The sequence below is a fragment of the Liquorilactobacillus uvarum DSM 19971 genome (assembly GCF_001434935.1).
In the GTDB taxonomy this organism is placed as follows: Bacteria; Bacillota; Bacilli; order Lactobacillales; family Lactobacillaceae; genus Liquorilactobacillus; species Liquorilactobacillus uvarum.
This window is the reverse complement of record NZ_AZEG01000007.1, coordinates 57,672-115,342: the sequence shown is the minus strand read 5'-3', so window position 1 is coordinate 115,342 and position 57,671 is coordinate 57,672. Positions and strand designations below refer to the sequence as shown.

At 39.0% G+C, this 57,671-nt stretch carries 58 protein-coding genes (2 of these 58 cut by a window edge); 23 read left to right on the top strand and 35 right to left on the bottom strand.

The window, feature by feature from the left end:
- Nucleotides 1-350, bottom strand: the 5' portion of a protein-coding gene (locus tag FD20_RS05255; protein WP_010581075.1) for a type IV toxin-antitoxin system AbiEi family antitoxin domain-containing protein. Its footprint begins 244 nt before the window's first position; the window shows 350 of its 594 coding nt (coding positions 1-350); it begins with the start codon at nt 348-350; its stop codon lies off the left edge, out of view.
- A gap of 84 nt (nt 351-434) precedes the next feature.
- Nucleotides 435-1,868, bottom strand: coding sequence for an AbiH family protein (locus tag FD20_RS05250; RefSeq protein WP_057736521.1), 1,434 nt, complete (start codon nt 1,866-1,868; stop codon nt 435-437).
- 306 nt (nt 1,869-2,174) lie between these two features.
- Between FD20_RS05250 and FD20_RS05245 the strand changes: the two genes are divergently transcribed.
- The 15 genes from FD20_RS05245 to FD20_RS05180 all read left to right on the top strand — a co-directional run bounded on the left by FD20_RS05245 (nt 2,175) and on the right by FD20_RS05180 (nt 15,952).
- Nucleotides 2,175-3,380 (top strand): replication initiation factor domain-containing protein, encoded by a 1,206-nt coding sequence (locus FD20_RS05245; RefSeq protein ID WP_057736520.1) that lies wholly within the window; start codon nt 2,175-2,177, stop codon nt 3,378-3,380.
- Nucleotides 3,355-3,678 (top strand): hypothetical protein, encoded by a 324-nt coding sequence (locus FD20_RS05240; protein WP_010581072.1) that lies wholly within the window; start codon nt 3,355-3,357, stop codon nt 3,676-3,678. The genes FD20_RS05245 and FD20_RS05240 overlap by 26 nt, the downstream gene beginning before the upstream one ends.
- 16 nt (nt 3,679-3,694) lie before the next feature.
- The gene (locus FD20_RS05235) at nt 3,695-4,741 is read left to right on the top strand and encodes a DNA cytosine methyltransferase (protein ID WP_057736519.1); all 1,047 of its coding nucleotides are present in this window, start codon (nt 3,695-3,697) and stop codon (nt 4,739-4,741) included.
- Between the two features lie 112 nt (nt 4,742-4,853).
- Entirely contained in the window at nt 4,854-5,075 is a 222-nt protein-coding gene (locus FD20_RS05230; RefSeq protein ID WP_003678268.1) for a hypothetical protein, read from the top strand.
- Nucleotides 5,076-5,100: 25 nt separating this feature from the next.
- A complete protein-coding gene (locus tag FD20_RS05225) occupies nt 5,101-5,604 on the top strand; it encodes an antirestriction protein ArdA (protein ID WP_010581070.1) in 504 nt (167 codons plus the stop codon).
- Nucleotides 5,605-5,671: 67 nt separating this feature from the next.
- Nucleotides 5,672-6,052 carry a conjugal transfer protein gene (locus tag FD20_RS05220; protein WP_010581389.1) on the top strand — a complete coding sequence of 127 codons (381 nt, stop codon included), beginning with the start codon at nt 5,672-5,674 and terminating at the stop codon, nt 6,050-6,052.
- Nucleotides 6,049-8,502 (top strand): conjugal transfer ATPase TcpF, encoded by a 2,454-nt coding sequence (tcpF, locus tag FD20_RS05215; RefSeq protein WP_057736518.1) that lies wholly within the window; start codon nt 6,049-6,051, stop codon nt 8,500-8,502. The genes FD20_RS05220 and tcpF overlap by 4 nt, the downstream gene beginning before the upstream one ends.
- Nucleotides 8,503-10,545: a CD3337/EF1877 family mobilome membrane protein gene (locus FD20_RS05210; RefSeq protein WP_057736517.1), complete on the top strand. Its 2,043-nt coding sequence runs from the start codon at nt 8,503-8,505 to the stop codon at nt 10,543-10,545.
- Entirely contained in the window at nt 10,538-11,533 is a 996-nt protein-coding gene (locus tag FD20_RS05205) for a bifunctional lytic transglycosylase/C40 family peptidase (RefSeq protein ID WP_010581392.1), read from the top strand. The genes FD20_RS05210 and FD20_RS05205 overlap by 8 nt, the downstream gene beginning before the upstream one ends.
- Nucleotides 11,534-11,583: 50 nt before the next feature.
- Complete coding sequence (locus FD20_RS05200; protein WP_235807715.1) at nt 11,584-12,141, top strand: hypothetical protein; 558 nt, start codon at nt 11,584-11,586, stop codon at nt 12,139-12,141.
- Nucleotides 12,142-12,167: 26 nt separating this feature from the next.
- Nucleotides 12,168-13,442 carry a conjugal transfer protein gene (locus FD20_RS05195; RefSeq protein WP_057736516.1) on the top strand — a complete coding sequence of 425 codons (1,275 nt, stop codon included), beginning with the start codon at nt 12,168-12,170 and terminating at the stop codon, nt 13,440-13,442.
- Nucleotides 13,443-13,765: 323 nt separating this feature from the next.
- Nucleotides 13,766-13,933: a DUF2933 domain-containing protein gene (locus tag FD20_RS13535; protein ID WP_162182092.1), complete on the top strand. Its 168-nt coding sequence runs from the start codon at nt 13,766-13,768 to the stop codon at nt 13,931-13,933.
- A gap of 14 nt (nt 13,934-13,947) precedes the next feature.
- Nucleotides 13,948-14,244: a hypothetical protein gene (locus FD20_RS05190; RefSeq protein ID WP_041094402.1), complete on the top strand. Its 297-nt coding sequence runs from the start codon at nt 13,948-13,950 to the stop codon at nt 14,242-14,244.
- A 118-nt stretch (nt 14,245-14,362) separates the two neighbouring features.
- A complete protein-coding gene (locus tag FD20_RS05185; RefSeq protein WP_041095442.1) occupies nt 14,363-15,490 on the top strand; it encodes a C40 family peptidase in 1,128 nt (375 codons plus the stop codon).
- 18 nt (nt 15,491-15,508) lie between these two features.
- On the top strand, nt 15,509-15,952 hold the full coding sequence (locus FD20_RS05180; protein WP_057736515.1) for a NusG domain II-containing protein: 444 nt from the start codon (nt 15,509-15,511) through the stop codon (nt 15,950-15,952).
- 129 nt (nt 15,953-16,081) lie between these two features.
- On the opposite strand, the gene gshAB is transcribed toward FD20_RS05180, so the two are convergent.
- The 16 genes from gshAB to FD20_RS05100 all read right to left on the bottom strand — a co-directional run bounded on the left by gshAB (nt 16,082) and on the right by FD20_RS05100 (nt 31,559).
- The gene (gshAB, locus tag FD20_RS05175) at nt 16,082-18,355 is read right to left on the bottom strand and encodes a bifunctional glutamate--cysteine ligase GshA/glutathione synthetase GshB (RefSeq protein WP_082232378.1); all 2,274 of its coding nucleotides are present in this window, start codon (nt 18,353-18,355) and stop codon (nt 16,082-16,084) included.
- 160 nt (nt 18,356-18,515) lie between these two features.
- Nucleotides 18,516-19,304: a TPM domain-containing protein gene (locus FD20_RS05170; protein ID WP_041094410.1), complete on the bottom strand. Its 789-nt coding sequence runs from the start codon at nt 19,302-19,304 to the stop codon at nt 18,516-18,518.
- A 12-nt stretch (nt 19,305-19,316) separates the two neighbouring features.
- Entirely contained in the window at nt 19,317-19,904 is a 588-nt protein-coding gene (locus FD20_RS05165; RefSeq protein WP_041094412.1) for a LemA family protein, read from the bottom strand.
- 254 nt (nt 19,905-20,158) lie between these two features.
- On the bottom strand, nt 20,159-22,078 hold the full coding sequence (locus FD20_RS05160) for a copper-translocating P-type ATPase (protein ID WP_041094413.1): 1,920 nt from the start codon (nt 22,076-22,078) through the stop codon (nt 20,159-20,161).
- Complete coding sequence (locus FD20_RS05155; protein WP_052467356.1) at nt 22,075-22,347, bottom strand: cupredoxin domain-containing protein; 273 nt, start codon at nt 22,345-22,347, stop codon at nt 22,075-22,077. Before FD20_RS05155 ends, FD20_RS05160 begins: the two co-directional genes overlap by 4 nt.
- Before the next feature lie 35 nt (nt 22,348-22,382).
- The gene (locus FD20_RS05150) at nt 22,383-22,754 is read right to left on the bottom strand and encodes a cupredoxin domain-containing protein (RefSeq protein WP_041094417.1); all 372 of its coding nucleotides are present in this window, start codon (nt 22,752-22,754) and stop codon (nt 22,383-22,385) included.
- A gap of 32 nt (nt 22,755-22,786) precedes the next feature.
- Nucleotides 22,787-23,209 carry a CopY/TcrY family copper transport repressor gene (locus FD20_RS05145; RefSeq protein WP_057736514.1) on the bottom strand — a complete coding sequence of 141 codons (423 nt, stop codon included), beginning with the start codon at nt 23,207-23,209 and terminating at the stop codon, nt 22,787-22,789.
- Nucleotides 23,210-23,360: 151 nt separating this feature from the next.
- Nucleotides 23,361-23,768 (bottom strand): ArsC/Spx/MgsR family protein, encoded by a 408-nt coding sequence (locus FD20_RS05140; RefSeq protein ID WP_057736513.1) that lies wholly within the window; start codon nt 23,766-23,768, stop codon nt 23,361-23,363.
- A gap of 30 nt (nt 23,769-23,798) precedes the next feature.
- Nucleotides 23,799-24,602 (bottom strand): prolipoprotein diacylglyceryl transferase, encoded by an 804-nt coding sequence (gene lgt, locus FD20_RS05135; RefSeq protein ID WP_041094419.1) that lies wholly within the window; start codon nt 24,600-24,602, stop codon nt 23,799-23,801.
- Between the two features lie 14 nt (nt 24,603-24,616).
- Complete coding sequence (locus FD20_RS05130; RefSeq protein ID WP_225423649.1) at nt 24,617-25,972, bottom strand: sensor histidine kinase; 1,356 nt, start codon at nt 25,970-25,972, stop codon at nt 24,617-24,619.
- Nucleotides 25,969-26,661 (bottom strand): response regulator transcription factor, encoded by a 693-nt coding sequence (locus tag FD20_RS05125; protein ID WP_041094421.1) that lies wholly within the window; start codon nt 26,659-26,661, stop codon nt 25,969-25,971. Before FD20_RS05125 ends, FD20_RS05130 begins: the two co-directional genes overlap by 4 nt.
- 223 nt (nt 26,662-26,884) lie before the next feature.
- The gene (locus tag FD20_RS05120) at nt 26,885-28,336 is read right to left on the bottom strand and encodes a multicopper oxidase family protein (RefSeq protein WP_057736512.1); all 1,452 of its coding nucleotides are present in this window, start codon (nt 28,334-28,336) and stop codon (nt 26,885-26,887) included.
- Between the two features lie 18 nt (nt 28,337-28,354).
- The gene (locus FD20_RS05115) at nt 28,355-30,442 is read right to left on the bottom strand and encodes a heavy metal translocating P-type ATPase (protein WP_057736511.1); all 2,088 of its coding nucleotides are present in this window, start codon (nt 30,440-30,442) and stop codon (nt 28,355-28,357) included.
- The gene (locus FD20_RS05110; protein ID WP_041094427.1) at nt 30,402-30,653 is read right to left on the bottom strand and encodes a heavy-metal-associated domain-containing protein; all 252 of its coding nucleotides are present in this window, start codon (nt 30,651-30,653) and stop codon (nt 30,402-30,404) included. Before FD20_RS05110 ends, FD20_RS05115 begins: the two co-directional genes overlap by 41 nt.
- Nucleotides 30,640-31,011: a BlaI/MecI/CopY family transcriptional regulator gene (locus FD20_RS05105; RefSeq protein ID WP_041094429.1), complete on the bottom strand. Its 372-nt coding sequence runs from the start codon at nt 31,009-31,011 to the stop codon at nt 30,640-30,642. The genes FD20_RS05110 and FD20_RS05105 overlap by 14 nt, the downstream gene beginning before the upstream one ends.
- A 77-nt stretch (nt 31,012-31,088) precedes the next feature.
- The gene (locus FD20_RS05100; RefSeq protein WP_057736510.1) at nt 31,089-31,559 is read right to left on the bottom strand and encodes a hypothetical protein; all 471 of its coding nucleotides are present in this window, start codon (nt 31,557-31,559) and stop codon (nt 31,089-31,091) included.
- Nucleotides 31,560-31,945: 386 nt separating this feature from the next.
- Here FD20_RS05100 and FD20_RS05095 point away from each other — a divergent pair, with 386 nt between their 5' ends.
- Nucleotides 31,946-32,338, top strand: coding sequence for a sigma factor-like helix-turn-helix DNA-binding protein (locus FD20_RS05095; RefSeq protein ID WP_010579426.1), 393 nt, complete (start codon nt 31,946-31,948; stop codon nt 32,336-32,338).
- Nucleotides 32,339-32,416: 78 nt separating this feature from the next.
- A complete protein-coding gene (locus FD20_RS05090) occupies nt 32,417-32,617 on the top strand; it encodes a helix-turn-helix domain-containing protein (protein ID WP_010579427.1) in 201 nt (66 codons plus the stop codon).
- A 654-nt stretch (nt 32,618-33,271) separates the two neighbouring features.
- Here the strand turns inward: FD20_RS05090 and FD20_RS05085 are convergent.
- The 9 genes from FD20_RS05085 to FD20_RS05045 form a co-directional block, all read right to left on the bottom strand.
- On the bottom strand, nt 33,272-33,886 hold the full coding sequence (locus FD20_RS05085) for a CadD family cadmium resistance transporter (protein ID WP_010579428.1): 615 nt from the start codon (nt 33,884-33,886) through the stop codon (nt 33,272-33,274).
- 25 nt (nt 33,887-33,911) lie between these two features.
- Nucleotides 33,912-34,268, bottom strand: a complete 357-nt coding sequence (locus tag FD20_RS05080; RefSeq protein ID WP_010579429.1) for an ArsR/SmtB family transcription factor — start codon at nt 34,266-34,268, stop codon at nt 33,912-33,914.
- Nucleotides 34,269-34,470: 202 nt separating this feature from the next.
- Nucleotides 34,471-35,871: an FAD-dependent oxidoreductase gene (locus FD20_RS05075; protein WP_010579430.1), complete on the bottom strand. Its 1,401-nt coding sequence runs from the start codon at nt 35,869-35,871 to the stop codon at nt 34,471-34,473.
- Between the two features lie 23 nt (nt 35,872-35,894).
- Nucleotides 35,895-36,224: an arsenite efflux transporter metallochaperone ArsD gene (arsD, locus tag FD20_RS05070; protein WP_010579431.1), complete on the bottom strand. Its 330-nt coding sequence runs from the start codon at nt 36,222-36,224 to the stop codon at nt 35,895-35,897.
- Nucleotides 36,225-36,411: 187 nt separating this feature from the next.
- The gene (locus FD20_RS13995; RefSeq protein ID WP_010579432.1) at nt 36,412-36,546 is read right to left on the bottom strand and encodes a hypothetical protein; all 135 of its coding nucleotides are present in this window, start codon (nt 36,544-36,546) and stop codon (nt 36,412-36,414) included.
- A 16-nt stretch (nt 36,547-36,562) separates the two neighbouring features.
- Complete coding sequence (locus FD20_RS05060; RefSeq protein WP_010579433.1) at nt 36,563-37,858, bottom strand: arsenic transporter; 1,296 nt, start codon at nt 37,856-37,858, stop codon at nt 36,563-36,565.
- A 75-nt stretch (nt 37,859-37,933) separates the two neighbouring features.
- Nucleotides 37,934-39,664, bottom strand: a complete 1,731-nt coding sequence (gene arsA, locus FD20_RS05055) for an arsenical pump-driving ATPase (RefSeq protein WP_010579434.1) — start codon at nt 39,662-39,664, stop codon at nt 37,934-37,936.
- 80 nt (nt 39,665-39,744) lie between these two features.
- Entirely contained in the window at nt 39,745-40,104 is a 360-nt protein-coding gene (gene arsD / locus FD20_RS05050) for an arsenite efflux transporter metallochaperone ArsD (protein WP_010579435.1), read from the bottom strand.
- Nucleotides 40,091-40,450, bottom strand: a complete 360-nt coding sequence (locus FD20_RS05045; protein ID WP_010579436.1) for an ArsR/SmtB family transcription factor — start codon at nt 40,448-40,450, stop codon at nt 40,091-40,093. Before FD20_RS05045 ends, arsD (FD20_RS05050) begins: the two co-directional genes overlap by 14 nt.
- Before the next feature lie 488 nt (nt 40,451-40,938).
- On the opposite strand from FD20_RS05045, the gene FD20_RS05040 reads away from it, so the two are divergent.
- Nucleotides 40,939-41,187, top strand: coding sequence for a DUF3173 domain-containing protein (locus tag FD20_RS05040; RefSeq protein ID WP_010579437.1), 249 nt, complete (start codon nt 40,939-40,941; stop codon nt 41,185-41,187).
- Nucleotides 41,187-42,422 carry a site-specific integrase gene (locus FD20_RS05035; RefSeq protein ID WP_057736509.1) on the top strand — a complete coding sequence of 412 codons (1,236 nt, stop codon included), beginning with the start codon at nt 41,187-41,189 and terminating at the stop codon, nt 42,420-42,422. The genes FD20_RS05040 and FD20_RS05035 overlap by 1 nt, the downstream gene beginning before the upstream one ends.
- 23 nt (nt 42,423-42,445) lie before the next feature.
- Here the strand turns inward: FD20_RS05035 and guaA are convergent, their stop codons facing one another.
- The 3 genes from guaA to helD form a co-directional block, all read right to left on the bottom strand.
- The gene (gene guaA, locus FD20_RS05030) at nt 42,446-44,002 is read right to left on the bottom strand and encodes a glutamine-hydrolyzing GMP synthase (protein ID WP_057736508.1); all 1,557 of its coding nucleotides are present in this window, start codon (nt 44,000-44,002) and stop codon (nt 42,446-42,448) included.
- A gap of 110 nt (nt 44,003-44,112) precedes the next feature.
- Nucleotides 44,113-45,033, bottom strand: a complete 921-nt coding sequence (coaA, locus tag FD20_RS05025; RefSeq protein WP_057736507.1) for a type I pantothenate kinase — start codon at nt 45,031-45,033, stop codon at nt 44,113-44,115.
- Between the two features lie 136 nt (nt 45,034-45,169).
- Nucleotides 45,170-47,464 (bottom strand): RNA polymerase recycling motor HelD, encoded by a 2,295-nt coding sequence (helD, locus tag FD20_RS05020; protein ID WP_083489047.1) that lies wholly within the window; start codon nt 47,462-47,464, stop codon nt 45,170-45,172.
- 171 nt (nt 47,465-47,635) lie between these two features.
- Here helD and FD20_RS05015 point away from each other — a divergent pair, with 171 nt between their 5' ends.
- Together FD20_RS05015 and FD20_RS05010 are read left to right on the top strand one after the other, a co-directional pair.
- Nucleotides 47,636-48,283 (top strand): VTT domain-containing protein, encoded by a 648-nt coding sequence (locus FD20_RS05015; protein ID WP_057736505.1) that lies wholly within the window; start codon nt 47,636-47,638, stop codon nt 48,281-48,283.
- Between the two features lie 363 nt (nt 48,284-48,646).
- The gene (locus FD20_RS05010; RefSeq protein WP_057736504.1) at nt 48,647-49,318 is read left to right on the top strand and encodes a histidine phosphatase family protein; all 672 of its coding nucleotides are present in this window, start codon (nt 48,647-48,649) and stop codon (nt 49,316-49,318) included.
- Nucleotides 49,319-49,439: 121 nt separating this feature from the next.
- On the opposite strand, the gene FD20_RS05005 is transcribed toward FD20_RS05010, so the two are convergent.
- From FD20_RS05005 to FD20_RS04985, 5 genes are all read right to left on the bottom strand, one after another.
- Nucleotides 49,440-50,399, bottom strand: a complete 960-nt coding sequence (locus FD20_RS05005) for an ABC transporter ATP-binding protein (RefSeq protein WP_057736503.1) — start codon at nt 50,397-50,399, stop codon at nt 49,440-49,442.
- Nucleotides 50,400-50,424: 25 nt separating this feature from the next.
- A complete protein-coding gene (locus FD20_RS05000; protein WP_057736524.1) occupies nt 50,425-51,468 on the bottom strand; it encodes an ABC transporter ATP-binding protein in 1,044 nt (347 codons plus the stop codon).
- A gap of 9 nt (nt 51,469-51,477) precedes the next feature.
- Nucleotides 51,478-52,503 carry an ABC transporter permease gene (locus FD20_RS04995; RefSeq protein WP_057736502.1) on the bottom strand — a complete coding sequence of 342 codons (1,026 nt, stop codon included), beginning with the start codon at nt 52,501-52,503 and terminating at the stop codon, nt 51,478-51,480.
- Nucleotides 52,504-52,507: 4 nt separating this feature from the next.
- Nucleotides 52,508-53,437: an oligopeptide ABC transporter permease gene (gene opp3b, locus FD20_RS04990; RefSeq protein ID WP_057736501.1), complete on the bottom strand. Its 930-nt coding sequence runs from the start codon at nt 53,435-53,437 to the stop codon at nt 52,508-52,510.
- A 150-nt stretch (nt 53,438-53,587) separates the two neighbouring features.
- Nucleotides 53,588-55,210, bottom strand: coding sequence for a peptide ABC transporter substrate-binding protein (locus tag FD20_RS04985; protein ID WP_057736500.1), 1,623 nt, complete (start codon nt 55,208-55,210; stop codon nt 53,588-53,590).
- Between the two features lie 454 nt (nt 55,211-55,664).
- Here FD20_RS04985 and hflX point away from each other — a divergent pair, with 454 nt between their 5' ends.
- Entirely contained in the window at nt 55,665-56,915 is a 1,251-nt protein-coding gene (gene hflX / locus FD20_RS04980) for a GTPase HflX (protein ID WP_057736499.1), read from the top strand.
- Nucleotides 56,916-56,984: 69 nt separating this feature from the next.
- A protein-coding gene (locus FD20_RS04975; RefSeq protein ID WP_057736498.1) for an APC family permease crosses the window boundary here: on the top strand, nt 56,985-57,671 show its 5' portion. It continues 633 nt past the right edge of the window; 687 of the gene's 1,320 nt are visible here — the first part of the coding sequence; it begins with the start codon at nt 56,985-56,987; its stop codon lies beyond the right edge, outside the window.

Genomic DNA, 57,671 nt, shown 5'->3' with positions numbered 1-57,671 from the left:
TCCTTTTTTTGTCGATAAATCTTGATTGGTGCATCGGTTTTTGTACTGTACGCGTATGGCAACGGAAAGTTCATCTCATAGGTACTTGGCGTTCGATCAATCATTCCATAAAGGAATAATGCCGTATCTTTAAAGAAAACACCTTTTGAAAGGCTATATTGTATCGCAGCAATATCGTCACCAAATTCAAGTGGATCAATATAAACACCCGGTGCTAATCTTTCAAGCTGTCCATGAGCATACATGTTGCGCAGCACTCTAGGTGAGATGCCCATTGAATTAGCAGTTTTAGATGTAATTTGACCACCGTTTTTGTTCAAGTACTCAATGATCTCATCTTGTTGGCTCATTATTCCACCTCAATTCAAAAAAATCCGCTTTCTACTCAAATTATAACATATAGTGAGTAAAAAACGGATAAATTATTTTGGCTTTCATTGACTCTTTCGCTTGCCATACTTTGCTAGAATATCTGCAATGCTATATTCCTTTAGAATGAGCCTATTTTCTAATAATAACTTATGCAGGAGATTATTTTTATTTTCTTGCCTTGAAGTCTTAATATACCGAGTTAATAAACCATTAATTCTATTGAGGCTTTCAGTTTCAATAGAAAGTGACTGATCTCGACCAGGGTAATCCGTGTACCAGTACTCTATAATAACATCACTATTGTATATATCAGCTGTATCGAAAATTGTTCGAAAATATGAGTCGTCAGCTTTTGATAAACTGTGACCTAGGATTACGATTTTATCAACGTTATAATCAAGCCTAACTCTTTTCTTATCAGGAACACATTTTGATAAAACAGTATTCAACTCTGATAGACGAAAGGTCTTAGTGAATGGTGCCATAAAGTCTGTAAATTCTGGATAGTCGAGAATTACTTGATAATCAAATCCAATAATGATTCCAGAATTTTCTTCTGGGACCAACGATTCATTTTCTATTGATCCATGTATGTTTAGTTGATTCCCACAGTAAAGGCTCTTAGATTCCTTCAGTGCAGGTCGAGAATAGTTAAAATTAAGTATTTGAACTTGTTGATTTTGCTGGGTTTCATTGAGAACAGAATACATCAAAGCGTTTGATGCATCTTGATAGTTAAGTCCACTGTTTAGAAGTTTTCCTTGGCGTTCAGCAATGAACTTTGAAAACTCGGATTCCCAAATATTAATGTCTCGTATTAATACGGGTTGAAGAGAATAAAAACTAGGAAATATCCCGGGAATTTGCATATCTTTTTCAGGATCACTGATATTATCCATTTTTATAGTCTGTGAGGTCTTAACATCACCAGTATGCAAAAAATACGGATTAAAAAGGTCCAATCGAGATGACTTTTCTGTATAAAATTTATTCACTCGATACAACAATAGTAATTGCCAAAAATAACCATTACTCACATGATCTAAGTTGTCAGGAGTAATAGCCAACAATTTATTAAGGTTAACAACTAGCTCAGCATCCAGACCATCCGTATTTCTTAATAGAAATTCATCACGTGATAATACAATGCCCACTTCATCCATTGCTGAAATGATTTTCTCTTCGTCTTCCTTTTTGGATTCAATACCTCTACCAGAAATTAATCCCAAAAAATCTTGATTATATATTACATCAAGGACGGAATCTTTTAAAAATTTTTCAAAGTTCCACCAATCCCAATTGTCATTTTGTTCTTGTTTTCCCCATCCACCATAGGTATGGGTCTCCAGAGCAAGATCAATTATTGTCCAATCTGAAAGTTTAACATTTTCTAACTGTTTACGGCGATAAATACCAAATTCTTTGAAGGTTGATTGCATACCAAGTGCTAAATCAAAACCATTTCCTATAATGAATAATGTTTTTTTCTCGGCCATAACATTCGCCTCACCTAATTTTATAATATATAGTAAAAATTGTAACACTTTTTTTGATATAACAATAACCTTAGACTGATTCGCCCCGCCGTGCTGTGCAGCGCGAAAAGCGCGAGCGGAGGCGGCGGTCGGCGCAAGCCGGCCGCATCAACCCCCGGTATGTAACACGGGGGTAGAAAACTGATACGTCACGGCCGAAAATAGCGTAGAAACGTTGCCGTAACTACAACTTAATAGCTTTACCTAAAGACGACCAGCTTGTGTAAGGTCGCCTTTTTGTATTTTGAAAAGAAAGGAGTTGATTCAATGCCGATTTGGCGTGAACAAATACGGACTAAGCGTAAGCAACTGAATATCACGCAAACAACTTTAGCTCGACGCATCGGGATTACAGTGAGACACGTCCAACGTTTAGAAAACGGCACGCGGAGTCCAAGTAGTTCTTTACAAATGCAAATTGACTATGTATTAGCTCACTGGGGTGAAGATCCAGAATTAACACTCAATTTTGATTATGTGCGTATTCGCTTCCCCACTCATGATGTGGAGACCTTGATTGAAAAGGTGCTCAATCTAAAAATGGATTTCATGCTATTCAATGACTGGGGATTATATGGTTATTCCACTAGCTATGTTTTTAGCAATATCCAAGTGATGGCCTCTACCCCAACCGAAAAAATTGGTACACTATTAGAACTTAAAGGCCAAGGGTGCCGTGAGTTTGAAGGAGTCCTATTGGCTAATGATGAAACTTGGTTTGACTTTTTTCGAAGGTGTTTAGAACTTAAAGCCGTTTTTAAACGAATTGATTTAGCTATTAATGATCACGCTGGTCTCCTCAGTATTCCTGAACTCATTACCAAATGTGAGAAAAATGAATGTATTTCGGTAATGCGTCGATTTGAAGGCCTAAAATCTGGTGCCATGACTGATGAACAAGCCGAAGATCATGGTGCGAGTTTATACGTTGGTTCGATGAAAAGTGATATTTACTTCTGTATCTATGAAAAAGAAGCGGAACAACAACATAAGTTTGGTACTGACTATCAAACGGTCGGAATCAAAAACCGCTTTGAAATACGTTTGAAAAATGATCGCGCCAAGATAGCTATTGAAGATTTACTTGCCTATCGTGATGTTGAGCGAACTGCTTTTGGCATTATTACTCGCTATATTCGTTTTGTTAATCGAGGCAAAAATAAAGATCGGGCTAAATGGCCGCTTAATCCAACCTGGACAGTTTTTTGTGGCAAAGGTAGGCAGCCACTACGACTGACCCTTGATCCCGAGCCCTTTGATCTTCGCCGCACTCGCGCTTGGATAAAAAAGCAAGTTGCTCCAACCCTTAAAGTTCTGCTGAACATTGACGGCTATAACGGTAATAACAGCACGATGGCTATAATCAAGAACACCGAATTAAAGCAAAAGCATCAAACGATACTTGAACAACAAACCCTTGGTATTAGTGAAGTTGGAGGTGATTATTTTGAAAACGACCAAGGAACTGAATAAGCCACTTGCCACCTTTCCCGCTGGAATCAAAGACTATATTTTCAATGTTTATTACTACCGATTACAATTGGTCGGTGTTATCGAAGATCCCAATTTTCTACAATTACATGAACTAGATAAGTATCTAACGCCAACCAGCTATATTGATTGGCGTTTTTCTGTGCATTGGCCGGCGCCGATTTTAGACGTGTACGGTAATCCAATTAAAAGCGAAGAGTTATTGCAATTGCTCTATCAGGTCTCGGCTAAAACCGGTTGGCCGCTACTAACCATTAAATCTTCCCGCAAATATTTTTGAATTTTGAGGTATCATCATGAAATTTTTAGACCTATTTTCTGGCATTGGTGGTTTTAGGCTTGGGATGGAACAAGCCGGGCACACTTGTGTTGGCTATTGCGAAATAGATAAATTTTCGCGTAAAAGCTACGAAGCAATTTTTGATATCAAAGGAGAATGGACTGCCCATGACATCACAACAGTTAGAATTACTGAACTTCCAACCGCAGATATTTGGTGCTTCGGATTTCCATGCCAAGACATCAGCCTTGCTGGAAAATTGCGAGGATTCACCACAGGCCATCGTTCAAGTCTGTTCTTCACAGTTACAAACCTTATTAAGCAGCTACCCGATAATCGCCGACCCACAATTCTATTTATTGAGAACGTTAAAAACCTTCTTAGTATTAACGGCGGACTTGACTTCCTTAGAGTGCAAATTGAATTGGACCAATTGGGGTATGACGTTGAATGGTCAGTTCTCGATTCTGCCGCCCTCGTTCCCCAACACCGCGAGCGTTTATTCATTGTCGGACATCTTAGAACAAAACGTCAGCGACAAGTATTTCCTATCCCAGACAATGGAACAACGACTACTAAAGGACTAGCTCAAGTCAATCCAACTGTGACGCATCAATATGAACGCGTTTATGACCCTGATGGTATCGCACCAACTCTGGTTGCAACCTCTGGCATTAGAACAAAGATCATCACACCAACACAAAAATCACTCAAGGTATCAGATGCCACTCATCGTGGTTACACTAATGCGCATAGTGGTGATGGCATCAGTCTAACCTATCCCACTAGTCAAACTCGACGTGGCCGCGTTGCTCATAAAAAAGCGCACACTTTACTAACTGATGGCAGTGAAGCAGTTGTTGATCAAGCATTACGTATCCGTCGTTTAACGCCACTTGAATACTGGCGCCTACAAGGTTTTCCTGATGAAGTATTTTATAAAGCCAAGGACTCTGGCCTATCTGACGCACAACTTTATAAGCAAGCCGGTAATAGTGTGACGGTACCGATTATCAAAGCTATTGTATCGCGGTTTCAACTATTGAGTGATCAACATAAATAAATCATCTAAGAATGGTCGTGCGTTACCCTGTCAAAAAACGTGCAATCCATAATGGAGTTATTCATAACAATCTTAATCTGACTATATTTTCTAAATGAAAGGATGAACTTCTATGAACTTCGGACAAAATCTCTTCAACTGGTTCACTAGCAACGCCCAGTCTTTAGTGCTGATGGCAATTGCCGTGATCGGTGTTTTCTTAGGCTTTAAACGTGAATTTTCTAAACTGATCGGCTTTCTGATCATTGCATTGATCGCTGTGGGGCTGGTATTTAATACCGCCGGCGTTAAAGATGTGCTATTGAACTTATTCAATCGTGTTGTTGGTGCCTAATTACTGCAAGAAAAGAGGTAGCTAAATGGAAACGGTACGCGTTTTTATCGTCAACTTAGGTTATTACAATCAAGGCAAGACCACAGGTAAATGGTTCACCCCACCGTTATACCCTGATGCCATTGCCGAACAGCTGGAATTGAAAAATGACAGTGAAGAGTACGCGATCCATGATTACGAAGCACCTTTTGAAATTGATCGCTTTGATTCAATAGACGAGATCAATCGTAAGTATGCTGCTTTAGAACGGCTTGAAGAATATGATTTTGGTGCTGACGTTAGTGCCTTGATTGGCGAATGGTTCCGTGATATTGAAGAACTAGCTGAAAACGCTGAGGATATCGTTATCTATAAGGGTGTTTCAGATATGGCCGAGCTAGCTCAAGATGCTGTGGAATCTGGTGCAATTTTCGGTGACCTTCCAGATCAAGTCATCGCTTACCTCGACTTTGAAGCACTGGGTCGCGATATAGAAATTGAAGGTAATTACTTGGTTACCAACAGCGCTATTTATGAATACGCAAACTAAGATTCTTCCCGGGGACTGGTCTAGCAAATGGATCAGTCCTCTTTACCCCAATGAAAGGAGGTCACTTATGAAAAAGATTCGTAGTTACACCAGCATTTGGTCAGTGGAAAAAGTGCTCTACGCGATCAATGATGTTAATCTACCATTCCCCGTCACGTTCACGCAAATGACTTGGTTCATCGTTGCGCTATTTTTGGTCATGTTGCTGGGCGATGTACCACCACTAAGTTTTATTGATGGCGCGTTCCTAAAACATCTCGGTATTCCAGCAGCCATTACTTGGTTCATGAGTCAAAAGACTTTTGATAACAAACGGCCACTAGGTTTTCTTCGCTCGGTGATCACTTATTTTACCGCCCAGAAGATCACGTTTTCCGGACGGCCAGTCAAACCCGTTAAAGCCCATGCCCTTGACCACATCACCCACGTAAGGAGGTTCAACCAGTGAAGTTTCCCATAAAATATATCGAAGACAATTTAGTGTTTAATCGTGATGGCGAATGCTTCGCCTATTACGAACTCGTCCCCTATAATTACTCTTTTCTCTCACCTGATCAAAAAGCGGAAGTCCACGAAAATTTCCGTCAGTTGATCTCACAAAACCGTGACGGTAAACTGCATCTCTTACAACTTGCCACCGAATCCAGTATCAAAGACACGATGCGCCGTTCCAAAGCCACGGTCAAAGGAAATTTAAAAAGTATTGCCGATACGCATATTGACGGTCAAGCCGCCGCGTTGATCGACAATATTGGCGATAATCAAGTTGATTATCGTTTTTTTATTGGTTTTAAACTGCTGTTAAACGACCGCGAGTTATCCGCTAAAGGCGTTTGGCATGATATCATGCTTGGCATTCAGGATTTTCTTCATGAATTCAATGAAAAATACACCGGTGACTTCATGGTCATGAACAACAGCGAAGTTGATCGTTTTCGTAAAGTCGCCCGCTTCCTTGCCGATAAAGTCAGTCGCCGGTTTAAAATTCGACCGTTGATTAAAGATGACTTTGGTTACTTGTTAGAACATCTTTACGGTATGTCAGGGCAAGATTATGAAGACTACCAATACCACCTGCCACGACAAAAAAATGAACAAGATACGGTAATCAAAAAATATGACTTGATCAAGCCAACGCGTTCGTTGATTGAACAAAAGCAGCGTTACTTGATCATCACCCACGGTTTCACCGAATCCTATGTCACCTATATGGCCTTATCCGATATTGTTGGTGAATTAGATTTTCCCGGTAGTGAGATTTTCTACTTCCAGCAACAACAATTCGATTTTCCCATTGATACCTCACTGAATGTGGAAATTGTGACTAACAAAAAGGCACTAACTAAGGTGCGTAACAAAAAGAAAGAATTGAAAGATTTAGATAACCACGCCTATGAATCTAATAACGAAACCACTCGCGGTGTCGCCGATGCCCTTGATTCCGTTGACGACTTGGAGGCTGAGCTTGATCAAACTAAAGACGCGATGTACAAAATTTCCTATGTCATTCGCGTCAGTGGAAAAAGCTACGATGAAATGAAAAAGCGCGCTGATCAAGTCCTCGATTTCTATGATTCATTGAATATTAAATTGGTTCGCCCGTTCGGCGATATGCTGGGGCTACACAGCGAGTTCATGCCCGCTTCAAAGCGCTACATGAATGACTACATTCAATACGTGACTAGTGATTTCATTGCCTCATTAGGCTTTGGTGCTACTCAAGCTTTAGGAGAACGCGAAGGAATTTATGTGGGCTACAACGTGGATACCGGCCGCAATGTTTTCATCAAACCTGACTTAGCCGCGCAAGGCTTAAAGGGAACAGTGACCAATGCTCTTTCGGCCGCTTTCCTTGGTTCACTTGGCGGTGGTAAATCATTTTCTAATAACTTACTCGTTTACTACGCCGTACTCTATGGCGCACAAGCTTTGATACTTGATCCAAAATCGGAACGAACTGATTGGGCGAAAAATTTAGACTTCATGCAAGACGATATTAACATCGTTAACCTGACCAGCGAAGAAGCGAATCGCGGTTTACTTGATCCTTATATCATTCTCAGTAATCCAAAAGATTCTGAAAGTCTGGCGGTCGATACACTCACCTTTTTAACGGGAATCTCTAGTCGTGATGCCGAACGGTTTCCGACTTTACGTAAAGCGATTCGCAACGTCACCCTTGATCCGCAACCCGGATTATTGAAAGTGATCACTGAACTGCGCCGCGAAGGGACCCCGATTGCCAACAATATCGCTGATCATATTGAATCGTTCACCGATTATGATTTTGCCGCCTTACTCTTTTCAGATGGCTCCACTCGCCGTTCGATCGCCTTGGACCGCAAAATCAATATCATTCAAATTGCCGATTTGGTCCTGCCTGATGCGGACAAAACGCAAGATGAATACATCACCGCGGAAATGTTATCCGTCGCCATGTTGATGATCATCTCGACTTTCGCCATCGACTTTATCCATGCCGATCGTTCGCAATTTAAAATTGTCGATCTCGATGAAGCTTGGGCATTTTTGAATGTAGCGCAAGGTAAAGCTCTTTCTATGAAGTTGATCCGTGAAGGCCGTTCAATGAATGCTGGGGTTTATCTAGTCACGCAAAACGCTAATGATCTTCTAGACGAAAAGATGAAAAATAATATCGGTATGAAATTTGCCTTTCGTTCGACCGATATTAATGAAATCAAAAACACCCTCACTTTCTTTGGGCTTGGTGCCGAAGATGAAAGTAATCAACACCGCCTACGTTCACTGGATAATGGTGAATGCTTATTTCAAGATATTTGGGGCCACGTCGGTGTCCTACACTTTGATTATATCTTTGAACATCTATACAAGGCCTTCGACACTCGCCCACCAGCGCAGATAACTGGAGGTGAGTAAATGTCGGTACGTAAAAAACGACTTTTATTACTGATCGGCTTTGTGCTAGTCGTGGTGCTAGTGAGTGCTACTTCTCTCCAAAGTGTCCACGCAGCAGGCCTAGTCGATGAAACCGTCAATAATAAACACGAATTTTCCAAATATCCAGTCAATAACTATCAACTAGATTATTTCGTCGATTCATCATGGGATTGGTTGCCATGGAACTGGGGTGACGGCATTGGCAAGTCGGTCATGTACGCTATTTATGCTATCACCAATTTTCTGTGGCTGATCTCCGTCTACCTCTCCTACGCCACGGGTTACCTGATTCAACAAGCTTACTCACTAGATTTCATCAAAGATACCACCGATGCCATTGGTAAAAACATGCAACTACTCGCCGGGGTTTCTAAAAACGGCTTTAGCGCTGACGGCTTTTATCCCGGTATGCTTTTGTTGCTGATATTAGTGCTTGGCGTGTATGTCGCCTATACTGGCCTGATCAAACGTGAATCCTCCAAAGCCATCTCAGCGGTAGCCAATTTTATCGTGATTTTTATTCTGTCGGCAAGCTTCATTGCCTACTCACCCGACTATATTGGCAAGATCAACCAATTTTCCGCCGATATGAGTACCTCAGCTTTAAACACTGGTTCTAAAATGATCATGCAAAATAAACAGTCCACCTCAAAAAACGGGGTTGATGCGATTCGTGAAACGTTATTCAACATTCAAGTCAAACAGCCGTGGACGTTATTACAGTTTGGCGATTCTAATCTCAAGGAGGTTGGCGAGGATCGCGTCAACAAACTGGTCAAAACTGATCCGTTCAAGAACAAAGGTAAAGATCGAACAGAGATCGTCAAGGCTGAAATTGAAGATAAAGAAAACGACAATCTATCAGCGGTCAAAACGATTCAACGTTTAGGTGTGACCACCTTTGTGTGTATCTTCGATATCGCAATCACCATTTTTGTCTTCTTTCTCACAGCGATGATGTTATTTAGTCAAATCCTCTTTATTATTTACGCCATTTTCTTACCGATCAGTTGTCTCTTAGCCATGATCCCAGGATTTAACGGCTTAATGAAAACGGCTGTTTTGCGGCTATTCAATACGATCATGATGCGTGCTGGCGTCACTATTGTCCTAACATTGACGTTCTGCCTTTCCACCATGATCTATGGGCTATCGACCACCACCCCATTCTTTCTGGTCGCCTTTCTCCAAATCGTCATCTTTGCCGGCATCTGGATGAAGCTCGGCGATTTAATGGGCATGATGCAGCTTAAAAGTTCTGACTCCCAAGCTGGTGCTAGTCGCTTGCGCCGCAGTAGTAGCCGTTTGATCCGGCAGGTCATGGGCAACGCCGCAATGGGTGGTATGCTCGCACGCGGTTTAAAACCACGTCCACAGCCGCAGACTGAAACTGGTACTGATGCAACCGGTAAAGGTAATTCAAAACGACCACAGCCCAATAAACGCGATGCCACCACTAGCAAGATGACCCGTGCTGGTAAAAAAGTGGGTGCTGCATTAGATACCAAAAAGAAAATGGCCGCAACTGCGAAACACACCAAAGAACAGTTAAAGGATCTGCCAACCAATACAAAATATGGGTTACATCAAGGTAAAGAAACGGCTAAAAAAGGTATTGGTGATTTCAAAAATGGGTTGAAAAATCAGCGTCAAGACAATCAATCAGAACGCGAACTGGCCGCTAAAAAACGTCGGGAAGAAATGCAACGGCGTAAATTAGTGGTTGATCCGCCAAAGAATCCACGGCAACCGTCTAATTCTGATCCGATCAAGAAAAAGTCGGCAGTTTCTCCAGTCACGCAACCAAAGCCACGCGATCCCAGTACCACTAAACTACCACATACTAAAACACCAATAGAAAAGCCAACATCACGGCCCAAACAATCATTCACGACTGCACCCAAAACTGGTGAGAAACGGCAATTCAAACCGACAACTGACAAGCCACTGAATCTCGTTGTCAATAAAACAACCATGCACCGTAAATTGCCGGTCAAGCCAAGGCAAAAACATGATGAATAAGAAATGGTTAGGCCTAGCCGTTTTGCCGATCATACTCATTAGCTTGTTGTTCTTTTCAGTGGCAATGACAGCTGATGACGATGATAGTAGCGATTCTACTGAGTTAGTGGTTGATTCGATGAACCTTTCCGCAGAAGTACTCAAGTACAAAAGTACCGTTGAAAAATATTGCAAGGAGTTTGGTATTCCTGATCAAGTAACCGTGATTCTCGCGATTATGCAAGTTGAATCTGGCGGTAAAGGTAGCGATGTCATGCAGTCTAGTGAATCACTGGGCCAAGCTCCCAGTAGTTTATCGCCGGATGCTTCGATCAAACAAGGCGTGAAATACTTTGCTAGTTTAATCAAATCCATGAAAACAACCAAAACTGATTTAAATACAGCTATTCAAAGTTACAACTTCGGTGGCGCTTTTATTAATTATGTGGCTACGCATGGTAAGAAATATTCGCTACAAATAGCCAGTGATTTCGCTAAAGAAAAGGCCGGCGGCAAAAAAGTCACTTACACCAATCCAGTTTCTGATGAAGGTTGGCGCTACGCTTATGGCAATATGTTCTATGTAAGTTTAGTCAGCCAATATCTTAGCCCGACTGTGGCTAACTTCAGTGATAAAACGGTCAAAGCCATAATGACCGAAGCACTTAAATACCAAGGCACGCCCTATGTTTTTGGCGGCTCAACGCCAACCACAGGTTTTGATTGTTCTGGGTTAACCAGTTGGGCTTACGCCAAGGCTGGTATTAAGCTCCCGCGTACCGCCCAAGCGCAATATAATGTGACCCAACATATCAGTATCAAAAACTCCAAGGCCGGTGACTTAGTATTTTTCAAAGGCACTTACGCAACTTCAGATTACATTACCCACGTTGGCATCTATGTCGGTAATATGCGCATGTATAATGCTGGCGATCCCCTTGGCTACGCTAACTTAAATACCGCCTACTGGCAAGCACACCTTGTTGGTGCTGGTCGCATCAAGAAATGAGGTGATTATCCATGACCTTAAGTGAGAACGGCTATAGCTACGACCACTGGATGGACCTGTTAACTAACGCTATTGATCATACTTTGGTTGAAAGTCGGATTGATTTGAATTACGGCGATAATCGCTTATTACGTAACAAACAACTCGATCACGCTTCAGCCGAATGGGAACGCATCAAGTTTTTTGAACAACATGAACCGAATGTTAATGATCTAGTCAAAGCGATTGATTACTTTGTCGCCGAACTGCCGCAATTTGAATTTGGTAAACGTCGTGAGTTCCGTTTAGCTTTAGAACATGAACAAAACGTCAAAGAGTGGTTAGGCAATACTAAGTTTCGTGAGGAAGACCGCCAATACATTTTAGATCGAGAACTACACCTTGCCGAAGAATTTTTCACCAACGATGACAAATACGATCTTTATAGTGAACTAGACTATCGCGGCTACACCCAAGTCCGTCTACGCCAGTTATTTGACCGCTTTCGCAATGACTATCCCAAATTTTATCAGTGTTATGAACTGGACCACAACTATCAAAAAAATAATCACCTTGCCATCTTGCAACAAAATAGTGTAGCTAATCTCGCCACTAAACTTAAATGGTAAATCTGATCCACAAGGAGGAACAATCCATGGCCCGTCAAGATTATGAAGACTACGACTATGAGTACGACGACTACGAAGATCCCCGTGATCATCGCTATGCGGAACGCCCGCGACCACAGTATCATGAAGATTATGAGGATCGACCACCGCAGCGAATACAGGAACGGGACGAACGCAACTATCGCCGACCACCAGATGATTATCGCGATGAGCGTTACCCACCCCACGACTTTGAACAACAACGTGAACCACGGTCATCCTATGATCGAGAAAGTGAACACGATCTACAGTATGAATACAACGAACGTCCAGCCAAGCATCAGATCGCTTCACATAAGAAAGCCCGTCCCAAGCGGCCGCGTAAAAAAGTCAAACGACAACGACCACCAAAGCGCCAACCAAAACCGATGAAAGAAAAAAAAACCCGCAAGTTAAAACAACCTCGCGTTGGCATCCGGCGAAAAACTACTTGGTTCTGTTGGTTGATCTTGATCGCTAGTGTGAGTTTTGGCGTGTACAAGAATTTCACTGCCATCAATAAACACACAGTCCATGAACGTGAAGTAGTGAAAGTTAAGTTGACTGATACCAACGCGATTGAAGCATTCATCACCGACTTTGCCAAAGTCTATTACACATGGGAACCTAACCAGGAAAAATTAGAAAACCGACAAAAAGATCTTAGTAAATTTATGTTAAATGGATTGGTGACCCTGAATGCCGATGCTTTGCGTTCAGATATTCCGACAACTTCCACTGTGTCTGATATTCGAATTTGGAAAGTTGAGGCTAAAAAGAATCAAGTCAATGAAGTCTTATTCACCGTTAATCAGCAGATCAAAAACAGTCAAAAAGAAGACGCCGCAAAAGCAATCGAGTCCGCCTACTCATTGAATGTTATGAAAAATAAAGATGGTGACATGGTGATTGTGACTAATCCAACGATTGCGGCAGCTCCGTCTAAGGCCAAAGCAACAGAAAAACAGCTTCAAACAGATAGTTCAATTGATGCCGAAACCACCAGTAGCATCACTAAATTTCTAACGACTTTCTTCACCCTTTATCCTAGCGGCACCACCAATGAACTGAAATATTATGTCGATGGAGGGACAAAACCACTAAATAAAGACTACCGTTTTGCGGAACTGGTCAATCCCACCTTCCATCGTCAAGGCGACAACATTCGAGTTGACGCGACCGTCAAGTTCCTCGATAGTGAAACCGATATGACCCAATATTCACAGTACTCTCTTATTTTAGAAAAAGCAGGTTCAAACTGGACAATTAAGTCTGGTTTATAGTAAAAACCACGGCGTTCAAATGAATGCCGTGAATACATAATATGCTTTAAATAACAATTAATTTATTTTATATTTACAGTCTTTAGTTGTCATGATTACTTAGCATCGAGTTTATCGTCTTCTTCTGCTCATGTTGAATAAATATACTTGCGTAATGCCTGATATTGGTGATAAAATTCGTGTTCGTTTTTATTCTCTTGCGGTGTTCAGTAATATCGGTTTGCGCTCTAGATTTTAATTATGAATAAACCCACTGCAACATAGAAATGACACACTTCTATTTTATACTTATTCTAGAATCAAAAACGAAAGGAAGTGAAGTTATGTCACAATGGATTCTAATAGCTCTTATTCTTTTAGCACATCCACTCATGATGCTATTTATGCATAAAGGTATGATGCATGGGAATTCTGGTAGTATGAATGGCTGCGGAAATCATACCCAACAAGATTCCAGCAACACTGAAAAACCACGTAAAAAAGTCAATTAGCTTGGAGGTATTATATGCAAATATTAACTGGCAGTCATGACAATGAAGTTCATGAACATCTTTATGAAAGTGGTCCAAGACGGATTGGTCATCGTAAATTAAAGAAAAATACCGTGACAAATAATGGCGAATTTCATCCAGTACCTGGAAATATAGTTCTTATTCCTTTGAAAGGAAAGGTAAAGTTAACCACACCAGATCAGGAATATACTATTCAAAGCGGTCAAGTTGCTGTGTTAGAATCAACCGATAGTTTTTATTTAACCGCAATAAGTGATGTTGAATTTATCGGCGTAGTTGACATCAAATAATTCAATTTTGAGTGCTTATCTCAAGCACTCCTTTTTTGTATATTTCTCCATATTTATTACACATTAAATTGTTTAAATGAAGTATATTGCATAATTGGAGGACATAAAGTTGAAATTAATGAAAAAAAATACACCTATTTTAGTTACAGCACTATCATTAACTGGTATTGTACTTTTCACAGGAAAACCAGCTGAGGCAGCTACAACTCAAGCTACAGTTTCCTATCAAATCGGTGCTACTACAGTTTGGAGTAGTCCAAGCTATTCTAGTAAGCCAATTAGTTATTTAGCTCCTAATTCAAAAGTTACCCTTGATGTTAAAAAAAGTGTTAACAAAGTAAACTGGTATCAATTAGCAGAAAATCAATGGGTACCAGAAACATATTTAAAAATGGCTCAGGAAACTACGGTTACACCCACGGCAACAGCCACAACCAAAACGGTAGTTGCAAACTTAAAAGATGCCGCAATCACTATTTGGACTGATTCAGCTGGTACTACGCCGACTGGAGAATACTTATCTTATGGTACTGCCATAACTATTCAAGGGCAGCAAGAAATAAATGGTGTGACTTGGTTCCGAATTGATCAAGGATGGGTACCAGAAACATACTTAGCGTCTGATAACAATGGAACCCCTTACTATATTAATTCTCAAACAAAACAATTATCAGCTCCGCAACAAAGCGCTACTTCTGAAACAGTTAGTACCAATGATTCAAGCGATGATACGATTGCCCCCACTACAGCTGCACAAAGTTCAACTAGTTCAAATATTATGCAAACAACTAAATCGGCTCTACCGCAAGAACAATCGGTCAACAATCAAAGTTCGGCTGCTGCTAATACAGGAGCACAAAAAACTACTAACACAAACGCTGCCTCACAATCTACTATAGAAAATATTATTAATGCAGCAGAAGCACAAATTGGTGTTCCTTATGTGTGGGGTGGAAAAACACCAAGCGGATTCGATTGTTCTGGCCTAGTTGGCTATGCGTTTCGCCAAGCAGGGAAAGAAGTTGGCGGTTACACCGTTGCTCAGGAAAGTGCTGGTACTAAAGTTAGTCTAGATAATCTGCAACCAGGTGATATTCTTTTCTGGGGAGAACCTGGTGCCAGCTACCATGACGCTATTTATATTGGTAATAATCAATATATAGATTCACCAAAACCTAGTGATTCAGTTGGAATTCGCACGATCAATAGTTATTTTTCTCCCTCATTCGCAGTTCGTGTCTTTTAATTATGTCGATAAATAAAAATGTTTAAAAATCTAAAAAAACAAGTGCGTCCTTGGGATTATATAATTTTTCTCATATTATTAATAGTTTCCTTTATACCATTAGCCATATTTGGATATTCTCAAAAGCAACAATTGGCCGCAGCAGCCGATAATAATACTAAACCAATTATCTATGCTGAAATTTCTATTGATAAAAAAGTAATAAAAAAAATTAAATTATCAAAAAAAACACCACATAAATTATTTACCTTACACCCACACTCTGGTGAATATAATATTATAGAAGTTAATGGGACACGCATTCGAGACAAGGAAGACAATACACCAGACCAGATTGCTGTCAATACTGGTTGGATTAGTAAACCAGGTCAACAAAGTATTTGTCTTCCTCACCGTCTAATTATAACGATAAAAAGTAGTAATAAGTCTACCACACCAGATAACTCTCTTGTAAAGCCTTAAACATACAAGCGTTTAAAAAGGCAATCATGATCCTCCAAAAGGATGTACTCCAAATTGGAAATTATGATTGCCTTTTACTATATATTTATTTTTGCGTACTCATCATTATTATCATTATTGAATGAAGCATTACAAATTGGTTAGTTGTGGAAACAGGAACTCTAACACGTCTACTGTTACTCGACGTTTTTTACCCTTATAGGGATAGCAATGCATATCCATCATCGGATTGTAGTTGGCCTCGATAATTGAGTAGGACTCGTGACTAGAAACCGGAACTAATCTATCTGGAATAATCAAATCAATTCCACATATTTTTGCACCTAAACACTTCACAGCAGCTACAGCTTTTTCCTTGTAAGTAAAGTCAATTTGATCAGTTACATCAATGGAATCACCACCGGAACTGATATTTGAATTTTTTCTAAGATAGGTGCGCTTACCAACCACCGGAATTGAATCAACCGTAAGGCTTTGGCTTTTCAACATGGCTTGTTCGACCACACCCAAAGAAATCTTTGTAAGCGGTGTTCGATCATTCAGGCCACGTAAAGTACTCTTATTTTTAATTGCAACTAACTGTTTTACTGTATGATGCCCATCACCAATAACATTAGCTGGAATTCGTAATAATACTGCCTTTATTTTATCATTAATTACTAAAAACCGATATTCAGGCCCTGCAAAAAAATTCTCAACCAGTACAGTCGAACATTCAGTAAATGCTCGCCGAATTGCTTGTTGATAATCAGCTAGAGAAGGAGAAAACTGAAATACGGAAACTCCCCTACCGTAATTAGCCGACTGGGGCTTAATCACAATCGGTTCACCCACAAATCTTGAATAGGCCGCTAAAGCCGTGTCCGCGTTAACAAATTCAACTCCGATTGGAACATTAAACCCCGCCGTGACCAAAATCCTTTTAGTAGCCGTCTTATTTTTCATGATCAGCGGCACAATATAACTATCTCGACTTGTCATATTACCATTCTTAACATACTCAATTTGGTGACCCAATTGTAGTTTTAATAACTGATCATTTTCATCGACCATGTCCACCATAATACCTTTTTGAATTGCATCAAACATTAAGATTTGTGTTGATAGCTCCATATTGACAAAGCCGTTTAATTGATAAGGTACCTGCATGGTAACCCTACGATTCTTTAATCCGATTGCTGTTGCCAAATCCGATTGTTTAGTGGCCATTAACCCCTTCGTCATTCGTCCACCAATCGTTTTTGTAACATCTATGAGCATGTCCTGGGACTGTTGTAGCACTTCTTCATAACCATTTAAATTCAACTGCTTTGTCATTTTTTTCATTAAATTAATTATTTTAAGGCCGTTTGTTCGATAACAAGTTGGTGCTAATGGTGACTCAAGCGCCACCTCATTATTGGTTTGATTACCAGTTGCTATCCAATCATCACCATTTTTCTTCTCATCTGTCCAAAGCATGAATAGCATAAATAGTTCCATAAACACAATCTGATTTTTACTAATTCCATATCGTTCAAATGGATTAATATCGATATTTCTTAACTCAAGATAATCAATTTTTGTTTGTTTACATCTGACTATATTTTGGCTCTCGCGCAACCTAACTGAAGAATAAAATTCTTTCTCTTCAAGTAAATTACCTTTGCGTATTTGAGATTCGATATCACTGAGATAGATTTTCAATGATTCGAACGATACTTGAACATTTTCTTTATTGCGATAACCGAACTCACTGTTTCTAATGCTTCGAACTATCTTCTGGGGCTTCTCTTCATGGTGCTTAAAGTAGTTACGTTCGGCAACAGGAGATGCACCGAACAAATAAGTAATCACCCAACGGTAATGCAGATAATTACGCGCTATTTTCAAATAGAGAGTTGTTTTAAAACAGGCAAGATCCTTAATTTCACATTGTTGGCGATACAATGCTTCAACCAACACAGCCGGAAGCTCAAAATTAAAATGTAAGCCACTGATCATCTGTTTACGCCGACCATAAGTTTTTGCCAAATAACGTCGATACAAAACATCCTTAAAGTCGGGTAACTTAGCTAGGCTAATCTGATCTTCACAACTTGGCAATGCTGGTGGCATGCTAAGAGGCCACAACATTTCATTAGTTGGTAATGACTGGTAGACCACATCATGTAATGCAGCCAACCAATGGAACAAATCATTCACAGTATCCACTACCGGGGTTACGATTTCTAACTGTGTCTCGGCAAAGTCTGTTTTAATATAGGGATGAAACCGACGACTACCAAATACAATCGGGTGATCAGTACCAGCTAACTTTCCGTCTAAAGTTACTCGCTGGCTTTCGCGCTCTACACCAATTCTCGAATGCGATATTGCAGATACACTTGGCGTTTGCTGCAATAATTCACTAAAAATAATCAACTATTTTCATCTCTCTTTTTCACACTTTTGCTTTTTAGAAACTATAAATAACTATTATTACATCATAGTCCGCAAATACTACGATATTTTAAGCGTAAATATTATCTCGGTATTCCAAATGGAAAAATAAACGGAAAATAAATCTTAAATATTCTAGAATCTAAATGCTTGCACCACCACCGCCAGAGGATCCACCACCACCTGAAGAACCACCACCAAAGCCACCAAAATGGTCATTATTATTATTGAAAAGCCAAGCTATTATTGACCAGAATTGCCAACTGCGACCCCAAGGACTGATTATAAAACCGATAAAAATAAGCAAAGCGATTAGTTGCAAAATATTTTTCCAATTGAAAAGATTACGATCAGATTTCACTACATTCTGATTTTCATTACCAGAAATTGCACTTTTATTATTTTTATAGCCATAATGTTTATCAACTAATGTTGCTACGCTATCGAATGTTTTCTGTAATCCCTGGTTTACGATTGTAGAGGAAGTGGATTTCAATTGTACCGTATTATTGTTCAAAATTTGTCCAGATTGGCTATCTGTAACCACATCTTCTAATCCATAACCAACCTCGATACGAACATTACGTTTCCCACCGTTTAAGGCGTAAAGAATTAGAATACCATTATCCGAGTTCTTTTGACCAATTCTCCATTTTGAAAATAAATCAGCTGCATACTGGTCTATATCAGTATCGCCAGTAGATTTTACCACAGCCAACATAATTTGTGGTTTAGCCTTGGTTCCTTCATATTGTTGGTTCTTAGCATTAACTAAATTTTGTGTCTGTGAATCTAACAAATTCACTTGGTCAAAATAATTTTCAGCTGGCGTATTAGGTAAACTGGCTGCCTGAACAAGAGTAGTTTGGAACAGTGACAAAAATGGTAATAATAATAACCACAGCCAGATATTCGTCTTTTTTCGTTTCACTGTGTCCACTTCCTAGTTGTTAAAATCAACTTTAGGAGCCTTGCTTGCATTTGAATTTGCTTTAAATTCAGTCTTTTTACCTAAGCCCATTGTAGATGCAAAAATATTTTTAGGAAAAGTAACCACACTTTGATTATAAGTCTTAACTTGCTGAATATAACGACGCCGTTCAACCGCAATACGATTTTCAGATCCCTCTAGTTGGGTCATTAACGTCGCAACATTGGTATTCGACTTCAAATTAGGATAATTTTCTTGGATCACATTGATCAAAGTACCAACTGAACTATTGACTTTATTATCAGCATTAGCCTTTTCCTTAACTGTTGTCGCGCTGCCATAACTCTTCCGTGCATCAGCAATTTGACCAAAAACCTTCTGTTCCTGATTCATGCTGCCTTTAACTGCACTTACCAAGTTTGGAATTAAATCATAGCGTCGTTGCATCACGTTCTCTACTTGACTCCATTGCGCTTCAACTTCTTGATTCTGTTTAGCTAAATTATTATAGGTATCTACACTAATCGCTCCTATAACAGCAAAAATGCCTAAAGATACTACTAAAACAACCCACCAAGGCTTAAATCTTCGAGATTGCATTGCTCTCATCCTCTCAAAAAAACTCTACATTTATCGTTATCGTTTAATGAAATCCCAGAAAATTAAACCAATACCAAAAGCAGTATAACAAGATTTAAATTTCTACTTCTTTAATTCAAACTCGTAGTTAATTTAATTAATTTAACAAGAGTATTCCAGCAAAAATTGCAACAATAGTATAGATAACTGCTACAGCAACTGTTATTACTGTAGATTTCTTTGAATTTTGATTTTCCACTTTATGACCTCCAATCTCACGCAGTTACAGTGGTTAACTTGGTTTTATTAAGCATCAACGAGCTCGCAACAACTGATAATGAACTCAATGCCATCCCCAAACCAGCCAGCTCTGGGCTTAAGATCAAACCAAGTCCGACAAAAATACCAGCAGCGACAGGAATGCCCAGTGAATTATATATAAATGCCCAGAACAAGTTCAGCTTAATTCGATTAAACGTCTTTTGACTTAATTCAAGTGCATTAACAACATCCAATAAGTTATTTTTAACTAAGATAATACCGCCTGATTCAATCGCAATATCTGTTCCTGATCCCATGGCGATTCCAACGTCAGCTGTTGTTAATGCCGGTGCATCGTTAATACCATCACCAACAAACGCAACTGGTGCCTGTTGTTGAAGCTGTTTAACATGATCTGCCTTATCACCAGGTAGTACATCGGCAATTACTTCATCAATGCCAACCTGATCAGCAATTGCCCGAGCAACCCGTTCGTTATCACCAGTTAACATAACTGGACGTAAGCCACGTTTCTTCAAGGCCGCAATTGCTGTAGCTGAGCTTTGCTTTGGCGCATCTTGAATAGCAATTAACCCAACAATTTTATCGTCGTAGCCAACAATTACCACTGTTTTGGCTTCGCTTTGCAACTGTACCATTTTAGCTGTTAATTGATCAGTAAGATTATAATTATCAAGTAATTTATCATTACCAATGAAGGCTTTTTTACCATTGATCTGTGCTTGTACACCTTTACCCTCGATTGCCTTGAAATTTTGTGCAGCGTTGGGTGTGATGCCTTGTTCCTTAGCTTTTTCTAGCACAGCTGCTGCTAAAGGATGCTCCGAAGAAGCTTCAAGATTAGCTGCTACGTCAAGTACCATTTGTTCATCACCAATAATATCCGTTACTTTTGGTTTTCCAACTGTAATCGTACCTGTTTTATCAAAAACAACCGTTTTAATTGTATTGACAGCCTCCAACACTTCACCGTTTTTAATTAGAATGCCCATCTTAGCACTGCGTCCGGTACCAACCATCAAGGCCGTTGGCGTAGCAATTCCTAATGCACAAGGGCAAGCAATAATGATTACAGAAACGGTAAATAGCATGGCAGTTACTACGCTGGCTCCAAGTAAAACATACCAAACAAAAAAGGCCAGAATTGCAATAATTAAAACAGCAGGAACAAAAATATCGGAAATCTTATCAACAGTTTTTTGAATTGGTGCATGACTAGTTTGAGCTTTTTTGACCATTTCAACAATTTGTGCTAGTAATGTATCATTGCCTACTTTACTGGCCTTAAACATAAATGTTCCAGTACTATTCATTGTTGAGCCAATTACCGTATCGTCAACTTTTTTCTCAGTCGGCATACTTTCACCTGTAACCATTGACTCATCAATTGTCGAACTACCTTCAGTAATTACGCCATCTACAGCAATTTTTTGTCCTGGTTTAACACGAAGAATATCGCCTACGACAACTTCAGCCATTGGAACTTTAATAATTTCGCCACCACGCAAAACTTCGGCTTCTTTCGCTTGTAAATCCAATAGCTTTGCCACAGCACCAGATGCATTACGTTTCATATTTTCTTCAAAGACTTGGCCCAATAAAATTAAGGTGATGACAAGGGCTGCATCTTCGAAGAAAACGTCTTGGTTACTAAACATTGCATAAATACTATATAAATAGGCCGTTCCCGTGCCAATCGCTACTAAAGTGTCCATATTAGCATGGTGATGCCGAAATGATGCCCAAGCACTTTGTATAAATGCTCGGCCAGAGACGGCCATTACTGCAGTTGTCAGTAGAAACTGCGTCCACATACCTCCTGGTAACCCGAAGCCAAAAGGACTAGCGACCATATTTATTAATATTGGAGTAGAAACAATCAAAGAAAATATAAATCGATTTCTTATACTCATTTTATAATCACCTTTCCGTAGGCCATATCCATCCCACAATGAAATTGATATTCGCCAGCCTTATCTGTATTAATCGAGAAAATTTGTTGTTCGTTTATTGGTAAGAAACGCTTGATACCAAGTTTTGGAAATACAATCGTATCTACACATCCCTTATCACTGATCCGCTTAAAAATAATTTCTGCAGGAATTCCTTTGGTTAGTTTCACTGTATCTGGATGATAGCCACCATCAACAACTACCACAATACTTTGTTTCTTTTCTACCATAATAACTCCTCCAATATTTTTATGAGCTAAACTTTCTATTTAACGATCACCTTCCCATGAAACATGTTCATTCCACAGGCATAGCTGTATTCACCAGGTTTACTTGTATCAATGTCGATTGCATGATCCTTATTCTGTGGCAAAAAATCATTGATGCCGAAGTCTTCGAAAACAACTTGTTCTAAACAGCTTGAGGGATCTTTACGGTTAAACGTAATTTGGGCAGGAATACCACGTTTCAAAACTACAGTACTAGGTGTATAACCGCCATTAACGATCACACTAACATCTTGTTCATTACCTGTTACATCGGCCGCAACCTCCTTAGTCACATGTTTGCCGAAGAACCACCAGACAATAAAACCAACTAGTAGACCGGCTATTATTGTTACCAAAATTTTATCCATAATCAGACTTCCTTCTTGTAAAAAATTATTTTTCAATCAGTTATATAACAATCATTTTTTCCACTAGACAAACAGTTGCAGTTAATTGTGCTAGGCGCATCCTTTAGTTTTTTATCAAGCTGAGCCTGCATACGCTCAATATCACCTTTACTAAGATTTAACTTAGCTAACAGATTAATGATGCCGGCTCCTTTTTTCATATCACAGAGATGTTGAAATAATTCAGCCACAGTTTTGTCCATTGCGGTTGTTTCCGGCACAGTAGGTCGATAATTAAAATGACGACCTTCTTTAGTTGTCGCCAAAATATTTTTTTTAGTTAACCGACCAAGTAAAGTTTTGATTGTAGATTCCGACCAATCACGTTTTCGCTGCATCACTTCAATAACATCAAGGCTACTTATACTTCTCTTAGTCCAAATGATGCGCATCACCTCCCATTCAGAAGGCGTCATGTACGTTAGATTATTTTTATTCAGATTAATCACTCCTCGCTTAATTTACACTTGTAAATACAAATCACCATACCTCTATTGTTTACATTTGTAAACACAAAAATTAAAAAATTTTAGTTTCTTTTCGGAACTGATTGTTGTTGTAATCTCCTTAACCAAACTCCACGGTATATAATTTACTAAACAGTGACAAGCGCTCACGTTTACGCTGTATTCGTGGTATGAAAACACCGATATCTTCAAGATTAAATCCAGAAATTAAATTATTCTCATTAAAAGCAATTGGATTTTTCATGATTTTAGGATGCTTATACACGATAGTAACTAATTGATCAAAGGTTAAACTATTATCGAAAGTATATTCTCGAGCAGTCTTTGAACGTGTTGCAATTAAATCATCACTACCATTATCAGACAGCAAAAATAAATGTCTAATTTCTAATTTTGTTAAGCGTTTTTGCATAATATTTCTGGTTTGTGTTTCTATTTTTTGACAACGAAACCAATCCAACATTTTTCTTTTTGCTGGATCACTGGTATGAAAATATAAATTAATCATAATTTAGCATCATCCTCTATCAAATATTGGTCAGCTGATTAAATAATTAGAGATCTTTTGTTGCTTTCGTCGATAAACGAAGATAATTATCATAACAACAAAAATAACTAATGATAATAATTGTGAGACTCGTACTTGTCCAAATAGGTACAGGCTATCAGTCCGCATTCCTTCAACAAAAAATCGACCAAACGAATACCAAATTGCATAGCTTAACGCAATTTCTCCTCGTTTAAAAAGCCCTTTTTTATGTCGTAAGCTAATAAGTAAAATCAATCCAATAAGATTCCATACCGATTCATATAGAAATGTCGGTTGATGATACGCACCACCGATATACATCTGCTGTACGATAAAATTGGGTAAATGGAGCTGCTGCAGAAAGCCACGTGAGACGACAGTACCAAAAGCTTCCTGATTAATAAAATTCCCCCATCTCCCAATAACTTGTCCTAGCATGATGCCTGGCGTAACAACATCTAAAACTTGCCAAATTGACAGGCCACGTCGCCGGCAGAAGATAATCAATGTAATACCACCAGCAATCAAACCGCCATAAATTGCAATTCCGCCTTGCCAAATTGCAATGATCTCATTTAAATGTTGCGAATAATACGACCATTCAAAAATAACATAATAAAGTCGTGCACCTATCAGGCCAATTGGTAAAGCCCAGAGTATCAGATCATAAATATCATCCGCAGAAATCTTTTGCTGCTTAGTCTCTTTAATTGCAAGTAGTACGCCAAGCACTGCACCACTAGCAATAATAATGCCATACCAATGAACCAGAAAAGGTCCTAGTTTAAACGCAATCGGATTTAATGCCCCCATATAATCATCCCCTCTTAGTTATTTAATGGTAGTTTAACTGTAAAAATCGTCCCAATACCTAATTTACTATCAACAGAAACTGAGCCACCATGAGCCACCACAATTGTCTTAACGATTGCTAAACCAATTCCTTGCCCACCTTGTTGTCGATTTCGTGCTGGATCAGCCATATAGAAGTGATCAAATATATGTGGTACGTCTTTTTCCGCAATACCACTACCATTATCTTCTACAGTCAAAACAATGTTATCCGATATTCGTTTTAACTTAATTATTATTTTGCCTCTTGTTTGTGTAAATTTTATGGCGTTTGACAATAAATTTGTAATAACCTGATTTATTTTGTCTGGATCTATCACGGCAATAACTTTCTCAGTATGATAATCAAGTGTTATTTTTTTCTCTTCAAGGTTACTCTGAAAGTTACTTAAAACTTGTTGTATTAATTTACTAAGATCTGTATCAACCTTAATTAACTTATCCTCACTATGTTCAATTGAAGCGATATTTTCAATGTTATTGATTAAGTGGGTCAGCCTTATGACTTCATCATTTAAACTAACCAACCTAGCCTCACTAATTGGCCAAATACCATCGATCATCGCCTCTAACGAACCTTGGATCGTTGTTAAAGGCGTTCGTAATTCATGAGCAATATCGGAAGATAAGCGTTCTCTCAGAGCCTGATTCTTGGATAACTGACGTGAGAGCTCATTAGTTACATTTATTAGCGCGTTTATTTCTACAATTTGGGTTTGTTGTGGTAATTGATTTCGATAATCACCAGATGCAACCGCTTGAGTAAAGGATACAATTTGTCGTAACGGCTTACTTAGATCACGGGCTATCCATACCGCAATAATTATCGCGACTAAAAAAACAAAGGCCGAGATACCGGCCAAACTAATTCGTAAATCATTGATAAACGCCACATCATGTCGTGTATAACCTAAAGCATCATTATGTGAGAATTGTGCTTGGGCAATTTGTTTAGAATTAATCTTGATGGCCTCAGTCGTTTTATTCATACTATCGATATTTTTAGCATTAGTGGCCTTATGTAACAAGGTCTGACTTGGTTCCCATACGATTTTATTATCAGCGTCTTTTAAAACTAAAATAAGGCCATCCTGTAGTGCTCTAGCACCAATCTTTTTAACTTTAGATTGTTTCCAAGTACCATTGCTAGTCAGATAACTAACCATTAATTCATTTTTATATGCAGTGAGCGTTGTATCATGTTTTTGTTGCACATATTTATCAAAATGATCACTGACCAGGCTTACTGTCATTAAACTAATTGAACCAACAATCAACAACACCAAAAATAGAAAAGAGATTATTAGCTGTGTTCGAATCTGCCGCTTCATTCGTCTTTACTCCCACCAAAACGATAACCGCGGCCATGAACAGTTATTATAAAAACTGGCTTAGTACTATCATCTTCAATTTTCCGCCTTAAATTTTTAATATGTGAGTCAATCATTCGGTCTAATCCGTCATAGTCAATACCTCTTGTTGAATCAATCAACTGTTCACGAGTGAATATTTGTCTATAATAGGTCGCCATTGTTGACAGAATATCGTACTCTGTATGTGTGAGTGCAATTTCTGCGTCGCAAACAAAAACTTGCTGAGATTCTAGTTTTATTTTTAACTGTCCCTTATTAAAAGAAAGTACTTTTTCTACTTGTTCCTCTGTGACACGTCGCAGTACAGTTTTTATCCGTTCCACTACTACTCGTGGACTAAAAGGTTTAACCACATAATCATCTGCTCCAGATTTTAGTCCATTAACAATACTTTCATCGCTTGATTTGGCAGTCAACATAATTATTGGTGTTTTACTATCCTGCCGTATTCTTTTAGTTACTTCATTACCATCCAAATCTGGCAGCATAAGATCAAGCACTACTAAATTAGGCTGTCCCTTATAAAACTTTGTTAAGGCCTCCGTTCCAGAATAGGCTACTTCAACTTCAAATTTTTGCGCAATTAGATAGGCGGTAACAATATCTACAATTTTCTTTTCATCGTCAACAACTAAAATTTTTGTCAAATTTTTCTACCTCCATATATTTTGCATATAATCTCCATACACATCTGGCATAATTATCAAAAAGAAAAAGAAGTGAATAAATATGTGGATGCTAGCAACAATTCTTCTGATTATCCTCTGCCCATTGTTACTATTTATCATGATGCTAGGCTTAATTCCACCGCAACAGCTTGATACCATTAGACAAACTTGGCTTAATTTCATTAAGCGAATTAAGTAATATTTACGGCACAACTCTAATTTGACCCATCATTCCAGCCTCTTCATGTTCAAGATTGTGACAATGATACATGAAAACTCCGGTTTGTGTGAATTTAATCAAAATCTTGTATTGGTTACCCGGTCTTGTCATGATCGTATCTTTCCAACCGTGCATGTTGCTTGGTGATGCGTTGTTATTAATACTCAATAATCGAAACTGAACACCATGGATATGAAAAGGATGAATTTCACCCATCATATTATTTTTATTGCGGATCTTCCAAACCTGCGTCGTATTTTGCTTTACTTTCAAATCAATTCGATTCATTGAAAACTGCCTATTATTGATGCTTACCATATGTCCCATATCCGATAAAGCAATATTTTGTGTTACTTTTTGTCCTGACTTAGTGACTGTCTGAAGATTAGTCAGTTGTCGTGGTAATTTTGTTTCCCCGTCATGATTATTCTTCACCTTCATCGTCAGAATGTTGCTGTCTGCCGACTTGAGTTTGACCTGACTTCCCTGTGAATAGTGACCTAAATCAACAACGATTTCGGCTCGTTCACCCGGTGCAAGCGTAATTTTATTTTCTTGGACCGGTTTTTTCAAAAATCCTCCATCAGTACTAATCTGGTAAAAGGAACTACGATCATCTAATTTAAAGGTATATTCACGAGCATTGGAACCATTTAATAAGCGTAACCGAACATATTTAGTAGTTGTTTCGATATATGGATTTTGAGTACCGTTTATTAGTAACGTATTACCCAACGTACCATTACTAGATACAATTTTTTTATAATCTAACTGATTATTTTTATCAAAGCTTCGATCTTGTACTACAATTGGAAAATCATCTTTGCCATAATTTCTAGGTAGTTTTAGTTGCCGACTATTTTGGTCATCAACTAACAAAAAACCAGCTAGTCCATTGTAAACTTGACTAGCCGTACTACCAACAGCATGAGGATGATACCAGAGCGTAGCAGCAGGTTGATTAACTTTAAAACTTATCAACTTGTTCTGTCCTGCTGCAACTGTTTGATGTGGACCACCATCACTTGAATCATCTAAAATAGCACCATGCCAATGAAAAGAAGTTGCTTGTTTTAAACGGTTTTGAGTATGAATATGGATATTCTGCCCTCTTTCAACTCGAATCGTTGGGCCGAGAAATGGGCCATTATAACCATACGTTTTTGTTTTTTCCCCAGATACTAACTGTGTCATACCTGTTTGTGCTCGCAAAGTGTAATAAACATTGTTAGCATCAGTTGAATCTGGTTTTAATACAGGAGGAATGTTCAATATTCTTTGTTTTTCCTTATTATTAGTGATTTGTGAGCTTGTATTTGGCATCATTCCTGCTTTAACTGGCGATTGCTTAAATTTAATTAACCAAAACACATTGAGTCCGATCACGATAATAATAAAGCCAATGAGTATTAAATAAAGCCGTTTGCGTTGCACATCAATCCCTCCTCGCACTTACTTGCCAATTCGTAATGTCTGCGCGTTGATAGCAACAATAATAGTTGAAAGCCCCATAAGAACAGCACCTAAAGCTGGGCTTAATACAATTCCTGCAAATGCCAATACTCCGGCAGCTAATGGAATAGCAAAAATGTTATACCCTGCACCAAACCACAAGTTTTGTACCATTTTTCTAGTCGTATGCTTTGCCAACTTTAGAAAGTTCAGTATGTCAGCCGGATCACTTCGTACCAAAACAATATCGGCAGAATCAACCGCTACATCGGTTCCAGCACCAATTGCAATCCCAACATTTGCCCGAACCAGACTTGGCGCGTCGTTAACACCGTCACCAACCATAGCAACCTTAAACCCCTTATCTTGATATTGCTTAACTATCTTCTCCTTATCATCAGGCTTTAATTCGGCATGAACATCCTGTCGATCAATTCCAAGACGTTCAGCCACTTGCTGTGCCACCTGTTGATTATCTCCAGTCAACATAACTGGACGAATATGCTGTGCTTTAAGTCCATTGATCAATGCTATTGACGCTGGTTTAATTTGGTCACCTTGGGCCACAAAACCAACATTAATATTTGCAACAAGGAGAAAACTAACTGTGTTACCAGCAGACGCTAACTTACTGGCTGTATTTTTGTCGTACTTGATTTTATTTTCACGCAAATACTTTTCATTAACAATCGTCATATTTTTTTTATTAATTTCGCCTTGTATTCCTACGCCAGGAAGGTTTTGAATATTTTTTGCTTTAATAGTTTTTAAATTTAGCTCTTTTAATTTTGACAAGATACCAACCGATAATGGATGGCTTGAGCCAGATTCAAGTGCACCCATCAACGATAGAATTTGTTCATTTGAATATGCTGTGTCTGTAGCCTTATAGTCATTTACTGCAAAGTTACCTTCAGTCAGAGTACCCGTCTTATCCATAAGAATAGCATCTAACTCAGTAGCATCTTCTAACGCTTGGCGTTTTCTAGTTAACAATCCATTTTGTGCACCGATTGAGGTTGAACGCGCAACTACTAGCGGAATGGCAAGACCTAAAGCATGTGGGCATGCAATAACCAGAACCGTAACGGTACGTTCTAATGCCAGATTAAAGTCACCTGAAACCAATAACCACACAATAAAGGTAAGAATAGCAGCACTAACTGCTGCGTAAACCAATAGTCCTGCAACTTTATCAGCAACGCCCTCTGCCTTAGACTGCTCCTTTTGTGCGTTACTTACCATTTGCATAACTTGTGCTAAATAGCCAGACTGTCCAGTTCCAGTTACCTTAACCATAATGGCACCAGAGCCGTTAGTGGATCCACCAATAACCTTATCATTTTTCATTTTAGTTACTGCTTTAGATTCACCGGTGACTAAAGCTTCATTCACAGTTGTATTTCCATCAAGAATAATACCATCAGTAGGTATTTTCTCACCTGCCTTAACAATTACTGATTCACCAATCACAACTTCATTTAGTGGTTTTTCAATATGATCACCGTTATCAGCAACAATAGTAGCAGTATTAGGTAGCAAAGCCGCCATTTTTTCAAGTGCATTTCCTGCTGCCATAACGGCATCCATTTCAATCCAATGACCTAGCAACATGATATCGATCAATGTAGCTAACTCCCAAAAGAAATCCATAACGTGGGTATCTGCTACAAAAAATTGATTTATAGTGAAAGCATAGAGACTATAGAAATAGGAGACAGTTATGCCTAACGCTACAAGCGTCATCATTTCTGGTTTTCTTTCCTTTAATTCGGCTTTTGCACCTTTAATGAATGGTGCACCACCATAAATATAAAGAAAAGTAGCCAAGATCAATACTAACCACTCTGAACCTGGAAAAACTAGATTAGGCATAAAGCTGAATTTTAGCATAGGTGATAATGCAATGATTGGAAGTGAAAAAATCAGTGATACCCAAAATTTACGTTTCATATTCCCCATATGCATCATTTGTCCACCGTGTTGCATCATGTCGCCACCATTGGATTCCATATTCATATGAGTATGATCCATTGATTGCACATCATTATCTCCATGATTTTGTTGTTTCTTTTTTTTGTTTTTCATCTTGTTTACATCCTTTATTAATCAAATTTTCATCCTGATATTTACTCTCTATTGCCGGTAAAGTGCCTGCTTGAAGATAAATCAACACTGAACGACTCGCCAAATCAAAATGGGTCTCCTCTACTCCATTAATTGAATGTAACTCAAAAAAAATTCTTTTTACAGCATTTTCACAGCACATTTTATCAAGGGTAAGTTTAAGTTTTTTCATTTATTTTCAGCCCACCAATGTCACTGGAGTTATTTTGGAGATTATTTTCCACAAGTTCTAAGAATTCTTCTTGTGACAAGGTTTCTCGCCTAGAAAGCAACCTTTTGATAAAGGCAGAGACGACTATTGATTCACTATATTGGGCATAATAATGAGCCTGATGATAGTAGGTATTCTTAACAATCAAAGTCTTATTTTCAAGTCGTAATAATAATGTCTTTATAGTACTAAGTTGCCAATTCTTTCGCTTTTTTATTTCCTTACAAATATCTTTGGTTGAAATTCCCGGATAGTGCCAAATAATTCGCAGGACTTCATATTCAGCATTGGTCACACAACAAACTTCGCGATTTAACAAAACCATCACCTCTACTGATGACTACATCTGTAACATAGCATTTATGATTACATTTGTAAACGAAAACGCAAAAAAAATTATTCATGACTCTGAACAGAAGCATGATCAGCAATGTGTTTATTGACAAAGTTCTGTACTTCAACTGAATTACTTTTGAAGATAAAACTAAACCGTTTGTTCCGTTTTGACTGACCCGTGATCACTAAAACTGTTTTATCGGGTGCAATTTGTTTGTTCATCATACTTATTTGTTGAATGTCCTTAAAGTCAATTAAAGTTGGCAACAGACCCGATATCATAAATCCATCCTTAGCGACGCCACTAACCCCCGACATAAGTCCAAGAAGTATTAAAATGGCCAACAATGCACTGAGCAAAATATTATTTCTAGCCGGAATCCACATAATAAAAGCAAGAACTAAAAATAAAATATTACTTATAGCAACAGTTACCATATAATTGGATTTCCATAAAAGTCGTGATTCTTGCCATACATGAAACACAGCCAATAATATAAGCGCTAAAACCATTAATGCTATAATAATCAAAATTAAAAACCTCACTTTCTATATTCATTGTAGATTGTATTTATGGAGTTAATTTGTTGGTTTAGCATTTTAGTTCAACTTTTTTTAAATCAATGAACTTATTGTATTGAAACCTATTCATACAAATATTTTTAATGAAGTCTTTTCCTGAACACCTATATTTAATCAATTGAAATAAAGCAACAGAACTATCCAACACAAAAATGATTATTTACAATTTGTCACAAACATGCACCTAGAACTTATTTTTTTTACTTCCTCGACAAACTAAAATATTTATTGAGATTATTGACTGACTTTATTTTATAATCTATTTATACAAGTTTATAAAACGGTTTCATTTTGCAACAATTTTTAGTATTTGTTTGGTAAAAGGAGGATTTGTTATGTCTGATCAAGATGTCAAACAAGCATTTTCGCATTATGCCAAGCTATCACTGGTAAACAAGACTCGCTCACTTTATGTGGAGGAGCAGCACAAAGTTCCTGAAGTTCCACTAAATGAGGAAACGCTGGAATACCTGATTGATGAGATGCTACCGGGCGTTAAATTAATTAAAGCGGAACAAGCAGCACACCTTGAAGAGTATTTCATCAATGAAAGGCTGGTTATTTCAATAGCCAGATTGACCGATCCACAAAAGAAATTACTCTATTATAAATATGTTGAGCAGCTTTCGGATAAAGCTATCGGACAAATCTTGCACGTTAGTAGTCAAGCGATTTCTAAACAGCATCGCAAGGTCTTAAGCAAAATTGCTGCTACTTTCTTCGACTAATTTAGTCATCAAGATTCGTTCACCCCCTCCTCCATAAGAATTAGACGACCCAAATCTAACTTTACGAGGAGAATAGCGATGAATTATACCGAAACGATTTGTGCAGCTCAACAAGGTGATCCAATTGCCATGGCAAAGCTTATTAAAGAATTTCAGCCATTAATTATCAACATCACTACTTGGGGCCATTCATATTTTGACGAGGATCGTTACCAAATATTAAACGAACACTTTATCCACACTGTTCATAAATTCAATTTAGAACGCTATCTAGAGTAATCACTGAAAGTAAATTAATCTTTTTTTCGATTAATTTGCTTTTTTAATTATTCTTGTGTAGCGGAGTCAACGGATCTTTTTTGTATGCGCAACGAACAGAATTACTGTTTTGAACCACTAATCTGGACAAACAGCTGTTTTCATTTTTTCACACTGAATAACATACGACTCGTATCCGCTTTTAAATCTGGGACATCCATGAAATTGTTAGAAAGCTCTGAACCTTCTTTCAAAAGTCGTTGAAACATAGTGTCTATCATGAAACTACTTGTATTCATATCTGATAATGTAGTTGGATCAGTATTAGTCATCAAACTAAGTTTTTAATCACCAATAATATCGTTCCTTATTTAATTCTGACCATAATTGTCTCTTCTTTCGTGATAACAGCTTTCTTGTATGGTCAAAACTAAAAATTGTCTCGTGTACGCCATCAATCCAGACAAAACAAAATGTTTCTCCTACCGCCCCCTAAATAACAAAAAGTCTCAGTTTTACGTAGAATATCACGCTAAGCTAAGATCGTCGTTCACTTTCATATTATAATATGTTTCAAATCCACACCCGTAATTCGAAACAATTTTTTTTGCAAGTAACCAATTCTCTGATGCCACTATAACACCTCTATATAAACAAAAAAGATATCCTATTTTTTCAAAAAAGTATTTTAATAAGATGTGAAATTGTGTCACTCTCTAAAATAATCATCATGCCTAATCCAATATAAATAATTGCCATAATCCAATTACCAAATTTATCTAACAATTTCTTAACAATCTTCACACGCGAAAATTTATCACCCAAATAGACAAGTATGAAGATACAGAATGTAAAAACAATAAACGTCGTTATTAGTTGTTCGATTGTTAACGATACAAAGTAAGGCACAAAAAGTCCAATGTTATCAGAGCCACAAGATGCAACGGTGATTAAAGCAACCGTTGCGATCAAATTTTTGTCTTTTCGCTGTTCGATTTTTTCATCAACCTCAGCGGCTTCATCTTCGTCACTCAGGATATATTTAATCCCAAAGCCAATCGGTATTAAACCTAAAAATCCAAGAATCCACTTAGCAGGCACATAGTGAAGTACTAACGCAAAAAAAAGACTGATTGCTATCAATGTGTATGAACCTAAAAATTGACCAATATAAATTTGTTGCTTATGTTTTGTTGACCGATATTTTGAAAATAATAACATCAGAATAACTAATAAATCAATCGCGGTGGAGGCGTATAGCACAATACCAGTTATAATGGTTTTAATCATAGCAACATCCCATTTCACATATTTATTAACCCGTAATTTTACCTGTGTCTTCTGCTAAACACCAAGCACGTTCTAATAGAATAGCAGTACATTCATCAATAATTTCATAGTTGATGAAATTTCCATCACGTTCAGTTTTCACAATTTTTTGATCAACTAATCGCTGCAACTGGTTAGAAATAGCTGCAGTTTTCATATTAAGCCTAGCCGCAATCTTGCCAACTGATATTTTAGGCTCGCGCGTTAAACAATGTAAAATTCTTAATCTTGTATCATTGGATAGAACTTTAAAAAGTAAGACGATCTCACTTGCGTTCTCTTCACTCAGTAAATCACGGCTAGCTAATTCTGGTTTATCCGGACAACAGTCTACTTTTATCATGCGTATCCTCCTTGTAATACAATTATGTGACGACCAACTATTACATTATATCATGTAATAGTTTAATGATGAACCATATTTTACACTTAATATTAGTAATTGAAACTCCATCACAAAAATAACTAGGTTATAAAACGCCAACATCCAGTTGACGCTTAAAATATAAGCTTCAACTGGATGTTGGAATATTTTAAATAAATAATTAATATTTCAAACTTTGTTGCTCCCAATTCTGAGTCGCAATCTGTACTGCATCCCAAGGTGAGCCAACTGGTGGTGAATAGGATAAATCTAAATCACTAATTTCCGCCACCGTCATATTATTAAAAATTGCCACTGCAAAAATATCACAACGTTTGGCAACTTCACTACCGTAATAACCAATTACCTGTACGCCTAAAAGTCGGCCGGTATGTTGATCACCGGTAATCCTGATCTTAATCTTATGTGCACCCGGAAAATACGCTTTATGATCATCGACGTCGGTTGTTACAGTAAATGGCGCAAAATCTGCCTGTATGGCCTCCTTTGCTAATAATCCAGTCCGCGCAACTACTAGATCAAATACCTTTAGCACTTGAGTCCCAATGCTACCCTTAAAGGTACGTGGAACACCAGCAACATTGAACCCGGCAGTTCGCCCTTGTTTGTGTGCCGTTGTGCCCAGCGGTAAGTAAGCCTTCCCTAACAAATGATGTTTTGTTTCAACTAAATCACCGGCCGCCCATATATCTGGTAACGTAGTTTGCATATATTGATCAACCTTGACGGCACCAGCAATTCCAGTTTCGGAACCAGCTGCGACTAATAAATCAGTATTCGGCTGAACACCAACCACAACTAAAGCCAAATCAAAATCATAAGTATTTATCTTTTGATCCGCATTCACACCAACAACCTTCACCTTAGTTTCAGTTTCATTAATTTCTGAAACAGTTAAGTTAGTTGCAACCTGAACATCATTAGCAACTAATTTTTGATGAACGATTTGGCCTAAATCAGCATCGACCGTTGATAGTATCTCTGCGCCACGTTGAAAAATAGTCACGTTTAAATGACGTTTCTGCAACGCCTCCGCCATTTCAATCCCAATATAGCCGGAGCCTACGATAGCCACATTTTGCACACTGTTTGTAGTCAAATTCGTTTCAAGCGCAAAATAATCTGCCATCGTATGCAAAACACGAACTTTACTATTCTGCTGTTGTGTACGCGCTAAGTCTATCCCTGTAATACCAGATAATTTTGGCTTGGCTCCAGTGGCTACAACCAAATGATCATAATGATAAATTTGTAATTCACCCGCAAACGAATGCGCGATAACTTCATGTTGCTGCGGATCAATTTTCTTAGCAATCATATTCATTTGAAACTCAACGCCAGTCGACGTTAATTCTTGTAAATCCCGATGAGCTAATGAATGCCAATTGGGTACCTCCCCACTAACTGCATAGGGCAATCCACAAATTGATAAATTAGGGTACTCATCTGCCAATAATACTTGAACTCTTAGTTGCGGTTTAAGTTCTTTGGCCTTTAAGGCCGCTGAAATACCAGCGTCACTACCACCGATGATCAATAATTTTTCTGCATCACGTACCATTTAATTAATTCCTTTCACTCCGGTTAATGAACACGTGCCCGACTTAAATCTTGCTGTAGGTAGTCTGAGAACTCTTGAAAAGTTGGATAATCTTTTTGTTTAACGATTTTACCATTGACCATAGTAATTGGTAAAATTGCGACGCCATACTTTTCTAATAAGTCATGCACTTGTTGACTATGAACAAAGGCATCTGGGTTTTGTGCTAGATTTTTACGTGTGATTCTGTTTTTGCTGTCTGCGTTAACATGACGCTGAATTGCAGTCGTTTGAATAAGTTTCTTGTTAACACTTGGCCCACAAACACCAGTTGCGCAACACATTGCTGCTTCAAAAATCTCTATTTTGATCATCTTTTACCTCACCTATCAGGCGGTCAAAATGATCAAACTCTTTCTCCACTTGAGTATAGTCACGAAAATAACTAACCGCTAAATTATCTAGAATTAACTAATTGATTTGCAAAAAGGCCGTTTCCACCTGAGACAAGTTCTGTTGAATTACTAGTTCATGGCTATATTTTAATTCAAGCAGATTAATTTATTGATTGGCTTGAATCAGATACGCCGCAGAAATTGCTTCTATTTCTGCACTTACAACTTGCTTCACCAAAGTATCGATTATGTTTAGACTATTACCCAATGAATTCTGTTGCTCATATTTAGTTTGCATCATAATCAGCTATCCTTCCTTAACCAAAGATACTTAACGATAACCATAAACCACATAGTGTAATGAATAAAACTGGAATCGTGATCGTGATACCAATTTTAAAATAAGTGCCCCAAGCAATCTTAACGTCCTTTTGCGCTAGAACATGTAGCCAAACTAAAGTTGCTAATGAACCGATTGGCGTAATTTTTGGTCCTAGATCAGAACCAATAATATTAGCATAAACTAAGGTTTGGTGCATTAAGCCAGAGACATTCGCCCCTTTGATCGATAAAGCATTGATCATCACAGTTGGCATGTTATTCATGGCCGACGACAAGAACGCAGCCATATAGCCCATGCCCATGGTGGCGACAAAACGCCCACCAGTTGCCATTTTAGCAATGATTCCCGCAAGCAATGCCGTTAAGCCAACGTTTTGTAGGCCATAAACCACCACGTACATTCCAATTGAGAAGAAAACAATATTCCACGGTGCACCTTTAATAACGGCCTTGGTATTGACGTGATGACTTAGCTGACCGACTAGCAAAAAGATCAAGGCAATCGTCAAAGCAATAATCGAAACTGGAATATTTAGGAAGCTACTGCTAAAGTAACCAATCAATAACGCTGCCAGCACGACCCAAGAAAATTTAAATAATCGTTGATCCTTGATCGCCGATTTTGGTTCAGCAACTTGGCTGGCATCATAGTGTTTAGGTAACGCCTTACGAAAATATAAGTACAAAATACCGATGCTAGCAACTAATGAAAAAAGATCCGGTAGCCACATCCGTAGCGCATACTCCGAAAATGTGATACCAAAGAAATCAGCTGATACAATATTGACTAGATTACTGACAACTAACGGTAGTGATGTTGCATCAGCGATGAAGCCACTAGCAATGATAAATGGGAAAACCCGCTTTTCATCGAAATGTAACGCACGGACCATTGCCAAGACGATCGGCGTTAAAATCAACGCTGCACCATCGTTAGCAAATAAGGCGGCGACAATTGCACCTAAAACGGCGATCAGAATGAACATGCGCACGCCATTACCTTTAGCTAGCCGCGCCATATGTAAGGCAGCCCACTCGAAAAAACCAATCTCATCCAAAATTAGTGAGATCAAAATAATTGCGACGAAAGATAAAGTCGCGTTCCAAACGATTCCGGTGACAGTGCCAACATCTTTAAACGTGACCACCCGGAATAATAGTGCTAGAACGGCACCACCAATCGCAGTCCAGCCAATTGATAGTCCCTTAGGTTGCCAAATAACAAATAATAATGTCAGTAAAAATATAAAAACGGCGAAAAAGACTTGCATGGTTCCTCCCAACTACCAAAATCAGGGTATTGCTACCCTGATTAATTGATACCTTTATTTCAAATTTTAATAACGCTAAATCGTTAATAACGCCTGCTCAAAATCTGGTTGCCATTGTTCAACTGCAAAATGACCATTGGAAATCTGCTTAACCTTTTCGATCCATTCAACTTCATTTTGCGCCCGGGCCTGCAAACAAGGATGCGTTGTTTCCGTTGCCAGCATACTTTGATTGACCAACCACCAGGTGTGCGCAATTTGGGCCCGATCTAGATCATCATTCAAGCGCATCGACTCATAAACTGGCGTTGTTTCCGGTAAAGTCACCATTACAATTTCAGTCTGCGCTGGATCTTGTAGCCGCGGTAACAGATCAACGATTGCTTGAGGCACATCACCGGCAGTGCGTTTGACTTCTTTGGCATAGCTTTGAGTCGAATCCAGTAGCAGTAGCGTATGGCCGGTTGGCGCCGTATCGATGACTACAACATCACTATCATTTTGGGCGACAATGTTAGCAAAAGCGCGGAAAACGGCAATTTCTTGCGTACATGGTGAGCGTAGATCCTCAGCCACATAGTCAACATCGGCCGATTTCATGGTTTGACGCGCCGTCGTCAGCACTTCATTTTGATAGTCCTTAAGTACCTGCTGTTCATCAATATGACTGATGGTGATTGCAGGATCATCTGTGTTAAAGAAATCAAGATGATCAGCCGGATCAGTGGTGGCTAAATGAACGGTTTTATGCTGGGCCACCAGCTTTTTAGTGATCTGCACGGCCACCGTAGTTTTACCTACGCCGCCTTTACCCATGGTGAAAATAATTTTTTTGTTAGTCTTAATTAAATCAGCAACAATGGTATCTAAATTAGGATAGTGATTGGTAATTGCCGGATAAGTTGCTAAACTTGGTTGTTCCGGTTGTAAAACTAATCTCAACTTATCTAGGCCAGTAACATTGTACGCTCGTAACGGTACTTCTGCTTGGGGCAACGCCTGTAATGTTGCTGGCATCTGTTGCAAATCAGTCTGCTGCTGCTCAAAAATAGCATGGGAAGCACGATCAGTCGGTGTTTTCAACGTTCCATTAATAATTAATTGTTGATTTTGCATGCCAATATCAGCTAATTCTTGGGCTGCCCGCGCCGCTTCCAGTAATGATGCTTTTTGGGGACGCGTGACTAACATTAAGGTGGTCAATTCGCCATTACTTAAAGTAGCCACAGCCTTGGCGTAAATTGCTTTTTTGTCGCCCATCCCGGCTAGTTGGCCTAAGCATGAAGCCCCACGATCATTTTCCGCCAAGTAATTATTCCAAGCTGAGGGCAATTGCAGCATACGCAACGCATGACCAGTCGGCGCTGTATCAAAAATAATATAATCAAAGCGCTGATCGACAGCGGGATCAGTTAAAAATTTAGCGAATTCATTAAACGATGCGATCTCGACCGTACATGAACCAGACAACTGTTCCTCCATATTTTTGACTGCTGCATCCGGTAACACGCCGCGGTAAGGACCAACGACGCTTTCCCGATATTCACCGGCAGCAGTCACCGGATCAAAGTTAGCGGCAAATAGACCGGGCACACCGGTGATTGCCTTGGGTTTATTGGTCAAATCAGTATCAAATACATCCTGTAAATTACTAGCTGGATCAGTGGAGACCAGCATCACTTGCTGACCGCTATCAGCTAGATTGATGGCGGTGGCACTAGCCGTTGTGGTCTTACCGACGCCCCCTTTACCAGTGAAAAATAAATAATGAGTTAAATTAGCATTTTGTGGTTGATATTCGCGCATATATATTCTCCTAACATAGATAATCATCTATATATAATTTAAAAGAAACGGCTGTGCCATTTCTTGCTTCAACCAAAAAATTAGCAGCAGCCACTTCCACCACAACAGCCGCTTGATTGATCAGCCGGCACGAAAACTAAACCAGTATATTCCGATAACTCATCAATTGTTGGGTAAGCGCCGGTTTTAACAATTTTGCCGTCGACAACAGTGATCGGCAATGTTGCATCGGCATCATCCTTGATTGCAGCTAGAATATCGGCCCGCTGACTAAAGACATCTGGATTATTGCTAAGATTATACCGGTCGGCTTCAACGCTGGAAACACCTTGTAACGCGTCAAACGCTGAAGTGATCATTAATAGATCTTCATTGACCGCTGGCCCACAAACCCCGGTAGAACAGCACATCGCTGGTTCAAATAATTCAACTTTTTTCATTAGTGATAACAACCTTTCTGGAATGACTTGTCTGCTGATCTATGCAATCGTCACCATGACAAACGCATTCTTCATTGCTGGCTAAAAGTAGTTCAGTCCCTTGCCTAAATTTAGCCGTAAATTCAGCCTGCAATGTATAATGCTGCCACTTACCCTCTTTACGTGCCGTGACGATCCCAGCATTTTGTAAAACTTTCATGTGGTGCGATAACGTTGGTTGTGAAAAATCAAAATGTTCTAAAATATCACAGGCACAAAGCGAACCGCAGGAAAGTAAATCAATGATTTTGAGACGATTAGGGTCAGCCATTGCTTTTAGCATTAGCACATAATTTTGATAATCCATTGACGTTCTCCCCTCACAAATATAGACACGTATCTATATCTACAATATAGACCTATATCTATGTAAACGTCAAGCATTATTTCAGCTAATCTTTTTTCGATTAGTTTGCTTTTTGGGTTTCATTTTCTATTTTTATCTGTATGTATATAGTGAGCAGGCAATAACACCTGTGAGTCCTTTGAAAACTGAATATTGCTACCCTGACTTTCTGACTTTACTTGAACTGTTGATCTGCGGACGCCATGACCAGAAGTGCGAGCGCCTCCCACACTTTGATTACGATTTTTAACTGATGATCGTACAAGTTAAGTCAATAATGATACTTCCGCGAGGCTCCCACGTAAGCAGGAGAGGTGAAATTCCTATGTCCGTTAGTGACGGAACTGGGTAGCAAGTTTTCCGACACAATTGAGCTGCACTTATTCCCCAATCCTGTTAATATGGAAGCTAAGATATACGGTCTAGCTTCCAGCGAAAGGAGGCTAATTATGGTTCACGTTGTCACTATGACTAAACATGAACTTGTGGCTTTAGGATATGGACCTTGGGCTTCTAAAGACATTATCAGACGTGCAAAGCTGTTAATGGTCCAGAAAGGCTGTCCATATTACGAGTCACCAAAGCTAGGCCGCGTTCCAGTAACTGCGGTTGAAGAAGTATTAGGTCTTACGCTCAATGCGCGAACTCTTTCAGAGTTAGCTAAAATCGGTGCATCTGCGTCAGAGGAGCAATCATAATGACAAAGACAACCGAAGTAATAAAAAAAGCAAAAGACGGCACCTATTATTTCCGTGCCAACATTGGTGTGGATGAACGAACTGGTAAACGTGTCCAAAAACGCCGTAGCGGATTTAAAACAATGCGTGAAGCAAAGACTGCTTATCGTGATTTAATGGCGAATGGGGTTAAAGAAGGTTCAACAGATCAGATTACCTTTGGTGACTTCTGCCAGCAATTCTTTATTCCTTGGTATGAAGGTCATGTCAAAAAGGCTACTTTTGACAGTCGCGTTAGCGTCTTTCGAAAGCAATTCAAAGGATTTAACAAGTATTTCATTAACAAAATTACGCCGGTGGACATACAGAAATGGCAAATCATGATGAAGAGTCAAGTAAGTAATTCATACACCCGCCTAGTTCAATGCTTGTTATCTTTGGTTTTTGATCGTGCAATTGTACTAGGATTCTGTGAAGAGAATCCAACAAAAATTGTTGGCAATTTAAAGAAGGAAAAGAAGAAAGTCGATTTCTGGACTAAAGCCGAGTTTGAGAAAGTTATTTCCTTAATGGATCTTAATGACTACTATCAGCGTTTCAATTTCACCACAATTTGGCTTCTATTTATGACCGGTGCCCGCATCGGTGAAGCAACCGCTCTTCAGTGGGAAGACGTTGATTTTAAAGCCGGTACGATACGGATCAACAAAACACTTTATTATTTAAATGCGTTTAACTATGAATTTACTTCACCCAAAACTCGCGCCAGTGTTCGGACAGTTCCGTTAGACAAAAAGACACTTGAATATCTCTCCGAGTGGAAAGAGATTCAAGCGTCTGAAGTTAAAACAGATTTTGTGCTTTCATACAATGGTGTGCCAACTACTCGCGGATCACTGTCTCAAGTAATCAACGTCTATTCTAAGGCCGCGAATGTTCATCGAATTCGTGTCCACGCGCTTCGACATTCTCATGCTTCCTTGTTAATTAGTATTGGGGAAAACCCATTAATTATTAAGGAACGTTTGGGACATGAAGACATTCAAACAACTTTAGGAACTTATGGACATCTATATCCAAATAGTAACTTTGAGACAGCACAACACCTTAATGGTCTAGTTGATTTCACTCCGGCGGATCATTCAGTCGTTGTCCCCACTCGTAATCAGTTTACGGGCAAGAAACACATTACTGGTGCCATTTCGGTGCCAGCAACGGGAAATACAGAAGAAAAGAGTCAAGAAACGCCGGTATAACGGTATTTATATCTTAGCTTCTACTATTCCCACTCAATCGTTGCTGGTGGCTTGGACGTAATATCGTACACTACGCGGTTGACGTGTGCAACTTCGTTAACGATACGGACAGAGATTTCTTGGAGAACATCCCATGGGATCTTAGCGAAGTCAGCTGTCATACCATCGATTGAAGTCACGGCACGGATTCCGACCGTGTAATCGTATGTGCGGCCATCACCCATTACACCAACACTTCTGATACCAGGTAAGACGGTGAAGTATTGCCAGATCTCGCGTTCGAGTCCATGGTTAGCAACTTCTTCACGTAAAATCAAGTCGCTGTCGCGCACGATCTGTAATTTTTCTTCAGTGATTTCACCAATGACACGAATCCCTAAACCAGGACCAGGGAACGGTTGACGCCATACTAATTCAGATGGCATCCCCAGCTTTTCACCCAATTCGCGGACTTCATCTTTGAACAAAGTGTTCAAAGGTTCGATCAGCTGGAATTGAATATCTTCTGGCAGTCCACCAACATTATGATGCGACTTGATCGTCTGTGCCGTATCTGTTCCGGATTCGATCACATCAGTATACAGCGTTCCTTGAGCTAGATAATCGATTCCATCTAATTTGGCAGCTTCATCATCAAACACGCGGATAAATTCATTACCGATAATTTTACGTTTCTTTTCTGGATCAGAAACACCGGCGAGCTTTTTCATAAAGCGTTCTTTTGAGTTGACCTGAATAATATTCAAGCCAAACTTGCCCTTTAGACTTTCCATAACTTGTTCAACTTCGCCCTTACGTAAAAGGCCATGGTCAACAAAGATACTCGTCAATTGCGGACCGATTGCTTTATGCAGCAGCACCCCGACAACAGATGAATCAACTCCGCCGGAAAGTCCCAGCAGAACCTTCTTATCACCGACAGTTTCACGGATCTTGGCGATCTGCATATCAATGAAGTCATCCATTGACCAATTATCGCGTGCTTCACAGACATCGAATGCAAAATGACGCAAAATCTCATTGCCGTATTCAGTATTACGGACCTCGGTATGGAATTGCAAACCGTAAAATTTCTTGTCATCATTGGCCATTGCAGAAATCGGACAATTCTCGCTCGTTGCTGTTGCTTTAAAGCCATCTGGGACTTGTGTAACTAAGTCTCCGTGACTCATCCAGACTGTTTGTTTTTGAGGAAGACTTTGGAAAAGAACAGCCTTGTCGTCTGTAACTTCAATGACGGCTTTGCCGTATTCCTTGTTAGTTGCATCTTCAACTTTACCTCCTGGTAATTCAGTTGCCATCAGCTGCATTCCATAACAAATTCCTAAAATCGGTATTCCAAGTTTAAAAATTTCTGGATCAACATGAAAGGCTTTGCCATCATAGACACTGTTAGGACCACCGGAAAAAATAATACCCTTGGGTGCCATTTTCTTTATCTCAGCCGCCGTTATTTTATGTGATAATAATTCTGAATAAACACCAAATTCACGAATTCGGCGTGTAATTAATTGATTATACTGACTCCCAAAGTCAAGAACGATGATCTTATCAAAAGCCTGCATGTCAATATTTGTCAAGATATTCACCTCATCTTATTTTTACTACTACATTCTCCCACTTATTTTACAGATAGTTAAGAGACTGGTCAAATCAAATTATGGAAACCACGTACATTTATGACAGCTTTTTAATACTTCCGTAGAAATAGTTCGTTTACTAGATGATTTTTAGTCTTATGAACAATCAAATCTGCGCGATTTCTGGTTGGTACAATATATTCATGCAGATTAGGCCGATTAATCGAACGCCAGACTCGCTTAGCCATTCTGAAAGCTGAAGAACGATCCCCTATAGCATACGGATAGTAATAATTTGTTGGATCTTGAAAGGCCGTATCCAGCAGCATTCCAAAACGTTCTAGATACCATTTTTGAATCAAGCTCTCCTGAGCATCAACATAGATCGAGAAGTCAAAGAAATCACTGACGTACAATTGCTGATTGCTTGGCAGTTGCAAAACATTGATTCCTTCAACAATTAAAATATCAGGATTGTCCACAACTTCATACTCCCCTGGTATAATGTCGTAGACCTTATGGGAATAGACCGGTGCCTTGGCAGGAAGACCATTTTTGACATCATTCGTAAAAAGCAGTAGGCGCCGCATATCATATGACTCAGGGAACCCTTTCCTCTTCATTAACCGACGCCTCTTCAATTCTTTATTCGGGAAGAGAAAACCATCTGTTGTTATCAGCTGTACTTTTTTATCCGGATAAATCTCGCTCAGCATTGTCTGCAGCAAACGGGCAATTGTACTTTTACCGACAGCGACACTCCCAGCAATACCTAATATAAAAGGTACCTTATGCGGTTCGATCCCCAGAAAAGCGGCCTGTTTATTCAAAAGATCTTGCCGCGACTCAAGGTGCAGTCCCAAGAGATGAACTAAAGGAACGTATACATCTTGAACGTCTTGCAATGAAATACGATCATTTACAGATTTAATCCGGACCAATTCAGCTGCACTCAAAGGAGAGATATGGTCCTGATAAAATTCCCGCCATTCCTCACGCGGAATCTTATAATAATTCATTTGATTATACATTGGCGACTCCTATATCTACTTAAAATAATTATGCTGATTATACCATTTTTTGACTGCAATTCTATAGTACTAATTGACATCATTTTAAAATAACTCAAGTCGCTGCGCGTGAATCACCATCTAAAATCCAGCTCTACTATTTCAGTTCATAGTACTTAGCCGGTACACGTTCGAATAACGGTGATAGTTCACCATAAGCATAAATGCTCAAGCGATGCATTGCCCGCGAACAAATCGTGTAGACCAGCTGACGTTCGCTCTCAAGTACATAATTATTTTTATTTGCATTCCACATGATAACAGCATCAAATTCAAGGCCTTTGGCTAAAAATGCAGGTACAATGATCGTTCCTGCGGCCAAACGCTGATTTTCCGTCTTAATAAGAGTTACTTTAACTTCTTTGGCGCGCAAAGCCTTCGTCAACTCTTCACATTCCCTTAATGTTTTGCAAATAATTGCTGTTGTCATCTGATCTGCGTTATTTTGTTTGATCTGTAAAACCACATCATCTGTCAATGCATTCAATGTTGCATCAATCATAATCCGTGGCAATTCACCCTCGCGTTCAAATGATTCGACCGCAGCTCCATCAATAAGAATTTGTTTAGTAAAATCAGTGATCTGTTGGGTAGAACGATAGGATTTGGTCAGCTGAACAACTTTGGTTTTATCTTTAGGAAACATCACACTTACGTCGTCTAATAAATTGTAACTGTTTGTTTTCGTGAAAATTGCCTGATTTAAATCTCCGAGAACAGTAAATCTGGCCCGTGGAAAGTTTTCTTTCAAGAAAGCCAGCTGGTACGGCGTATAATCTTGGATCTCATCAATAAAAACATGACGCATTTCAACATTGCCGCGCTTGCCGGTAATCCGATCATACAAATGCAGATATGGTGTAACATCCGCAAGCTGCATCTGTTTTGACTTCAGCCTATCAATCACATCCGCAATACTATCCCTCCACTGCTCCGCTGAAATTCCTAGTTTGGGTAACTCGATCAATTCAGGCACATTTTTAAGTAAATGGATGTACTGTGCATTGATATTTAAAAAACGATTATGAATAATATCAGCATGGATCTTCTTATATTGTTCCATGACAAAACGGCGCGCAAGAAAACGCAGTTCTTTATCGCCGTTTTCAAAATCGCGTGGATGATCTCCGTACAATTCTGTCAACTGTTGCGGACTCGCTTCTTGAATAGCCTTTTCAACCCATTCTGTCCGTGATTCGCTTTCAACTCTGCGATTGAGCATTTTCAACAACCGTTCTTTGGTAGCACTTAGCCGATTGCGTAAATGATAATTTTCGTTGAAACTATAATATATCTGACTAATTTTATTTCGGTCAAAGAAAGGTTTTCCGCGAAACATGACATTTTTAAAACGCATGCTTTTCTTTTCAAGATAACGTGTATAGGCTGTCGTTGCCTCAAAAAAATGCAGACTATTCTTTAAACTAAGGATCTTTTGTTGAGCTTCTGTCCGTTTTGCTTCAAATCTTTCTTGCAGTGTTTCGACACTAACACGTGGAAGCCGACGCTGCGCATATTGATAATAGGTCATCTGAACCATATTATGTTCACCTAATTCCGGTAAAACTTGATCGATATAATCGTTAAACAGCTGATTAGGCGAAAATAAGATAACTTGACTAGATGTCAGTTTGCCTCGGTAACGGTACAATAAATAAGCCACCCGCTGCAAAACAGCAGACGTTTTACCCGAACCGGCAGCCCCTTGAACAAAGAGAAGTTCAGCATTTGTCTCACGAATAATTTGGTTTTGTTCTTTTTGAATAGTTGTTACGATACTCTTCATCTTAGTATCGGATGATTCATCCAGCACATCGAGCAGCATCTGGTCCCCTACTGCTTCATCTGTGTCAAAGACCGTCTTGATTTTTCCATCTTCAACTAGAAACTGCCTCTTTAAAGTCACATTCACATGCTGTGGGCCATCCGGAGTCTGATAAGTGATGTCACCTATCCCACCGTCATAGTAAATACTTGAAATCGGAGCCCGCCAGTCATAAATCAAGAAATTATCCGGTTTATCTGCAAAAGAACCTAAACCAATATAGATTGATTCTGCCCTTTTTTCCCCTTTTTCATGAAAGTCAATCCTTGCAAAATATGGTGTCGCCTCTAATTTTTTTAATATATCTAACCTTTTTGTCGCATGCTGCCAACTATTTTCACGTTCCTGCAGCATTTGCTGCTGCTGCCGCACCGTAGCGGCTGTTTCAAAAATTCCCGAATAAGACTCTGTTTTCAGTCGTAAATTATTTGAAAAATCATTTTTAATGGCGTGGGTATCATTTTCAGCATTCTTAATTTCTTCATGATGCTTTTGCTCTGCTATTTTTATCTTATTTATAACTTCATCCATTCGCTGCTGTTCTTGTTCCTTAATCGTCACATTAATCCCCCCGCTCACATAATTACTGGTCATACAATTCTATCATTTTTACTTAACTGCTACAATTAAAGCCTATTCAAAGTTTTTTAAAAATAGCTTAACTACCGGATATATTACTGGCAATTTGTCCTTAAACCCGGTAGAATTCAGTTAAATACATGTAAAGGAAGTGGTGCCTTGATTAATCAAGCTTTGTTTTTTCTCTCGCACTTTCATCTGTATTTGGCACCGCTGGTCGAGACACTTGGCGGCTGGGTATATTTCGCCTTATTCGCCCTTGTTTTTATGGAAACTGGGCTTGTAGTCTTTGCCTTTCTGCCAGGCGAGTCACTGATCTTTTTCACAAGTACTTTAGCGGCCATCACCGGTTCAACACTCGATATTCGAATATTGATTCCTGTATTCTTCTTCGCCGCTCTGATTGGCGATACTGTCAATTACGAAATTGGACGCAATCTGCATAGGCTGTCCCTTTTTAGACGTCTAATACCTGAAGAAAAACTTGAAAAAACACAGCGTTTCTTCGAAAAGCACGGTGGAAAAGCCGTTATTTTTGGACGATTTATTCCATTAATCAGAACTTTTATTCCATTGATCTCTGGCAGTGCCAGAATGGATTATAAACGTTTTTCAATTTACAACATGCTTGGTGTCCTGTTGTGGGTGACATTCGGATCTTCTCTAGGTTACTTTTTCGGCCAGATCAGTTATGTCCAGGAACACTTCTCATTGATTTTTATAGCTCTAGCAGCTTTAACAGCTGTCCCGGGATTGTTCGTACTTCTTTATCGCTTTATGAAAAAGGGCACGTCTCCTGGTTACTAATTTAAATTTTATCTAAGCGGGGAACTAAGTCAAAAGTTATATTTCGACTTGGTTCCTCGCTTTGGTGTATACATGCAATTTCGTGTTGCAGTAGTCATACTTTTCTTTTTATTAAGGATTGCGCACATAAATATACTTATTTAATACTCAAAATCCAATGACTATTACCACACTTCTTGTATACCGAAAATTTGCACATTTACCACCTGCTCTTTTAAATCAAAGTTTATATCTGTCTCCTGTAATTTTTTGTTTATTTCAGTCATTTATAGACAAATTTATTTCAGTCAAAGCTCATTTCAATGTATACTTGTTGTTGTAGCGTTAATTATTTCGTAACTAAACTTTCTAGGAGGCAAATTGATGTCGTTTACTATTTATTTCGTACGTCACGGACAAACCTTTTTAAATCATTATCGCCGGATGCAAGGCTGGTGCGACTCTCCTTTAACACCTAAGGGGATTGAAGACGGTCATCGTGCAGGGCGCCATCTTGCACACATCAATTTTTCCAATGTTTACCATAGCGATACAACCAGGGCTAAACGAACCTGCGGCTATATTATCGATGAAAATGTTGCATCTGCAGAATTACCGCAGCCTAAAATTCTGCGCAATTTCCGTGAACAGAGTTATGGTTATTTCGAAGGCAACGACTCTAGTCAGACATGGTTGATGGTGGGAGCTATTCACGGTTGCGAGACTTTTGAAGAGCTGATCACTAAGTATTCAATTGAAAAATCACGTGACTTCATGAAAGAAACGGATCCATTCCATGATGCGGAAAATGATGCTGAATATTGGACACGTATCAACGCTGGTTTTGATTACCTACGCACCAAACAAAAAAGCAATGACAAAGTTCTTCTTGTCAGCCATGGGACAACGATTAGGAGTATCGTCCATCGTTTCGCGCCTAATATCGATATTGTTTCAGAAGGCCCAGCAAACGGTTCTGTTACAAAGATGACTGTTGACAAGAATAACGTCAAAGTAGAATATTACAATCACTATCTCGATGAACAAACTTATTAGAATGTTTTTTTGAGTTATTTGATCAGTTATTTGCTTCAGTCAAAAAAGGCTTCGCATATTCATTTTCATGAATATGCGAAGCCTTTTTTCTAGCCAATCTGCAACTATCTAAAATTATGAACTAAGCCTTCTGCTTATATGCCTCTGCTTTTTTACGATAACCTGCAACTTCATCTTCTGTGCAGCGGACAAAATGCCCTGGAACAATCTCACGCAATTTACGCGGATTATCAGGATGATCTTGTTCGATCGAAGCATCATAAGGAATCTGTTTGCGATTCCGCTCATACTCCGGATCTGGTACAGGAACAGCAGAAATCAAGCTTGCAGTGTAATCATGCAACGGATGAGCATAAACTTCATCAGCCGTTCCGACTTCAAGCAGTTTTCCATAGTGCATAACACCGATTCGATCAGAAATGTACTTGACCATTGACAAATCATGGGCAATAAAGAGATAGGTCAACCCGTGTTCACGTTGCAGATCTTTCAACAAATTAACAACCTGTGCTTGAATTGACACATCCAAAGCTGAGATCGGTTCATCAGCAATAATGAACTTAGGTTTGACTGCTAACGCACGTGCAATTCCGATTCTTTGACGTTGTCCGCCTGAAAATTCATGCGGGTAACGGCTCGAGTGATCACGGTTGAGTCCAACAGTTTCTAGCAAATCTTCAACCATTTTACTGCGCTCTGCATCATCCTTGGCAAGGTGGTGAATATCGATTCCTTCAGCAACAATATCCTTGATCTTCATACGCGGGTTCAATGAAGCATATGGATCTTGGAAAATCATCTGCATTTCTCTTCTGAAACTCAAGAAATCTGCTTTAGTTTTCAACTTGCTGATATCTTTGCCTTCAAATAAGATACTTCCGTCAGTCGGTTCATACAAATGGATAATACTTCTTCCTGTAGTTGTCTTCCCCGAACCTGACTCGCCAACAAGACCAAAAGTTTCGCCCTCATAGACATCAAAGGTAACATCGTCAACTGCCTTGACCTCATCAGGTTTTCCCACATTGAAGTATTGCTTCAGATGTTTTACTTCCAAAATTTTTTTTCGTTTTTCTGACATGCGGTCTTCTTCCTTCCTCAGTCTCTCAAATTGCTTTATGAGCCATTATGTCTTTAAACGTCTGTCTGCGACGAACGATTTCATCTGGAGGCGTAACTTTGGGTGCGTCCGGATGCAACAGCCATGTTGCAGCATAATGTGTCTCTGAGACCTTGAAGAATGGCGGCCTCTGTTCAGCATCAATTTTCATTGCGTATGGATTACGTGCTACAAAAGGATCACCCTTAGGCGGATCCAGCAAATCAGGAGGTGTTCCAGGAATTGCTTCAAGCTTCGTACTTGATAAGGTTGGCATTGAATTCAATAAGCCCCATGTGTAAGGATGTTGCGGATTAAAGAAGATTTCATCGACAGTCCCATATTCCACAATCTGGCCTGCATACATCACGGCAACTCGATCTGCCATTCCGGCAACGACTCCAAGGTCATGCGTGATGAAAATAATCGAAGTTTCGATCTTTTCCTGTAATTCCTTCATCAGCTCCAGAATTTGAGCCTGAATCGTAACATCCAGTGCAGTTGTCGGTTCATCAGCAATCAATATTTCTGGATAGCAGACGAGTGCAATCGCAATAACAATTCGTTGCCTTTGTCCACCAGAAAACTGATGAGGATAATTTTTGATTCGTTCTTCAGCATCTGTGATGCCAACAAGCTTCATCAATTCAAGTGCTTGCGACCATGCCTTTTTCTTATCCACATGTTTATGCTTGATCAGCGGTTCAGCAATCTGCTGTCCAATACGCATTGTTGGATCAAGAGAGGTCATTGGATCCTGAAAAATCATCGCGATATCTTTCCCGCGAATGTTTTGCATTTCTTTTTCTGACTTCTTCAAAATATCTTGATCATGAAACATAATCGAACCACCAGTTACTTCAGCATTGTTAGCAAGTAGCCCCATCAGACTTTTGGTTGTTACTGACTTGCCCGAACCGGACTCACCAACAATCGCCAAAGTCTCTCCTTTATCCAAATGGAAGCTGACATCACGAATTGCTTTTACAGCTCCAGCATAAGTGTGAAAATCAATTTTTAAGTTTTTTACGTCTAAAATTCTTTCAGCCATTGTTCCCATCTACCTCCTAGTCTTTGGATCAAATGCATCGCGTAATCCATCACCGAGCAGGTTAAAAGCAATCATTAAGATACACAACACGATTGCAGGATACCACATTTGATACGGTAAGAATTGGAAGTTCTTTTGTCCATCATTCAGCAGCACGCCTAACGAAGTCTGTGGTGAACTAATACCGATCCCAATAAAACTCAAGAACGCTTCGAAGAAGATCGCAGTCGGGATAGTATACATCGTCTGAATTATAATGATACTTGAAAGATTAGGAACTAGGTGTTTCCAAGCAATCTTCCATGGAGTCTCCCCCAATGTTCTGGCAGCTAAAACATACTCTTGCGATTTCAACTGCAAGGTCTCGGCTCGAATCATCCTAGCCATCGTTGTCCAACTTGAAATTGCAATCGCGGCAATAATCGAAGTCATCCCAGGTTTCAAAACAACCAGCATCAACACAACAATAACTAGACTTGGGATAGATGAGATAACCTCAATAATCCGTTGCATAATATTATCAACTCGACCACCGCGCCAGCCAGAGGTGATTCCGTACGCGACACCCAATGTCAAATCAAAGAATGTTGCGACTAAAGCAACAATCAGCGAAATCTTCGTGCCATAAATAATTCGTTGTGCTAATGAATGCCCTAGATAATCTGTTCCTAAAACAAAATACTTATTACTTGGAACATTATTTTGTTTATACTCATCAACCCATTCACCTGAAACTTTCAACTTTCCATTAAATCCATTGATTGGAACCCCAGGAATTTTAGCTGGTAAATTAGCATATTGAGGAGCAGATTTCACCAAGGAATCATGATTGATAAAAGGTGTTGAGCCGAATGCTACGACCATCATCAAAATGATAACGAACAAAGATATAAGCGCACCCTTATTCATCTTCAAACGGCGCCATGCATCTTGAACGAAGGTTAATGATGGAGCAGCAATTTTTTCGTTATCCAATTCTTCGGCCTTGGGTAAAGCCTCAAAGCTTTCTGGACTTAACTTTATTTTTTCTTCCATTTGTTTAATCCCCACTTCCACTTAGTCGAATCCGCGGATCAATTATTCCGTAAATGATATCCGTTATTAAAATAACAGCAACTAATCCTGCAGAAAACAGCATCGTGACACCCATGATCGTTGGATAATCATTGGTCAGGATCGATTTAACAAATTGTTCCCCGATTCCGGGAATCGAGAAGATATTTTCAATAACCATCGAACCTGTCATAAGGGCAACCGTATACGGTCCGATCAAAGTTACTAGCGGTATCAAACTGTTACGCAAAGCATGATGGTAAACAATTCCGTAACGGCTTAAGCCCTTGGCTTTAGCCAACTCAATATAGTCTGAGTTAAGCACATCAACCATCCCAGTTCGAATGAAACGTGCTGTTTCCGCGAGAGGACCGACACCAAGCGCAATTGTTGGCAAGACTGTATAGCTGAAGCCACCCCAATCAGCAATTGGGAACCAGCCAAGTTTCAGAGCAATATAGAATTGCAGCAGAACAGCTAAAACAAAGTTAGGAACTGACTTTCCGATGATCGATAATATCGTACATAATGTATCGACCCATGTATTTCTGTGCACCGCAGCGACTGCCCCAATGATTATTCCTAAAACAACTCCGAAAATCATTGCTTGAAATCCTAACTGCGCTGAAGCACCGATTCGACTAGCAATCAAATACGAAACCGGCTGGTTACTGAACTGGAATGACACTCCAAAATCACCATGGAGCATTCCACCTAGGTAGATCAAGTACTGCAACCACATAGGCTTATTTAAGCCATATTGTTCGTTCATGATTTGAATTTGTTGAGCTGTCATTTTCTGTTGATTTGAGTAGGGCGTCCCTGGCATCAATTTCATTAAGAAAAAGGTAATTGTTGCAACCAAGAATAACGTCAATATCATATAGAAAACACGCTTAAGAAGATATTTACGCATATTAATTCCTCACATTCTAAAGACAAGATAGATTAACAAACCGCATTTAGCAGCTTCTTTTCATTATATACCGTCAAATAGCAATTGGGGGTTAACATTTGATGTTAATCCCCCAATCGATTTTTAAATTTCTAAAATAAACGAAGCTGCTTACTTAATATATGCATCCTTAAAGTTGTAATTTGCACCAGAAGAGTTGTAAATTACGCCCTTAACTTTAGATTTAACTAATGTCGCTTGTGCCTGTTGATAGATAGGAGAAATTCCTTGGTCTTGCATCAAGATCTTTTCAGCTTGAACTAAATCATTCCAACGTTTTGTCGCATTTCCGGCATCAGTTGTCTTAGAAGCCTCAATCAACTTGTCGTATTCAGCATTCTTCCATTTACCATTATTGTAAGAGTTATCTGAAGTGAACAAGTCTAAGAAACTAATTGGATCAGCAAAATCTGCCCCCCAAGCTGAAACAACTACATCGAAATTGCCTTTTTCTGAACGATCTAAACGTGTCTTGAACGGTACATTAGTAACAGAAACCTTTGCACCTGGCAAACTCTCTTCAATTTGACTTTGTAAGAATGGAGTTGTTTTATTTCCGGCATCTGTATCATCACTTAATATGCTAAAGCTCAATTCTTTAACGCCTAATTCCTTCAAGCCCTCATTCCAAAGCTTCTTAGCCTTAGCTGTATCTGTGGCAGTTGCGTCTTTAACGGCTGCTTCATCAGCAAAGTCCTTGCCATTATGCTTGGACAGCCCAGATGCCACTAAGCCCTTAGCAACAGTTGATCCGTCGCCTAACACTTTGTTAACATATTGTTTACGGTCAATAACCAATGAGATTGCTTGACGAATTTTCTTATTCTGAAATTCTTTCTTAGTTTGGTTATATTCAAGGTAGAAAGTCGATGAACCACGACGTGTAACTAACTCTTTAGAATTGCTCATCTGTTTTGCTTGTTCGGCATTCAAATATGTCATATCAAGCTTACCAGATTGATACAAGTTGTAAGCTGTTGTATTGCTCTTGTTGACTTTGTAATTAATAGCTGACAGCTTAACGTTCTTCTTGTCCCAATAATCGTTATTTTTCTTCAATGTCCAGCTCAAGTTAGTTCCTGTCCATTTAGTTAATTCGTATGGTCCATTATATACCATATATTTCGAAGCTGTGCCGTACTTGCTGCCGTACTTCTCAACAGCTTTTTGACTTTGCGGATAGAAACTTGGGAAGCCCATTAATAACTTGAAGTATGGGAGTTTTTTATCTAAAGTAACAACTAATTTATAATTGCCTTCTGCTTTAACGCCTAAAGTTGAAGCATCCTTTTTCCCAGCTGTGATATCATCAGCATTTTGAATACCACTGAAAAGATATGCGTATTGTGAACCAGTTGATGGTTTAACTGTCCGCTGCCATGAATAAACAAAATCTTTAGCTGTAACTTTGTCCCCGTTGCTCCATTTAGCATTCTTACGCAAGGTAAATGTATACTTCATGCCATTGTTAGAGACAGTTGTTTTAGTCGCAATTCCTGGTTCAATCTTACTGTCCTTACCTAAGCGATACAAACCCTCGTTTGTATTGTTCAATGTATCAAAACTGACACGGTCAGTTGCCTTAGAAAGATCTATTGTAGGCAACTCTGCATTCTCATCCCAATTTAAAACTTGCTTGGACGAACTACTTGCACTTTTAGAACCGCAGGCTGCCAAAAAGACCGCCGACAGCACTGCAACTGCTCCAAGCTTAGCGAATTTATTCAATTTCATCGCAAAACTACTCCTTTTTTTGTTTCTAAAGAAACATTATTTATTACAGTGGTTAAATTTTATATGAAATTTAAATTAAATACAAGCAAAAATTCTTATATTCATGATAACAAAAGACATTCTTTCAAAATTATATGTCATATATTCTGCCATAACTTATTTTTGTTAACATTTTTGCTGTTTTATTTACTTTTTCAAAGCAAAAAGCGTTATTTTTTTCCAATCATAAAAACAATGGCCTTGATAAAAATAATAAGTTTTTACAGTTTTTTTGCCTAGTTTTTATTATTTTTAATATCAAAAAAAGACAAGCCACCACTCAAATTACTATTTCTAAATTATTAAATGGTTAAAAAATTATTTAATATTCTGCCGAAATCTCATGCATATCTTATTCAGCGACTACCTTGATTAAATGTTATAATAATCAAATAACAAAGGAGGGGATTTCCTCATGATCCCAGTTATTATTGCCGGAATTGAAAATCAGCAAGCCAATTTTGACTATTTAATGGAAGAATTAGCAGAATTGGCTTATGCAAATGGCATGCAAGTTGTTGCGGATGTCAGACAAAAGCTGCAAAAGCCTGTCGCTGCAACTTATTTAGGAAAGGGGAAAATTCAGGAATTATATCGCATCGGTCAGGAAAAAGAAGCTGCTGTTTTGCTTCTAAATGATGAACTTTCACCCACACAAATTCGTAATCTAGAAAAAGAAACTTCTCTGGATGTACTCGACCGGACAGAATTGATTCTTGAAATTTTTTCATCACGTGCACGAACAAAAGAAGCACAGCTTCAAGTAGAAATTGCACGTCTTAAATACAAATTGCCTCGTCTAAGAACCTCTTCACATGAAAAACTAGATCAGCAAAGTTCAGGTGGTTCGCTTGCCAACCGTGGTGCAGGTGAAACAAAACTTGAAATAAACCGCCGTACAATTCAAAAAAGAATTGCACAACTAAGCCGCGAATTAAAAAACATTGATAAAGAACAAGAAATAAAAAGCAGCACTCGCAGAGAATCTGGTCTCCCAAGTGTTGCTCTAGTTGGCTACACTAACTCTGGTAAGTCAACAACAATGAATGGACTGCTTCGTTTTTTAAACAGCCCTGACGGCAAAGAAGTAATGGCTAAAGATATGCTTTTTGCTACACTCGATACTTCTGTACGTAAATTACGTTTTAAAGATAATCGCGAATTTTTGTTAAGCGATACAGTCGGCTTTGTCAGCAAGTTGCCGCACAATCTAGTTAAAGCTTTTCAATCAACCTTGTCAGAAGTTAAAAATGCAGATCTTCTGCTTCACGTTGTTGATATTTCTGATGAACACTCCGCTGAGATGATTAAAATCACGACTGAAACATTGAAGCAGTTAGGCGTTGAAAATACACCTATGATCTATGCCTTTAATAAAGCAGATAAAACCAGCGGAAATTATCCCGTTATCGAAGGTCTGCAATTGACTTATAGTGCACGTGATGAAAAATCAATAAGCGCTCTTGCGAACTTAATGAAACAGGTTCTCTTTAAAAATTACAAAACACATAGTTACTTCATCCCTTTTGATCAGGGACGCTATCTAGAAAAAATCAATAAGCTTGCACTCGTAACTGAAACGAATTATACAGAAAAAGGAACCGTGATAACTGCCGAAGTGTCACCTACGCAGGAAGAATACTTTTCACGCTTTCTAACTGAATAATAAACCGTTGATTGCAGTAGTTTTTACTTCACAACAAAAATATCCACAATTGACAAAGAAGGAAAAAAAATGAAACAACAAGTACAACTCAAGCGTTCGTTGGGTCTGTGGTCGTCGCTTGCCTTGGTTATTGGAACAGTCATCGGTTCTGGAATTTTCTTCAAACAAGCATCTGTCTTGGACTATTCTCATTCAACAACAATGGCCCTACTGGCATGGTTGTTTGGTGGTCTTTTAACCTTAGCATCAGGTTTGACAATTGCTGAAATTGGGGCACAAATGCCGCATACTGGTGGTCTTTATTTCTATATGGAAAAAATTTACGGTAAAATATGGGGCTTTCTCTCCGGATGGATGCAGATTATTGTCTATGGTCCGGCCATGATAGCAGCTTTAGGTTCATATCTCGCTATCTTGTTGGTTGCCTTCTTTGATCTGCCTAATTCTTGGGAGCATCCGTTAGCTATTTTTTCAGTAGCTCTTATAACCGTTTTTAATTTATTATCTAATCGCTATGGTGCTGCTCTTCAGATTCTGACAACTATCGGTAAATTTATACCGATCATTGCAATTATCATCTTTGGCCTTTTCTTTGGAGACCACAATGCCCTGGGAAATGTAGTTTCGCAATCAGCAAACAGTCCCGCTGGTAACTTTGGAGTTGCTGTCTTAGCGACACTTTTTGCATATGATGGTTGGATTTTGCTCGCTAACATGGGCGGTGAGATCAAGAATCCCCAAAAACTGCTCCCACTG

Bases quoted from the DNA above. Each gene is read 5' to 3' on its own strand.
- FD20_RS05250 (WP_057736521.1), bottom strand. From the start codon at position 1,868: ATGGCCGAGAAAAAAACATTATTCATTATAGGAAATGGTTTTGATTTA.
- FD20_RS05245 (WP_057736520.1), top strand. From the start codon at position 2,175: ATGCCGATTTGGCGTGAACAAATACGGACTAAGCGTAAGCAACTGAAT.
- FD20_RS05235 (WP_057736519.1), top strand. From the start codon at position 3,695: ATGAAATTTTTAGACCTATTTTCTGGCATTGGTGGTTTTAGGCTTGGG.
- FD20_RS05230 (WP_003678268.1), top strand. From the start codon at position 4,854: ATGAACTTCGGACAAAATCTCTTCAACTGGTTCACTAGCAACGCCCAG.
- FD20_RS05225 (WP_010581070.1), top strand. From the start codon at position 5,101: ATGGAAACGGTACGCGTTTTTATCGTCAACTTAGGTTATTACAATCAA.
- FD20_RS05220 (WP_010581389.1), top strand. From the start codon at position 5,672: ATGAAAAAGATTCGTAGTTACACCAGCATTTGGTCAGTGGAAAAAGTG.
- FD20_RS05210 (WP_057736517.1), top strand. From the start codon at position 8,503: ATGTCGGTACGTAAAAAACGACTTTTATTACTGATCGGCTTTGTGCTA.
- FD20_RS05205 (WP_010581392.1), top strand. From the start codon at position 10,538: ATGAATAAGAAATGGTTAGGCCTAGCCGTTTTGCCGATCATACTCATT.
- FD20_RS05200 (WP_235807715.1), top strand. From the start codon at position 11,584: ATGGACCTGTTAACTAACGCTATTGATCATACTTTGGTTGAAAGTCGG.
- FD20_RS05195 (WP_057736516.1), top strand. From the start codon at position 12,168: ATGGCCCGTCAAGATTATGAAGACTACGACTATGAGTACGACGACTAC.
- FD20_RS13535 (WP_162182092.1), top strand. From the start codon at position 13,766: ATGTCACAATGGATTCTAATAGCTCTTATTCTTTTAGCACATCCACTC.
- FD20_RS05190 (WP_041094402.1), top strand. From the start codon at position 13,948: ATGCAAATATTAACTGGCAGTCATGACAATGAAGTTCATGAACATCTT.
- FD20_RS05185 (WP_041095442.1), top strand. From the start codon at position 14,363: ATGAAAAAAAATACACCTATTTTAGTTACAGCACTATCATTAACTGGT.
- FD20_RS05180 (WP_057736515.1), top strand. From the start codon at position 15,509: ATGTTTAAAAATCTAAAAAAACAAGTGCGTCCTTGGGATTATATAATT.
- FD20_RS05165 (WP_041094412.1), bottom strand. From the start codon at position 19,904: ATGCAATCTCGAAGATTTAAGCCTTGGTGGGTTGTTTTAGTAGTATCT.
- FD20_RS05160 (WP_041094413.1), bottom strand. From the start codon at position 22,078: ATGAGTATAAGAAATCGATTTATATTTTCTTTGATTGTTTCTACTCCA.
- FD20_RS05155 (WP_052467356.1), bottom strand. From the start codon at position 22,347: ATGGTAGAAAAGAAACAAAGTATTGTGGTAGTTGTTGATGGTGGCTAT.
- FD20_RS05150 (WP_041094417.1), bottom strand. From the start codon at position 22,754: ATGGATAAAATTTTGGTAACAATAATAGCCGGTCTACTAGTTGGTTTT.
- FD20_RS05145 (WP_057736514.1), bottom strand. From the start codon at position 23,209: ATGACGCCTTCTGAATGGGAGGTGATGCGCATCATTTGGACTAAGAGA.
- FD20_RS05140 (WP_057736513.1), bottom strand. From the start codon at position 23,768: ATGATTAATTTATATTTTCATACCAGTGATCCAGCAAAAAGAAAAATG.
- lgt (WP_041094419.1), bottom strand. From the start codon at position 24,602: ATGGGGGCATTAAATCCGATTGCGTTTAAACTAGGACCTTTTCTGGTT.
- FD20_RS05130 (WP_225423649.1), bottom strand. From the start codon at position 25,972: ATGAAGCGGCAGATTCGAACACAGCTAATAATCTCTTTTCTATTTTTG.
- FD20_RS05115 (WP_057736511.1), bottom strand. From the start codon at position 30,442: ATGAAAAACAAAAAAAAGAAACAACAAAATCATGGAGATAATGATGTG.
- FD20_RS05110 (WP_041094427.1), bottom strand. From the start codon at position 30,653: ATGAAAAAACTTAAACTTACCCTTGATAAAATGTGCTGTGAAAATGCT.
- FD20_RS05095 (WP_010579426.1), top strand. From the start codon at position 31,946: ATGTCTGATCAAGATGTCAAACAAGCATTTTCGCATTATGCCAAGCTA.
- FD20_RS05090 (WP_010579427.1), top strand. From the start codon at position 32,417: ATGAATTATACCGAAACGATTTGTGCAGCTCAACAAGGTGATCCAATT.
- FD20_RS05085 (WP_010579428.1), bottom strand. From the start codon at position 33,886: ATGATTAAAACCATTATAACTGGTATTGTGCTATACGCCTCCACCGCG.
- FD20_RS05080 (WP_010579429.1), bottom strand. From the start codon at position 34,268: ATGATAAAAGTAGACTGTTGTCCGGATAAACCAGAATTAGCTAGCCGT.
- FD20_RS05075 (WP_010579430.1), bottom strand. From the start codon at position 35,871: ATGGTACGTGATGCAGAAAAATTATTGATCATCGGTGGTAGTGACGCT.
- arsD (WP_010579431.1), bottom strand. From the start codon at position 36,224: ATGATCAAAATAGAGATTTTTGAAGCAGCAATGTGTTGCGCAACTGGT.
- FD20_RS13995 (WP_010579432.1), bottom strand. From the start codon at position 36,546: ATGATGCAAACTAAATATGAGCAACAGAATTCATTGGGTAATAGTCTA.
- FD20_RS05060 (WP_010579433.1), bottom strand. From the start codon at position 37,858: ATGCAAGTCTTTTTCGCCGTTTTTATATTTTTACTGACATTATTATTT.
- arsA (WP_010579434.1), bottom strand. From the start codon at position 39,664: ATGCGCGAATATCAACCACAAAATGCTAATTTAACTCATTATTTATTT.
- arsD (WP_010579435.1), bottom strand. From the start codon at position 40,104: ATGAAAAAAGTTGAATTATTTGAACCAGCGATGTGCTGTTCTACCGGG.
- FD20_RS05045 (WP_010579436.1), bottom strand. From the start codon at position 40,450: ATGGATTATCAAAATTATGTGCTAATGCTAAAAGCAATGGCTGACCCT.
- FD20_RS05040 (WP_010579437.1), top strand. From the start codon at position 40,939: ATGGTTCACGTTGTCACTATGACTAAACATGAACTTGTGGCTTTAGGA.
- FD20_RS05035 (WP_057736509.1), top strand. From the start codon at position 41,187: ATGACAAAGACAACCGAAGTAATAAAAAAAGCAAAAGACGGCACCTAT.
- coaA (WP_057736507.1), bottom strand. From the start codon at position 45,033: ATGTATAATCAAATGAATTATTATAAGATTCCGCGTGAGGAATGGCGG.
- FD20_RS05010 (WP_057736504.1), top strand. From the start codon at position 48,647: ATGTCGTTTACTATTTATTTCGTACGTCACGGACAAACCTTTTTAAAT.
- FD20_RS05005 (WP_057736503.1), bottom strand. From the start codon at position 50,399: ATGTCAGAAAAACGAAAAAAAATTTTGGAAGTAAAACATCTGAAGCAA.
- FD20_RS05000 (WP_057736524.1), bottom strand. From the start codon at position 51,468: ATGGCTGAAAGAATTTTAGACGTAAAAAACTTAAAAATTGATTTTCAC.
- FD20_RS04995 (WP_057736502.1), bottom strand. From the start codon at position 52,503: ATGGAAGAAAAAATAAAGTTAAGTCCAGAAAGCTTTGAGGCTTTACCC.
- opp3b (WP_057736501.1), bottom strand. From the start codon at position 53,437: ATGCGTAAATATCTTCTTAAGCGTGTTTTCTATATGATATTGACGTTA.
- FD20_RS04985 (WP_057736500.1), bottom strand. From the start codon at position 55,210: ATGAAATTGAATAAATTCGCTAAGCTTGGAGCAGTTGCAGTGCTGTCG.
- hflX (WP_057736499.1), top strand. From the start codon at position 55,665: ATGATCCCAGTTATTATTGCCGGAATTGAAAATCAGCAAGCCAATTTT.